Raw genomic sequence first — 57,671 nt, forward strand, 5'->3', positions numbered from 1 at the left:
TAACTTATATACAATCTGTTTTCAAAAAAATAATCCCAGAAATTCATAGGTCATCCAGAGAGGTTAAAGAATTCATGGCTTTAAGATAAAGCAAACAATTTATTTTCACCCAAAACCGATTTTATTCTCTTGAAAAATACAGTCATTTTAAAATATCAATAGGACTTCAAATGCGGATTAAGATAAATTAATTGATTAAAGCATTTGCAAAAAGGGGAATTATCCCCTTGATGAGTATTGGTCTCATCTCTACATTTGATATAGTCATTTTAGTAAAGCTAAAGTGTTTTGGGGCAAAAAAGTGCCGACTGCGGTTTAGTTATAGTTCTGAGTAGGGTCTTTTCTATAACTTGAATACCAAAGTGGCACTTTTTTATTTTGCCATGTTTTCTTCAGGAAGAATTTCTCAAAGTTATTTAATTCAAAGCCTTTCGTCGGGATCTTTTGATTTCGAAGATCACTTTAAGAAATCCAAAAGCAAAGACCGAATACATAAAGAAATTCGCGAGATCTAAAACATTACCATATACTTCACTAAAATCTTCACTTACTCCAACATATCTTTGAAAGATGAACAAGGGTGTTATTCCCAGTTGATAAATTATCAAGCCTATGGAAATATAAAGTGGTAACTCCCTTCGAAAGTTCAAAATACGTTCGGTTCTTACAAGCTCCAGGTAATAGGCTGCAATTGATATGCAAATTAAGAAAGCTCCATAGATGTAGACGTAAGCCGAAGTTGTAAGAAAAAAAACATCACTAGTGAAGAAATGGATGATAGAACTAATGATATAGATTACCACTAAGGTTCCTATTGCCTTTTTTAATTTTCCGGACTGCGTCTGCATTAAAAAATATACGGTAAAAAGCGAACCAGTTACCAAGGTTAAAATATTATAGATCCAGAGATTTGTTCTAAATGGAGTTTCTTTTATGAATTCTATATATGCATAATCATAAACATGATAATAAACACTATAGATAATGGCAAAAAGATCTATTACGAAAATTAAATTTATCGTAAATACTATAAGCTTATCTGCCTTAGCAGGTTTTTTCTTTGAATACAGATAAAAGATTCCGGAAATCGCCGCTATCAGCTCAAAGATATAAGTTGGATAGAGGCGATATTCAATAAATGTTTCCCACAAATCTTTAGGCTTAATAAATTATATGGTTCGATCTTTAACTTTTTCAGATTTAGCCTGTAAGCTTATATTCTCTTTTTTCCCTGTAGGCATTCCTTAAAAAACCAAAAACAAAAACAGAATACATAAAAATATTGGCAGCTTTTAAAATCCAGTTAAAAATCTCATCGAAATCCGAATTAGTTCCTATATATCTTTGAAAAATAAATAAAGGCGTCATACTAAGCTTGTAAAGCAATAAACCTATAGAAATGTAAAGAGCAAGTTCGTCATAGAACTTAAGTATTCTTTCAGACCGTATCAACTCCAGATAATAAACTCCTATTGAAAAACTTATTAAAAAGGCCCCAAAAATATAGGCATAGGGAGAGGTACCTATAAAAAACGCATCTCCATACAAATAGCTAAAAATAGAAGTAATTATAAATACCCAAACCAAGATAAGAAGCACTTTCTTCATTCTGGTAGATTCCAACTGCATTAGAAAATAGACTGTATAAGCAGTCGTTGTTATAAGAGCTAATACATTATATATCCAAATGTGGCTTTCAAATGGAGTTCCCTTAATGAATTCCAGATACTTGAAATCGTACACAAAACCATATAAACCATATGTTATGGCCAAAAGATCAAAGATAAAGATGAAGACCAGGTAATATACCAGAAGCCTGTCATCCTTACCTCGTTTAGGATTTTTTTTAAGATAGTAAACCCCAGCTATTGCAGCGAAAAGCTCACAGATATATGTAGGGTACAGCTTATTATCTATAAATACTTCCCACAAAATTCAATTGATTTAATAATCTTTTGGAGGCCATCCGGTTCCTCCATCGTTATAAGCATTTAAAGTTTGAACATTCTGTGTGTCCTGCAAATTATTTGCATCACCTCCCTTGGTGGGTGCAAGAAAAACAGTAGTTAACCCCTTCACAGGATTAGGACCACCATCCGGTTTATATTTACCATAATAAACACGGATACCCGGTTTCTCTGATGCAGGAATATTGGCTTTCACGTAAGCGATATACTCCTCAAGCTCCTCTATGCTAAACCAGGTTTCAAAGGCATCTTTAAAACCTTTGCCATTGATTGCATTGCCTGGCCCATTCTTCCAGTTCTTTAAAAGTTCTTTAGCCTGCGCAGGTGAAATTTGCTGCCCCATAATTTAATTTTTTGGAAGACCATTAAAGGCCTTTCGGTTAGTAATACACTAAAAATAGGAATATTTAAACTATTTAGGTGTGCTTTTTTATTTGCACTCCTTTGTAATTTTCAAGATTACTCGATAGAGTTAATAACAAAACATCTTTTGTGAGTAAAATTTAACCTCACTTTATTAAGACTTTTTGGCCCGATCGCTTTACTTCCAAAATCATTCTGATAAATCCATATATAAAAACGGAATACACAAATAAGTTAGCTACATCTAAAACATTGCTATATACCTCTTCAAAATCATCGCTTACCCTTATATATCTCTGGAACATAAACAGTGGAGTTATTGCTAATTTATAAATCAAAAGACCTATTGATATATAAATCGCCAACTCAGAACGATAATTCAATATCCTGTCAGTTTTTATCAACTCCAAATAATAGATCGCTATTGAAAAACAGATCAAGAAAGCTCCAAAAACATAAGGATAGGTAGCCGTAGTCTTAAAGAAGTTATCTGTAAGAAAATAACTAATTATTGATGTAATTAAAAAGATCCCTGTTAAGTAGATAATTATTCTCTGCCACAACTTGGAATTTAATTGTAAAATAAAATAGAAAGTATATGCCGTAGTTGTAATTAACGAAAGGACATTTGTTATCCAGAGATGGCTTGTAAATCTGGTCCCATTGATAAATTCGAAATACTTAAAATCATAGACGTGACCGTACAAACCATAGGTAATTGCCAGAAAGTCAAAGAAAAAGATGAAAATCAGGTAATAAACCAGGAATTTATCAGCTTTGCGCACATTCTTATTCATAGAAAGGTAGACAATACCAGCTACCGCTGCTAAAAACTCAAAAATATAAGTTGGATATAGCCGGTATTCAACAAAGACTTCCCACAAAACAATTAAAATTTAATATTCACTTGGCGGCCATTTGCTACTTCCGTCATTATAAGCATCTATATTATAATTAGTTTCATAGCTGTTAGAGGTTAGTGCAAGAACAACATCAGAAGAGCCAGAATTATTTTCGACAACAGCATTTTGGGGGGCAGAAGACTCTTTAGTAGCAGAAAGAAAAACTGTAGAAATTCCGTCTTTTTTTCCTTTCTTATCTTCAGCAGCTAACCAAATACTTATCCCAGGATGCTCCACACCCTGCTCGGCCGATAAATCTCGTACATAATTGATATACTCCTGAAGTTCCTCAAGACTATACCACACCTCGCAGGAGTCTTTGTATTCCTCATTATCTTCAAAAAGTTTACCCCTGGTATCCCTCCACTTTTTCTGTAGCTTTTTGGCTTTTTCGATTGTAATACATTTCGCTGGTCGGTTCATATTAAATTTTCTTTAAAAGACCTATCTAAGGTCTAAAGGTTAGTGATATGTTAAAAATAGAAATATTTTAGGTTAATTCTATGGGACACCTTCAAAAAGGGGATTTTTCCCCTTGCCGGCCTATACATGCCCAACTACATTTGTTGAAGTCATTTTAGTAAAGCTAAAGTGTTTTGGGGCAAAAAAGTGTCGACTAAGGTTACGTTATAGTTCTGAGTAGGGTCTTTTCTATAACTCACTACCAAAGTGACACTTTTTTATTTTTGCCCCATTTAAGAAGTATATTACTCTAAGTTAGCACAGAATCTGCTAATAATCTATTTTTCAGAGGCTTATTTTTCTCCTCAGCCTTTTGATAACCGCATTTAAAGACTTTCTTCCTTAAACTATCTTCGGGAATAATCAGAAAATCCTTTAACAAAAAAATAACTATTAGGCCTAAAAAATCGGGGGTTTTCCCTCTTGTTAAATTAGGCTGAAGCGCCTAATTTGCGAAGGCATTTGATAAATCAAAAAAAATTAGGGGGCAGAAAAATATTCGAAGGTTGGTTTATAGTTCTGAGTAGAGTCTTTTCTATACATTCACAACCTAAGCGAATCTTTTTTTGCCCCATCATCTACACTCTAATTTAGCACAGATCCTGCTAATAATCCAGTTTTCTGAAGTTTATTTTTTCCCCCGGCATTTTTTGCGAAAGTACCTGCTGAGCTTTTTCGCTCAGCTGAAGTATCCTTGGATAACCACCGGTGGTCTGGCAGTCTTTCATAAGAATGATCAATTTTCCTGAAGGAGTAAGTTGTACCGTTCCCGGGACCACAGGCCCGGTTGTTATAGGATCCAGATCATTCTCCAGATCTTCTTCAATTTGAACGGCCATCCGGTTACTGTTCTTATCTGTTTTAAAGGATGTAGAAAACAATTTATCCTGCTGTTCCTTTGAAAGCCTTTCAAATTCAGGTCCGGGATATGCTTCTATAATATCTGATCCCAGATACTCTTCATCTATCTTCAAATGGGAATGTGTATCCTTTTCCTGCAAATCTTTTGATCCAAAAGACAGTTTCATCCCTTTTTTCAGCCTGAAATCGGTGGTAAGCCCCTCGTACCAGCTCTGGCTTCCCATAAGTTCCTCTGACCGAAACCCGCCAAGAATACCAATATAAGCCCTGAACCCGGCCTTTCGGGCTCCAAATCTCAAAGTATCACCGGCTGAAATATTGATAACCTTATTTTGTTCAACTGGACTATCATTAAGACTTGCCGATAGATCGGCGCCACTGATACAAATGGCTGTAGAAGCCGAGAATTTTAATTGAGGCCCCTGGAAGGTGATCTCCATAACCGAAGTATCCTGTGCATTCCCGAGGATAAGATTACAGATTCTCATCGCGTACCTGTCCATCACTCCACTTTGAGGAACACCATATTTTTGAAATCCAAAACGACCAAGGTCCTGGATGCTTGAAAATAATCCCGGCTGTAAAACTTCAATCTCCCCCTTCATAATTTTCAGATTTCAATTTATAATTTCCTCTTTTCACTTCTTCTTCGATCTCAAAAAATTCTTCCCTGGAAACCGAAAAGAATTTGATTTTATCCCCGGCCGAAAATGGTGTTGGCGGATCTTCATTTTTGTCAAAAAGTTCTACCGGACATTTGCCTAAAATCTGCCATCCTCCGGGGCTGGATTTTGGATAAATTCCGGTCTGTTTTTCCCCGATCCCAACCGAGCCTTTTTCAACCGATTTTCGGGGTGTTTTTTTTCGTGAAATTTGCAGCTTCTCATCCAGCCCTCCCAGGTATAAAAATCCGGGTAAGAATCCTATAAAATAGACCTGGTAAACCGGAGCAGTATGAAGCTTAATTATTTCCTCAATTTCCAGATCTTTTTCGTCTAAAATGAGTTTAAGGTCTGGCCCAAATTCTTCGTCATAACATACCGGAACATAAAAAATTTGTGAGTTAAAGTTTTTTGGTATATTGGCCTCGTCAAACAGGCTCTTTAAGCTCGAAATCTCACTATAAACATCTTCTATAGTGAACATGTAACTAATTAATATCGAGTTATATGTGTTTATTACTTCAACTTTTTCTTTAACTAATTTATTTTCCAGCAAATCTTTGTAAAAAAGAAGCTTCCGGAGCTTTTCTGGGCTATAATTTTCACCAAAATTGATCAAAATCGCCCGCTCTCCCATGGGTGATATTTCGGGAAATTCTTTCATTATGTATTCTTTACTCCTACTCCGTGTTCGGCAAATTTTCTGTGAAGAAATTCAATAATTTCAAGTGAAGATGGCGTGTCACTATGCACGCAAAAAGTGTCGGCTTTTACATCGATTTTCGCTCCGTTTTCACATGAGATTTTATGGTCTTTAAACATAGAAAAAACATGCTCAAAAACAGCCTCTTTTTCGGTGATCAAAGCATGCTTTTCTGCCCGGGAAACAAGGCTGTAATTTTCGTTATAATTACGGTCTGCAAAGGCCTCAAAAAAGAGGTCGAATTTTCCCATGGCGAGTTCCGAAATTTTTGAATTCGGAGGCACATAAAGCCTGAAATTTCCTTCCAGAATTTCAAGACTTTCAACAATGATCCTGGCAATGTTTTCATCTTTTGCAGCATCATTATAAAGAGCTCCATGAGGTTTGATATGTGTAAGTTTTCCGCCTTCAGATTCGGTGATCTGCTTAAGACTTAGAACCTGCCCTTCAATGGAAAGCCTGAGATCTTCTTCAGACATTTCAACAGAGCTCCTTCCAAAATTCTCCCTGTCTGGGTAAGACGGGTGCGCTCCAATTTCAACATTATGCTCCATTGCAAGTCTTACGGTATGATGCATGGTTTCCAGGTTGCCCGCATGGCCGCCACAGGCTATATTACAGGCCGAGATTAGAGGCATAAGCTCTTCATCGAACTTCCCTCCCTCTCCAAGGTCACAGTTAAGGTGTATCGTCTTTTTCATGCTGATCTACAGATTCTGAATTACGCTAAAAATTGATTTCGCCCCGAGGAAGACAGCGAGAGCGATCACCAGCAGGCCAATGGCATTCTGAAAGATGCTATTCCTGTACTCCCCAAGAACCGAACTCTGATTCACTATCCAAAATAAGAAAATTGCGATGATTGGCAGTACAAGACCATTGGCAATTTGAGCAAATTGTATTATTTCCACAGGTTTTACCCCTAGCGAAGAAAAGACCACCCCCAGGATAAGGATAATGATCCATACCATTTTGAATTTCCCTGACTGCATACCTCCTTTCCACCCGAGACAACCCTGCACTACATAAGCCGCAGCCAGAGGTGCGGTAATTGAAGAAGTAATACCCGCAGCCAGTAAACCTATAGCAAGAAATATGGTTGCTGAATTACCAAATAAAGGCTCAAGCCCCGCAGCCAGATCGCCGGCATCCTCTATCTGTGTAATATTTGATGCTGCAGCGCAGATCACAATGGCCATGGAAACGAGTCCGCCCAGCATTATTGAAAAGACCAGTTCTTTCCTCACGGTCCCAAGATATTTTTGGCCCTGCCATTTTTCACTAACCAATGAAGCATGAAGGAAAAGGTTATATGGTACCACTGTTGTTCCTACAAGAGCTATGATGGTTAAAAGTCCGGCATCAAAAGATCCTGGAATAAAACCTTCTAACACCCCTGAAATATCCGGCCTTGTTAGAAATGCGGTTAAAATGAATGCGATGCTCATAAGCAGCACAAGACCAATAAACACCTTTTCAAGTTTCTTATAACTGCCCAGAAAAAGCAGAATGAATGCGAGGCCGCCAATCACAAGACTCCAAATATTAAGATTAAAAGCCCCCATTTCAAAACTGACGGAAGGAAAGACAGCCTCAAGCCCCAATACCGCACCGGTAATATTACCGGCCTCGTAGGCAGCATTACCTAAGACAATCGCTGAAAATATGAGGATTAGTGTAATGACTCTTATAAAGGGTATCCTGATCTCTTCGCGGATACAATCACTTAAACCCTTCCCGGAGACCAGACCAAGCCTCGCCGACATTTCCTGAAGAATGATACAGGCAAATACCGAGATTAGAAGCGCCCATAAGAGGGAGTATCCAAAATTAACTCCGGCCAGGCTACATACGGTAACCGTTCCGGGGCCTATAAAAGCGGCAGAAACAAGTATCCCTGGTCCTAAATTCCTGAAGAAGTTCCTCACTCTTTTTTCTTATTCCCTGCTTCCTGCAAAGCGTAAATAGCGAAAGTTCCCAGCCAGTGTCCGCCTTCGTAGCTATCGCCCACAACATTTGGAAAAGAATAGGCCACGTGTTTTTCAGCGAGAGTTTCAAGATGCCCAAATTGTTCCGGATATTGATTGGCAAGGCCGTAGAAGACCCAGGCACGACTAAAGTTAAGCCCGTCCAGGTGAACCAGTTTTCCATCAGTACGGTCTGAAACCTCTCCCACTTCCATAGTAAAGTCTTTATTTTTCAGCTGCGGCATAAAATCGTCTATCCACATACTAAAAGCGTTTTTTGGCAGCACACGTCTCATAATATCAACCTCAGCCAGACAGGGAGATAGAAAATCATATCCGCTGGGTTCCCATTCTACCGGGCAGTTATCATCTTTTAAATAAAAATTCTGAGCTCTCTTTTTAATGGCCTCCATTAATTCCTCATTCTCACTAGTTTTCGCATAATCATAAGCGAATGCAAGGCCGAAAGCCGTATTTGTATGCTCTCCAACCCTTACAGGATAATTAAGCTTAGGAAGGAATTCTATGTATCTCTGCACTATAAGATCTGTTAAAGGCTGCATGTTGTTGGCCAGCTCCTGCCCAAGCGGATCTTCCCAGGTCCTTAATTCTTCAGCCAGTTTCAACAGCCAGCCCCAACCATAGGTACGCTCATAAGATCCGCTTTCTGCCCGGTTGAAGTACTCAACCTCGCCCCGGATATTCTCCTCTGAAAGTGAATTTTGCAAAGCTTCACGTACAGCCTCCTTTTTTTCGATTTTAGGAAACTGCTTAACAAGACTTACCAAAGACCAGTGTGCATGAACCGAAGAATGCCAGTCAAAACACCCATAGAATGCGGGATGTAGTTCGTGCGGCTCGCCAATAGCTTCCTTGCTTTCAAGGGTTTGTCCCAGTTTATTGGGATATTCGGTATCTATACAGCTTAAAGGCAATTCTACCAGCTCGTTTGCTTCATCTATGGTAAGGGTCACGGGCTCTGGAGCCATAATCTTATTTATATCTTTACTAATACTATCGGTTGAGATGGTATTTTTTTTATCGCCCTGAGATTTATCCCCTTTACAAGAGGCAATTATCAGAACGATAATTACTGCAATTAGTCGTTTCATCAGTTTAGGTTATTGGTTTCCGGTGTTAAATAGCCGGTTTCTGACCGGTTGTTCACGGTTTTACCAAAAATATAAAAAACCTTTAAAGGTTTAGTTAATTAAAACTGAAGATATCAACCCAGCCAGCCTTCACGATCCAGACTCCGGTATTGTATGGCTTCGCTTAGATGGTTTCCTTTTATACATTCGCTTTGTTCAAGGTCGGCTATGCTGCGTGATACTTTAAGAATCCTGTCGTAAGCCCTGGCAGATAGGTTAAGGCGCTCCATCGCGGTCTTCAGCAGTTGTTTTGAAGCATCGTCAAGAACACAGAACTCCCTTATCTGCCTTGGTCCCATCTGCGCATTGTAATGCAAATGTTCTATATCCCTGAATCTTTCAGCCTGGACTTCCCTGGCTTTTGTAACCCGTTCCCTGATCCTGATACTACTTTCGCCCTTTCTTTCGTCACTCAGCTTTTCAAAAGGAACCGGAGTCACTTCAATATGTATATCGATACGGTCCAGCAAAGGACCGCTGATCCTGCTTAAATATCGCTGCATTTCGGAAGCCGTGGTGGTGACCGGGGCTCCCGGATCGTTAAAGTAGCCTCCCGGACTGGGATTCATACTTGCTACCAGCATAAAGCTCGATGGATAGGTAACCGTGAATTTTGCCCTTGAGATAGTCACCTCCCTGTCTTCCAGGGGTTGTCGCATCACTTCCAGCACCCCTCTTTTAAATTCGGGAAGTTCATCAAGAAACAAGACTCCATTATGAGAAAGGGAGATTTCACCGGGTTGAGGATAGGCTCCCCCGCCGACCAAAGCGACATCCGAAATCGTGTGATGTGGACTTCTGAAAGGCCTTTGGGACATTAAACCTATATTATCCTTTATCCTACCGGCAACACTGTGGATCTTAGTGGTCTCCAAAGCCTCCTGCAAGGTCATGGGTGGCAGAATACTTGGCAATCGCTTTGCCAGCATGGTTTTGCCGGCACCGGGAGGACCAATAAGGATAATATTATGACCACCGGCCGCGGCGATCTCCATGCATCTCTTTATGGATTCCTGACCTCTCACATCGGAAAAATCATGTTCAAAATTGTCCAGGTTATTGTAAAAGGTTTCTCTTGTATTTATCCGGGTTCTTTCTAGCTCACGGCCTTCATTAAAAAATTGGATAACCTGTGTGATATTATTCACGCCATAAACTTCAAGCCCAGCCACAATAGCCGCTTCCTGAGCGTTTTGTTCAGGCAGGATAAAACCTTTAAATCCTTCTTTCTTTGCCTGGATCGCAATGGGTAAAGCTCCCTTAATTGGCTGCAGACTCCCATCAAGCGAAAGCTCGCCCATGATAAGATAATCTGAAATATCTTCAGCTTTGATCTGCTGTGAAGCCGCAAGGATACCCAGTGCAAAGGTAAGGTCGTAAGCTGAACCCTCCTTTCGAAGATCGGCCGGGGCCATATTGATAATAATCTTCTTGCCGGGAAGTCTATAATTGTTATTCTGAAGCGCCGCAGTGATACGATAGCTGGATTCCTTTACCGCATTATCCGGAAGACCCACCAAATGATAACCAATACCGGAGGTTACATTAACCTCAACAGTGATAGTGGTAGCCTCTACCCCAAAAACGTAGCTACCATATACCTTTACAAGCATTCTGATTTTGTTTGGACTAAAAGTAATTTATTTTCGAATACAAAGCCGAAAATTTTTTATACCTAAACGATTGATAATAATTGAATTATAAATGAAAAATCAGTTCTCGGAATAGTTTAATTCGGTGCGGATTTTTCCAGGTGAATTGGCATTTTTCATTAGACTGATAGAAAAAGTAGTGCCGTGCTCTTCATCACTCTGAAGACCGACTTTTCCGCCATGAGCCTCAGCTACACTTTTAACAAGGGTAAGCCCCATGCCCCAGCTTTCTAAATTGCCGCTATTAACATCACGGCCGCGCTTAAGAAATTTGAAAATATCTGACTGATTCTTCCTGGCAATAGGTTTGCCATAGTTATGAACGCTGATAATCACCTGGTCTTCTTCATCTTCTACAGTAATAGTAACAGGCGTGCTATGAGAACCATATTTAACGGCATTGGTCACTAAATTCTCTACAACCCTTCTTACCGCGGTCCCGTCAAAAATACCTGTTATTTTTTTCGGTTTACACCTGAAGCCGATCTCATTAGTATATATCTGGGATGCCTCATTATAAACCCACTTTAGTTCTTTAACCAGATCTATCTTTTCAAAGTTTAGGGTTATTCCTTCCCCCGCCTGTACGCTTATTGCATCCAGAAGTCCCTCCAGAAGTTCAAGGGATTTTTCAAGACTTTTGAGCCCCATCTTTTTCAGCTTATGAAATCTTTCTTCAGAATCGCTACAGCGCAGAATATCCAATGCGAAATATGCGGTAGATATAGGGGTTCTTATATCATGAGCCAGGGTACCCACCAGTTTCTCCCTCATTTCCTGCAAAGAGTCACTAAAGGAACTCGCTGAATTAAGCATCGCAGTCTCAAGAGTATATTTTAGTATGATGCCTACTTCTTTAGTATATACATCATTTTCAATAAGAATTTCGGTTAGCACCCTATGAAATACCACATATTCCTTAAGGATCTGTTTTACAGTATAGTGAGAAGAAGTCGCCCGGTGCCGACCATGGTCCAGACTGTTCTTTATGATCTCTCTGTATTCTTCATGCTTCTGAATTCCTTCAAAACCGTCATACCTGGTCATTATTTCAGAAATATCATCCAGAAGATTTGGCAATTGATTGCGAACAGCCAGACTGGAGATATTAGACGCCTCAATCTCCCGTTTTACTGAGCATTCCCAATCATCCATGATCCTGCTGCTATTCTGTTTTATTATCTCGGCTGCGCGCTTCATTATCAGTTATTTACAAATTGAAATTAACATAAAATTTTATTTTGAGCAACCAAAGCACCAGAAATCTTAAAGCTATCTAAAAGTTCTCTTAAATAAAAAAAGACCCACTATGAAGCGGGCCTTTTATATCATTAAAAATGAGTCTTTTTCTAAGAAACCTTTATCACTTTTTCCCTGTAATATTCAATTAAAGCATCTATAGGTCTGCGAACGATATTCCCCAGTTTTATTCCATAAGGTTGTAATACCGCTCTAATGATATCTTCGCTGAAATAAGCGATACTTCCTATAAAGTGAACCGGAACCGAGTTTACCTGTGGATAAAGCAACACACGGGAATGAATAAAATCTGTAATCCCTTCATGAAGCAGTTTATAGAAATAACCATTTCGCTCGTTGGTGAAAATAAATTCAGCAAAATGAGCTAAATAGGTATTAGGATTATCCTTTCTATACAAATGCATTTTGATGGTATCGGAATTAAGATCGAACTTCTCCTCGAACTTTTCAGCTACTTCAGGGGGCATTCTTTTATAGTAGTAATCTCTTATAAGTCTTTTACCAAAATAATTCCCACTGGCTTCATCCATCAGGATATACCCAAGAGAATCTACTGCCTGATGAATGTTCTCTCCATCATAATAGCAGCTGTTTGAACCAGTTCCCAGGATACAAACTATTCCGGGCTCGGTAGTAGCGGCATGTACGGCAGCGACCGTATCTTCCATAACCAGCACCTCATCTGCATTCGTAAAATAATTGGCTATAATACTACGAAGTAATTCCCGCGGGGTGGGTGTTCCACAACCGGCACCATAGAAATGAACTCGTTCAATTTTATCCTTTACCTCAGAAAGTTCGGGATTTTCAGCAAGTCTCTCTTCTAGTATAGCTTCTTTAAAAACAGCAGGATTCAGCCCCTTACTTCTGGTTTTAAAAACCTGTTCCCCTTCATTGTTGAGAAGTATCCAGTCGCACTTTGTGGAGCCTCCATCAGCGATTAATATCATGCGTTCATATATAATTAATAAATAAACCGAAGATAATTCAGTTTAAAGCGATAAAATTAATAAATAATATGCTCTTAAACTGAATTTCTTCAGGTTTAATAAAAAGGTTTTTATAGAGATGCTACGTGAGCGGCAAGATCTATAAGTTTGGCAGAATAACCATATTCGTTATCATACCATGCTATCAACTTAAAGAAATTATCATTCAACGCTATTCCAGCACCGGCATCAAAATTACAGGTGTGAGGATCTGAAACATAATCCTGGCTAACCACCTCTTCATCTGTATAAGAGATAACTCCCTTAAAGGCTCCGTCAGCTGCCTTTTTGAAAGCGGCTTTAATATCCTCATAAGTAGCATTCTTCTCTGTACGTACAGTTAAATCAACAACAGAAACATCTGTGGTTGGTACTCTAAATGCCATTCCGGTTAATTTACCTTTTAAAGAAGGGATCACCTTTGTTACAGCAACAGCCGCACCGGTAGAACTTGGGATGATATTAGCCATCGCGCTACGTCCTAATCTGAAATTCTTTTTTGATGGAGAATCAACAGTAAATTGCGTTGAAGTTGAAGCATGTACAGTTGTCATAAGCCCTTCTACAAGACCAAATTCATCATCGATCACTTTTGCAAGTGGAGCAAGACAGTTGGTAGTACATGAAGCGTTAGAAACGATATGATCATCAGCGGTAACCTCCTGATGGTTCACTCCCATTACAAACATAGGAGCTGTTTTGGATGGTGCAGAGATCACAACTTTCTTAGCTCCTGCATCCAGATGGGCCTTAGCATTATCTTTGTCGGTGAAAATTCCAGTACAGTCAAGTACCACTTCTACACCAACATCACTCCATTTTAGATCTGCAGGATTCTTTTCTGAAGTTACTCTTATCTTATTTCCATCAACGAACAGATTTCCGTCCTTAACTTCAACAGATCCCTTATATTTTCCATGGACTGAATCATACTTAAGCAAATATGCAAGATGATCTACATCTAACAGGTCATTTATAGCTACTACTTCTACATTTTCATTTTGAGCGGCTATTCTAAAAGCAATTCTTCCTATACGCCCAAATCCGTTAATTCCAATTTTTGTACTCATTTTCTTTGGTTTTTAATTATACCGAAGTGATGTCTGCCACCCTTCGTAATTCTTGATCAAATTCATGTCTTGGTTCTATCGCATCCTTCAGCGATATTTGAACTACTTTTTTACGTTCAACCCCAATCATGACATTATATGTTCCATTCAAAATAGCTTCCACTGCACCTACGCCTAATTTACTGGCAAGTACTCTATCAAAACAAGAGGGTTTCCCCCCTCTTTGAATATGTCCTAATACGGAAACTCTTATATCGTAATCGTAATCATCAAGATCGTCATTAATATGATCAGCAAGTTCGAAAACATTTTTTCCACTTTTATCACCTTCTGCGACCACAATAATACTGGAGGTTTTACCTTTTTCACGACTGATCTTTAGAGATTTCATTAGCTTGTTCAAACTATCACTCTCCTCAGGAATCATGATTTCCTCTGCACCAGCTCCAACGCCACTATTCAGGGCAATGTCGCCAGCATCTCTTCCCATCACTTCAATAAGGAAAAGTCTGTTATGCGAACTGGCAGTATCCCTGATCTTATCTATGGCCTCAACGACCGTATTCAAAGCGGTATCATACCCCAGGGTATAATCGGTACCATTAATATCATTATCAATGGTGGCAGGAATTCCAACAACCGGAAAGTTATATTCATCAATTAGTAATTGAGCCCCTGTAAAGGTTCCATTCCCTCCAATCACAATAAGGGCATCAACACCAGCCGATTTTAAATTATCATAAGCCAATTTGCGTCCTTCAGGTTTTCTAAAGTCTTCACACCGGCTAGATTTAAGAAATGTTCCTCCTTTATTGATTACATTTCTTACCGAGCGTGCGTCAAGATTTTCAAAATCTCCATCAAGTAAACCCTGATAGCCTCTGTAAACTCCTGTACAATCTATTTTATAGAAAGAACAGGCACGAACTACTGCCCTAATAGCAGCGTTCATTCCAGGAGCATCTCCCCCGGAAGTTAAAACCGCGATATTTCTAATATTTTTACTCATCACGCTCAAAGCTATTCCATTTCAAAACGATAACCTAATTTCGGAAAAAACTAAAACGTTTTCGGTTAATAACTAATAAAAAAAGGTGGTTTAGCATAGGTTTTTGCAAATATTTATGACTTTAATTAACTTTTTGTCAAAAAAAGACTACTAATACCCCCTGAAAAGTTACCTGGGTTGTTTTAAAAAGTGGAAATAAAAAACCCTCACCATTGGCGAGGGTCATTATTTATATAAAATGAATGCTCCTTTAAGAAAGCACTTCCTGTACTTTATCGGCCGCTTCCTTAAATTCTACAGCACTGTAAACTTTAAGTCCGCTATTATCGATAAGTTCTTTCGCCTTTTCAGCATTTGTTCCCTGTAGTCTTACAATGATCGGAACATTTATCGCATCTCCCATATTCTTGTAGGCATCAACAATTCCCTGCGCCACACGGTCACAACGAACAATTCCACCAAAAATATTTACCAGGATAGCTTCAACTTTATCATCCTTAAGTATAAGCCTGAAAGCCTCTTCTACTCTTTTCGCATCGGCAGTACCACCTACATCAAGGAAGTTAGCCGGTTCACCACCTGCCATTTTAATAAGGTCCATAGTTGCCATCGCAAGTCCGGCACCATTTACCATACATCCAACATTTCCGTCAAGGTCTACATAATTCAGCCCTACCTCTTTCGCTTCTACCTCAACCGGATTCTCTTCACGAATATCACGCATCTCTGCATAATCCTTATGACGGAATAATGCGTTGTCATCTAAAGTTACTTTCGCATCTACGGCAAGTATCTTATCATCACTTGTTTTCAATACAGGGTTGATCTCAAATAGAGAAGAGTCTGATTTTTCGAAGGCTTTATATAAAGCCAACACGAATTTCACCATTTCCTTGAAGGCCTGTCCGTTTAATCCAAGATTAAAAGCGATACGACGTGCCTGGAATCCAAGGAGTCCTGTTGCAGGATCGATATCTTCAGTGAATATAAGGTGAGGTGTTTCTTCTGCAACGGTCTCAATATCCATTCCCCCTTCAGTAGAATACATGATCATGTTTCTACCTGTAGAACGATTAAGAAGTACTGACATATAGAATTCGTCTGGTTCGCTGTCTCCTGGATAATAAACATCCTCAGCTACAAGTACCTGATGAACTTTTTTACCTTCAGCAGAAGTTTGCGGAGTCACAAGGTTCATCCCGATGATTTCTCCCGCGATCTCTTCTACTTCCTTAAGATTCTTGGCAAGCTTCACTCCACCACCTTTACCACGACCTCCGGCGTGCACCTGAGCTTTGATCACATGCCATCCGGTTCCGGTTTGTTCGGTGAGTTCCTTTGCAGCATCAACTGCTTCTTTGGCGTTTCTTGCCACGGTACCACGTTGAATGCGTACTCCGAAGCTGCTTAATATTTCTTTTCCTTGATATTCGTGTATATTCATAATCAGCTATTTCTTCTGGATTAGTTACGGAGAGCAAAAGTAACAAATACATACTATTGTACCAATCTTTTTTGAGCATCTTAACTCTCAGTAAACCTGCCGGTTTCAGAACAGGTCTTTCTTTTCAAAAAAGACTCTTTTCTACGAAAAGGTTATCGTAGAAAATTGGATTAATCCTACCATTGAAAGCTATTCTCTTGTAAATTAGGCACTTAATTTTCAAGCTATGAAAAAGGCCTTATTAGCACTTGCGATCGGTGGATTTGGAATTGGAATGACAGAATTCGTGATAATGGGGATTCTCCCTGAAGTGGCTCAGGCCCTGGAGGTATCAATTCCCAGGGCAGGACATTTCATCTCGGCATACGCCCTGGGTGTTGTGGTGGGAGCTCCTTTGCTTACGGCTTTTGGAAGCAAATGGCCTGCGCATAAGGTCCTTCTGGCGCTTATGCTATGGTTCACAGTATTCAATACGCTCTCAGCCTTTTCAAATTCATATCTGTTATTATTAATTTCCAGATTTCTTTCCGGGCTACCTCATGGAGCATTCTTCGGAATAGGTGCCGTAGTTGCAGGAAGGCTGGCAAAACCAGGAAAGGATGCGCAGGCAATCGCCATGATGTTTACCGGACTTACAGTGGCAAACGTTCTTGGGGTTCCCCTCGGAACCTGGCTGGGCCAGAATTTTAACTGGGGAGTCTCTTTCCTGGCAGTTGGCATCGTAGGTGTTCTTGCTGTTCTAAGCATCAGATTCTGGATGCCGGAACTGCCTAAAGCTACTTCCAATGGCTTCAAAAAAGACCTGAAGGTCCTGAAAAAGACAGAGCTTTGGATGGTGATACTACTTACAACCATTGGAACCGGAGGTTTCTTTGCCTGGTACAGTTATATAGCTCCGCTTATTACAGATGTTGCGGGGCACGATGAAAGTATTGTAAGCTATGCAATGATACTTGCCGGACTAGGAATGGTGGTTGGAAATCTATTAGGTGCAAAACTGGCTGAAATGTTCAGTCCTATAAATGCAGTGATCATCTCTCTCATGCTGATGGTGATCGCACTGATTTCTAACACTTTTATTGCTTATAACCAGATCGGGGTTCTCGTGATGACCTTTATATTACCAGTGATCGCTTTTTGTATTGCTACCCCTATCCAAATGGCGGTGATTAATTCGGCAAAGGGATCTGAAATGCTTGGCTCTTCACTTAACCAGAGTGCCTTTAATATGGGGAATGCAAGTGGTGCCTACCTGGCTGGTTTGCCTATAGCATATGGATACGGAATTGTATCTGCTCAGTATGTGGGTGCAGCAATGGCAGGTATAGGAATTCTGATCGGTATAGGTGTTATTCTCATCAGGAAGCAGAATACGGCAAGGTTGGAAATGAGTAGTTCTTAAGTCTTAGAGGTCGTTTCAGAAATAACAAATAATATAAATCGGTTATATTTGATATATCACTTGTCTAACAACAGATAAGTAAGTTATTTTTGCGCAAAATATTTAAGAACGATGACCCAAAAGGACCTCCTTTCAATAGCAGAAGAATTCGGCAGCCCGGTATATGTTTATGATGCGGAAAAGATCATTTCGCAATACAAAAGACTCACCTCTGCTTTTAACGTAAATGAACTTAGGATACATTATGCCGTGAAGGCACTTTCAAATATCTCCATTCTGAAACTTTTGAATTCAATTGGATGCGGGCTTGACACCGTATCGGTTCAGGAAGTAAAACTGGGGATTGAAGCGGGAGTGGATCCTTCCAAGATTATCTATACACCAAATGGTGTTTCCCTGGAGGAGATTGAAGAAGTTGTGAAATTGGGTGCCCAGATAAATATCGATAATCTATCGATCCTGGAGCAGTTTGGAACCAGGCATCCTGAAATTCCGGTATGTATAAGGATCAACCCTCATGTGATGGCCGGAGGGAATTCCAAGATCTCTGTAGGTCATATAGATTCAAAGTTCGGTATAAGTATTCACCAGATGCCTCATCTGCTTCGAATAGTTGAAAATACCGGGATGCATATCAACGGGATACATATGCATACGGGAAGTGACATTCTTGATATCGGAGTTTTCCTTTATGCTTCTGAAATACTTTTTGAAGCTGCCAAGAATTTCAAGGAACTTGAATTCATAGATTTTGGAAGCGGATTTAAAGTACCTTACCGTGAAGGGGATATTGAGACCGATATTGAGGACCTTGGTGCGCAGCTTACCAAAAAGTTCGATAAATTCTGCAAGGAATACGGCTGTGAACTGGCCCTTGCTTTTGAACCAGGTAAATACCTGGTAAGTGAATCGGGAAAATTCCTTGCAAAGGTCAATGTGATCAAACAAACTACCTCTACCGTATTTGCCGGAATTGACACAGGTTTCAATCATTTGATAAGGCCTATGTTCTATGGTTCTCATCATGATATCACCAATATTTCCAATCCCGAGGCCAAGGCCCGTTTTTATAGCGTAGTGGGTTATATCTGTGAAACGGACACATTTGCCAGTAACCGGAAAATATCTGAAATACGGGAAGGAGATATTCTCAGTTTTAGTAATGCGGGAGCCTATTGTTTCTCCATGGCCAGTAACTTTAACTCAAGATATCGCCCACCGGAAGTGCTATGGTATAAAGGAAAAGCCCACCTCATCAGAGAGCGGGAAACCTTTGAGGATCTTACACGCCATCAGGTAGTGATGGACTTTAAGGATTCCAAGAAACTTGTGGAGAAAAATTAAAGTAAAAAAGCAGCCGATCGGCTGCTTTTTTTATTATCAATTTTAATAAAACTCTAACCCCTTGTATAAGGTCAAATAGGTATCTTAATATGAAAATCTAAAGATGACCTATAAATTCGAAAAAGACAGACCTTTAACCAAGAATATTACCAGCGTGGCGGCCGAAGAAGTAGATGGCTGTATTACCTCCCTTGCCACAATGAATGTACATGAAGCCATACACGATATTCGTAAGCGCCTTAAAAAACTCCGGGCCCTGGCGAGACTAGTAAGGGATGAAATGGGTGAAGAGAACTATAAAGCTATTAATGTCTATTACCGGGACCTGGGCAGGGAACTTTCAGATTTCAGAGATCTTACCGCCCATATAGAAACTATGGAAGTTCTGCGGGAACGCTACGGTGACTATCTCTACGTAAACTTTTTCAATTCAGTGATCAAGAACATCGAGAAAGAAAGAGATGAAATGGAAAAAGAGCTGCGTGAAAAAAGTTTCTTTTCTGAACATTTACCAAACAAGTTGAATTATGCTCAAAAGGAAATGGTCAAATGGCCAATAGGTAAGGATGATATTAGTATTATTCTCCCAAGTATACAACGAGTCTATAAACGAGGAAAGAAGGCACTTCAACAAGCCTATGAAAACCCCGGGAAGGAGATCTTTCATGAATGGCGTAAGAGGGTAAAATATCTCTGGTATCAGATACTTTTACTCCAGGAAACCTGGCCTGAATTATTCGGCACTTTTGAAGCAGAAATTCACGAACTTGCAGATTACCTTGGTAACGATCATGATCTTATGGTTTTGAATGACAGGCTCAAAAAAGACGGATTTAACCTTAAAGATCCTCAACAGGAAGAACTTATACATGCTTTAGTAAATGAGTACAGTGAACACCTGCGTGGCAATGCAAAAATAAAAGGCGAACTCATCTATGCCGAGGAACCTGAAGATTTCACAAAACGGATCGAAGGTTATACAAAGGTGAACTGGAACTAGGATTTTTAACCAACATATTAAAATATGAGAACTTTAATTTTCATCCTTTTTATCCTGGGCTTTCAGGTTGTTTTAGCACAGGAAAAAACCGGGGAATTTGTAGATCTTACCTATTCATTCTCTAATGAAAGTGTATACTGGGTCACTGCCAGGGAATTTGAGCTGGAAGAAGTCGCAAAGGGTGAAACAGATCTGGGCTTTTATTATTCTGCCAATAACTTTTCTACGGCAGAACACGGCGGGACCCACATAGATGCTCCCATACATTTTGCTGAAGGAGCCCAGACAGTAGACCAAATTCCTCTCGAAAACCTGATAGGCGATGCCGTAAAGGTTAATGTATCAGACAGTACCCTGAAAAATCCTGATTATCTGATAAGCCTGAAAGATCTGCAGAACTGGGAAAAAGAGCATGGTCCTATACCTAATGGCGGGATTGTACTTTTTCAAACCGGTTTTGGAAACTATTATCCAAATGCCAAAAAATATCTGGGCACCGATAAAAGAGGCCCTGAAGCGGTTAAGGAATTACATTTTCCGGGCCTTTCAGCTGAAGCGGCTGAATGGCTGATCGCAAACAGAAAAATCAAGGCGGTGGGAATAGATACCGCCAGTATAGATTTTGGGCAGTCACAGGATTTTGCTACTCATGTCGCCTTAATGGCTAAAAATGTGCCTGCGTTTGAAAATGTTGCTAACCTGGACCAGCTTCCGGAAAGAGGCTTCACTATAATCGCCTTACCTATGAAGATCAAGGGAGGTAGCGGCGGCCCGTTAAGGATTATTGCTATTAAATAAATTTGAATTTGTAACAAAAAAATGAATTGATCGTCGTTAGAGTAATTATTCAATATTTATAATTAGCAAATCAATCAACATGCGATCAGTCATCAGTATATTTCTTTTACTTTTTACAACTTTACTTTATTCTCAAACTTCATCTCACTCTAATAAAAAACTAAAAATTGACAGCCTTCTTAATGAATCCCATCAAAGAGGTTTCTTCAATGGAAATGTGCTTGTTGCCATTGATGGACAAATTATTTATCAAAATGAAATTGGTTATGCCAGGGCTGATAAATCCCAACCCCTGAATCGTGAACACATCTTCAAAATTGGTTCAATTGCAAAGGAATTTGACGGGGTTGCCATTATGCTTCTAAATGAGAAGAAGAAACTATCTCTCGATAATACCGTTTCAGATTACTTCCCTGCCCTTCCCGGCTGGTCAAAAAAGGTAACAATTAAAGATTTGTTGCAGTATACAAGTGGACTACCAAGTTTTAATAATCAGAAAATCAGAACGGACGAACAGGTTTGGAATCATCTTAAAAACCTGGATTCATTAGAGTTTGAACCGGGCACCGGGTATAAATATAATAACCTGAACACCTTCCTGCGAAAAAGAATAGTTGAAAAAGTTTCAGGACAAAGTTTTTCAGAATTTACACAAGAAAATTTACTCGATGCGGCAGGTATAAAAAATTCGATCATCGATCCTGAAAATTCTGCACCAGGTATGGCCCAGGCTTTTGATGTGGAATTCGTTCCAGATAATTATCCACCGTATATGAGCGGTTGGGTTGCACTTGATATTCAGGACATGTCTAAATGGATTGAGAGCCTTCATTCTGGTGAGATCTTAAGGCAGGAATCCCTGATAAAATTACTCGACAGTTATAAAAACAATCAATCTACTTTAGGATCATCAGATTTCCAGAATGGGAACCTTCATTACCATTATCACCATGGGCAAAGCGGAAATTTTGAAGCCTCTTCTTACTACAATGCAAAGGAAAAATTCACGGTGATTTTTCTTACCAATCAAAAAGGCAATAATGTAGGGGGCCTTACCAATGCGGTAGATGCCATTCTTAGAGGTGAGAAATTTAGCATCCCGAAAAAATCCATCGAATTAAGTTTAAGAAGTAAAATTCATCACCACGGGTATGAAGCCGGAATGGAGTTTTACAATCACATAAGGAAGAATGAATTTGATATCTATGATTTTAAGAATGAGGAAAAGGAATTACTGGAAACGGCCGAATATCTTGCTCAAAATGAATATACAAGTGAAGCAATAAAACTACTGAATTTTATTTCAGACAAATTCCCGGACTCTGATAAGGCCACTGCCCAGCTGAAAGAACTCCTATAATCTCCTGTCAACCTGATTATTTTATTACATTGTGTGGTATAGAGCTTTATTCTATATCACACTTTTATGAACCAGGAAAAACGACCATTATACTTTATTGCACTCATGCCACCAGCTAAGATAAGGGATGAAATTGATGCATTAAAAAAAGAAATAAAAGAAAAACATCATGTAAAACATGCTTTAAAGCTTCCCGCTCATATTACCCTGCAGATTCCATTTAGAATGCCTGAAATAAAGGAACGCATTCTCATAAAAAAAATTGAAAAATTCAGTGCACAACAGCAGAGTTTTAATGTAGAACTTGAGGGCTTCGGAAAATTCGCTAAGAACGTGATCTTCGTAAAAATTAAGGATCATGAGCCCTTTATTGAGTTGCATAGAAATCTTCAGGACCTTATGTTGAATTTTCTTGACCTGAAAAGCCACGAGATCTCTTCAAATATTCATCCACACATCACCCTGGCCACCCGGGACCTGAAAAGAAGTACCTTTCCTGCCGTATGGAATGATTTCAAAGACCGTGAATATTCGGTTTCCTTCAAAACAGACCATCTGTTTATCTTAAAACATAATGGAAAGACCTGGGATATTTTCAGAAAGTTCAAATTAGACACTTAAACTTTAACCTCCCTTTATCAAATTTCCGAAATATAAGTTGGTGATTTTCAGTAACTTTTTATGGGTTTTCAAAATTGAAAGATACAGGATGAAAAAAAGATATTCCATAGCGATCCATGGCGGTGCCGGTACCCTGATAAAAGGAAAAATGACACGCGAAAAGGAAAAAGCTTATCGTGATACTTTGCAGCTGGCGATGGATGAAGGATTTAAAATTCTTGTAAATAATGGATCTGCTGTAGCTGCTGTGGAACAAGCCGTGGTAATTTTAGAAGACTCGCCTCTTTTCAACGCAGGGAAAGGCAGCGTCTTTACCGCCGATGGCACTCATGAAATGGATGCCGCCATTATGAATGGTAACGATCTGAAGGCAGGGGCTGTGAGCCTGGTTAGAGGAATTAAAAACCCTGTTTCCCTGGCACGAACCATCATGGAAAAAAGTCCTCACATATTTCTGGCTGCACAGGGAGCCATGAATTTCGCAAAACTTCATGGATTTCAGCTCGAAAATGAAGATTATTTCTATGATGAATTCCGCTATCAGCAATGGCAGAAAATAAAAGACAGTGATCATTTTCAGCTTGATCATAGTGATAACAAGGATTCAAAATTTGGAACCGTGGGAGCGGTTGCCTGTGACATAAACGGACATGTGGCGGCTGCAACCTCTACCGGTGGAATGACCAATAAGAACTGGGGACGTATTGGAGATACTCCGCTTATAGGTATTGGAAATTATGCGAACAACAAGACCTGCGCTATAAGTTGTACCGGTAGTGGTGAGTTCTTTATTCGCGGAGTGGTTGCCTATGATGTTTCATGCCTTATGGAATTTAAAAAGCTTTCCCTTAAGGAAGCGGCTGAAGAAGTGATCCTGCACAGATTATTAGAAATAAATGGAGACGGCGGGCTTATTGCTGTGGACCGTCATGGAAATATAGCCATGCCTTTTAATACGGAAGGCATGTACCGAGGCATGCGTTCTTCCAACGGTGAAAATATGGTGGCTATTTACGAGGACTGATGTCCTTCCAGCGGAGTCTCTACGTGAAGGATCTTTACCTGATGTTTCTGTATGTTAAACATATCACCCTGTGCCAGGATATGTGTCTTTAAGTTGGTAATTGACATTAACTCACCATCTCTCACATATTTTTCGGTATTATATTCAAGTTCTCCGGGATCGAATATAATTACCATTCCTGTACCCACGATCTCTACCGTATTACACTCCTTGATCACCAGCCCGGTGTCCTCGGCCAATCCTATTCCGACAAGATGAGGAAATTTAGCGACAGCTTCGGCGAGACGTCCAAAACGGCCACGACGAATAAAATGTGAGTCGATCACAACATTAGGAAGAAATCCCATTCCCTTGCTCATTCCCACCGCTCCTTTCACAAATGCTTCCTTATGCCGGCCTCCGGTTATCATTTCTTCAGACATACACATAGCACCAGCACTTGTACCGGCAATAACAAGCGAACTATTTTGATATCTATCCACCAATATCTTATGTATACTGGTATCCCGTATTTTATTGATGATTTCGGACTGGTTTCCACCAGAGAACATCACGCAATCTGCTTTGGAAACAAGTTCTATGTTAGCCATTTTTTCTGAGTCCTCCCTTTTCCTAATGTTGGCAACCTCAACATTTTTACAGCCCAGTTTACCAAAAGCATCTATATAACTCTGACTAACCTCTGCAGGTATGCTGGAGGCTGTAGGGATAACAACGATTAAGGAGTCCACACCTCCACTTTCAGCAACAACCCGGGAAAGAATTCCTCTTTCGATACGTTCTGTATGAAACTTTTCGTTGGTTCGAACTCCTTTATTTTCATTCCCTCCTATTGGAATTAATGTTCCTTTAGATTTCATTTAACGTAACTTTTAGAATACTAAAATACAGTTGTTGGCTGAAAAAGTCTAATTTTATTTAAGTCATTATAAATCAATCACCTAACCCACATGAAAATAAAGGAAATCACCGCCACACGCGGGCCCAACTACTGGTCTGTAAGGCGCCCAAAACTCATCGTAATGGTGCTTGACCTGGAAGAAATTGAGAATTCCCCGTCAAATGAAATTGAAGGCTTCAATAAGCGTTTAAAGAATTTACTTCCCGGTCTTGAAGAACATCGATGTTCAGAAGGAAAGCAAGGCGGTTTTTTACTGAGACTTGATGAAGGCACCTGGATGGGACATGTAATAGAACATGTTGCCCTTGAAATCCAGTGCCTGGCTGGAATGGAGACTTCCTTTGGAAGAACTAGAGGTTATGGTGAAAAAGGTGTTTATCATGTAGTTTTTGAATATACTGTAGAAAATGCCGGAAGATACGCCGCCCGGGCAGCTGTAAATATCTGCGAAGCTCTTATCGCTAATAGGCCATATGAAATTGATAAAGATATTCAGGAATTAAGAGAACTTAAAGAAGATGGCAGATTAGGTCCAAGTACCGAAGCGATTATTAAAGAAGCTGAAAGGCGTGGCATTCCCTGGCTTAGACTGAATGAAGGCTCCCTTTGTCAGTTAGGATATGGTGCCAATCAGCGAAGAATTCAGGCGACCATCACTAGCAGAACGAGCAATATAGGAGTGGATATAGCCTGTGATAAGGAAGACACTAAAAACCTGCTAAGACAGGCTTCGATAAAGGTTCCCTACGGCAAAACAATCTGGGAACTTTCAGAATTAGAAGAAGCCTGTGAAGATGTGGGTTACCCTTTAACAATCAAGCCCATAAACGGCAATCATGGTCGCGGGATCACTTCCAATATTCATGATTTAGAACAGGCTACAGCAGGCTTTCATCAGGCAAAAAAGATATCAGACACCGTAATCGTTGAAAATCATATTTATGGATCAGATTTCAGAATACTAGTAATAAATTACAAATTTGTCGCCGCCGCGAGACGCTCCCCAGCCCAGGTTACGGGAGATGGTCATTCAACTATCGCCGAATTGGTAGAGTTGACAAATCGGGATCCGCGGCGCGGATTTCGCCATGAAAACCTGCTTACAAAGATCGAGATTGACAAAACAAGTCTTAAGCTTATTAATAAGAAAGGCTATGATCTCAATTCGATATTACCGGCGGGAGAACATCTTATTTTAAAAGACACCGCCAACCTGAGTACCGGTGGCACGGCCGAAGATGTAACAGATATAGTTCATCCATCCAATATTTTTCTGGCAGAAAGGATCGCAAAACTCATAGATCTTGATATTTGCGGTATAGATCTTATCACCAGTGACATTAGCAAACCTATTGAAGAAACGGGAGGCTCGGTGATAGAGGTGAATGCCGGCCCAGGCTTCAGGATGCACCTCGCACCAACTGTTGGCCTGCCCAGAAATGTTGCCGCCCCGGTACTTGATTCTTTATTCCCTGATAATAAGGATGGAAAAATCCCGATTATCGCGGTAACTGGAACAAATGGGAAAACCACCACTACACGACTTATTGCCCACATGGCCAAGTTAAGCGGAAAACTTGTAGGTTATACCACCACCGATGGCGTTTACATCCAGAATCGAATGGTTATGAAAGGTGATTGCACGGGACCAGTTAGTACCGAACTGGTATTAAGAGATCCAAACGTAAATTTTGCAGTCCTGGAGTGTGCGCGTGGAGGACTTCTTCGGGCTGGTCTGGCGTTTAAGACCTGTGACATCGGGATAGTCACTAATGTAGAAGGAGATCACCTGGGCCTGGATGGTATTCATACCCAGGAGCAGCTTGCAAAGGTGAAATCTGTTATTCCGGAAACAGTAAAGCATGATGGCTATTCCATTCTTAATGCAGATGACGATCTGGTTTTCGGTATGAGGAAGTATTTAAAATCTAAGATCGCTCTATTCTCTATGGATGAAAATAATCCAAGGATACAAAGGTTCCAGGAAGAAGGAGGCATCACAGCAGTGTTTGAGAATGGCTATATAACCTTAACAAGTGGTGTCTGGAAAATGAGAGTGATGAAAGTGGAGAATATCCCGCTCACTTTTAATGGTAAAGCAAAGTTCATGATCCAGAACATCCTGCCCGCTGTTCTTGCTGCACAAATAAGCGGATTTAGCATTGAAGATATGAGAACGGCCTTGCAAAGTTTTGTTCCTTCCGATTCGCAAACCCCGGGACGACTTAACATATTTCGCTTCAAGAATTTTAGTTTTATGATAGACTATGCGCATAATCCTACAGGAATGAGAGCTCTGAAAGATTTTATCGATTCTCTGGATTTTAAGTATAAAGTCGGGATAATTGCCGGAATAGGAGACCGCCTGGATAGCGATACTGAAAAAATTGGGTTAATCGCCGCTGAAATGTTCGATGAAATAATAATTCGTAATGACCGTGACCTCAGGGGTAAATCGGCCGAATATTTAACTTCCTTACTCCGGAACGGTATCAATAAAACCGATCCTAAAAAACTGGTCACTCTTGCAGGCTCCGAGCCGGAATCTATCAAGTATGCGATAGGGAATGCTAAGAAAGACTCTCTGATTGTTCTGTGTAGTGATGCCGTAGGTGACTCGCTGAAACTGTTGAATGAACTTAAACAAAAAGATGACAGGGGAGAGCTTAAATTTGAGAATTCATTCTGGCTCAATACTTTTTAGAGCTTTTAATAATAATTGACGAAGAATTCAATAATTAAAGGTTATTGACTGAAATTCAGCATTTTGATTGAACTTATTTGATTCATAATAGTGAATCATTTTTTAAATATTCTTATATTGTATGGCTTTTCTCAAATAAGAAAGCATACTTGTTCCCTCTACTTTTTCAATACACTTCGCTCCATTATTCATACCTGTAGTCGCTTATAAAAGCTATGGATAAAGTTCAATCCATTTATCTATAAATCAATAATTATGAGCACAGTAAAATTAGAACCTTCAATGGTAGAAGAATTAAGAAGCAGCCTGAGAGGCGAACTTATTCTTGAAGGAGATGTGAATTATGAAGATTCACGTAAGGTCTTTAATGCCATGATCAGCAAAAGACCGTCTATGATTGCCAAATGCGTAGACGTTGCCGATGTGATCACAGCAGTCAATTTTGGGAGGAAAAATAATATGTTAACGGCTGTTCGTGGCGGTGGTCACAATGGGGGTGGCCTTGGTATTTGCGACGAAGGGCTTGTTATAGATCTATCCGGAATAAAATATGTTAGGGTAGATACCTCGAACAATACTGTAAGAGTTGGTGGTGGAAACCTGTGGGGCGAAGTGGATCATGCAACCCATGCTTACGGACTCGCCGTCCCAGCCGGTATAATTTCTACTACAGGCGTTGGAGGTTTGACCCTTGGAGGTGGTGTAGGTCATTTATCCCGTAAATTCGGACTAACCATTGATAACCTTCTTGAAGTAGATATGGTGCTTGCCGATGGTAGTGTGGTTACTGCCAATAAAGATCAGAATTCCGATCTTTTCTGGGCCGTTCGCGGTGGTGGTGGCAACTTTGGAATTGTTACTTCTTTCCTTTTCCAGGGACATGAACTAACAAGCGTAATTGGCGGACCTACCCTATGGCCTATTGAAAAAACAGAAGAGGTCATGAAATGGTATCATGATTTTATCCATAACGCACCAGAAGATCTAAACGGATTTATTGCCACTATGGTGATTCCGGGACCGCCGTTCCCAGAAGAACTTCATGGAAAAAAATTCTGTGGAATAGTGTGGTGCTATACCGGAAATCCTGATGAATTTGATAAATTATTCGAACCCGTGAGGGATCTCAAACCTGTATTCGAACATGTTGGTGAGATGCCATATCCCGTTATACAAACATTATTTGACGGACTCTTACCTCCAGGATTCCAGTGGTACTGGCGGGGTGATTTCTTTAGTGAAATTCCACCTGAAGCTTCTAAAGAGCACTTAAAATTTGGATCCTCCATCCCAACACCATTATCTCAAATGCACCTATATCCAATTTCGGGTGCAGCAGCAAAAGTTGGTCCTGAGGATACAGCATGGGCTTACCGTGATGCCAAATATGCAGGAGTATTCGTAGGTATAGATCCTGATCCCGGCAAGGCTATGGAGATCACTAACTGGTGTAAGGATTACTGGAGTGCTCTGCATCCTTTCTCAATGGGTGGTTCCTATTCCAATTTTATGATGGAAGAAGGCCAGGAAAGAGTAAAAGCCTCCTTCAGGCATAATTATGAAAAACTTCAGAAAATAAAAGCTAAATACGATCCTGATAACTTCTTCAGGGTAAATCAGAACATTCAGCCTAAAGCCTGATCCGTATTTCAACTTTTATCATCCTTTCAGAACAGATTATTTCTGCTCTGAAGGGATGATATTGTTTTACTATGTAATTCCAGATTCTATCAATCAGAAAATCATCTGTCCAAAAAATATTGCGTTAACAAATAATTTATAAGTTTCCAGCATCATGGCCCTGAAGTTTGGATTGTCGCTGAACATGATCACGTTTCCTCTGCCTTTTTGCTCCACCAGGATCGCTGCAGAATTTTTGATCATTTCCAGATTTTCAGGATGAATATAACCACTTAGATACGGGTCATCTGTAAATACCGCTACCTTATTAAAAGGATTCTTTCCGGGTTTCATAAAAACCGAACTGTTCTTATAAATGGAGAGCTCCCTGTCATTATAGCCAAAACCTAAAGGATGGGTAATGTCCAGATCGGCCTTGTAAAAGGAACCTCCAATGGCCCGGGAACCATAATATTTATCAGCTTTTACATAATTCATTCTTAAAAGACTGTCCTTTTCTTTTTCCTGTTCTTTAAGCTCAGCCTGTACAATTTCATTTTTTATCGCCCATTCACTTGCAGTTCTCTGGGTGATCAAAGTTCCTCCATTTTTCACCCAACTATCTATCCTATCTTTATCAAGGTCGTCGTAGCTCCCGGAAACCATTATAAGCACATCATAATCATTAAGAGGCATCCTTTTAAAATCGCTCCTGTCTACCTTCGTGATCGGCATACCTACATAGGTATCCATCATGAACCATATCTCCCCTGCTTCATATCCACTTGTGCCATTCCCTGTGAGCATCACTACTTTGGGTAACTCAACACTCTTAAATTCAGGACTTCCCAGGTCAATTCCCAGAGCACTCCTACCCGATGGGACAGATGCTATCTTTACACCAGCCTTTTCTGAAGCCTTTTTAATTAGCTGATATAATTTTTCTGGACTAAGCGACTGGTCGGCAACCGAAATCATCAGAGTACCATATCCAAATTCTTTTTCGCCCTTATTTGTTTCAATGGAAAAAGGGGTAAATGCGGTTTTGACATTCACCTCATTATTTAAGAGATAATATAATGCCGATGCAGCCTTAAACTGAGACCAGTCTACCAGGTATGCATAATCTGATTTAGCCGGAGTATCAACATTGGTTTTGATATCCTCTTCACTTAGCCCGGCCCCGAGATCAATCCTGCCCGAATTAACTTCAGCATTTGAAATTCCATAAGCCAGGGCCATAGACCAGGCTGATGTATCATAAAAGACACTATCTGCAAAACTGGTCACATTATCAAATACGGTTTTTACCATAAGGTTCTGGGGCTGTGCTTCGGGAACGGCGTAGGCAGAACCGGTTTTGTATTCCCGGCCACCGGCTGTAATATTGTCCTGAAGTTGGTAGACCTTTATCTGGTGATCCAGTAAAAGCTGAGTGAACATTTTGGTTAATCCCGGATCTTTCTCATTGCCATACACGTGAATTTTCTTCTCCTTAAGACCTTTATCTCGAATATCCTTAAAGAACTTACGTTGCCAGTTAAGCAACAATTCCCGGTTATCTATGGTTGCCTGAATAGTCGCCAGGCTAGTTCTTAGATGATTTCTTATTGAGAATGGAAAGGTGATATCCTCAGTCCCCGTATTCTGAACGTGGCCACGAGAACTGGCCTGTTCGTATACGATCCCAAGTGCCCCATGAAGGTCCGGATAGGTGGAGCCATAGCCGGGATAGGAATTATCGTATCGCTCTCCGGTGAAATACAATGAGCCAATCTCATCCAGTGCTTCCTGGTGATATTTGGCAAAAATACTGTTCAGCGTATCGTAGTTGTAACGAGGTACAATTGGATTTTCTGAACCGTACTTTTTGGTAGGTTCAAAGAAATAGGTACTCGAAGAGCCCATTTCATGATAATCGGTCACCATATTTGGTAGCCATTTATGATAGAAAGCTACCCTGTTCTTGCTTTCCACCTGTGTTAGTGGCAACCAGTCCCTGTTAAGATCGAACCAGTAATGGTTGGTCCTACCAGATGGCCAGGATTCATTATGTTCCCTGTCCCAGTTATCTGCCACGGGAGGATTTCCCTTGTTACTATTTACCCAGGTGGTATGACGGTCACGTCCATCAGGGTTAAGAGCCGGTTCTATATGAAAAACCCCATTTTCAAGATAATCATCCACTTTTGCGTCTTCTGCGGCCAACAAATAATAGGCCACCAGCATTGAAACTTCACTGCTTGAAGGTTCGTTCCCATGAACATTATATCCAAGTTGGACTATCACAGGCATCTGCTCTACATCACCCGGTGAATTTTCCGGATTGGCATGTGATAGATGATCCTGCCGGATGTTCTCCAGATTTTGAAGATTTTCTTCAGAAGAAATAGTGAGTATTATTTGTGGTCTTTTTTCGTGTGTATAACCTATCGTCTGGATTTGGGCATTGGGAGATAACTCTGCCAGTTTTTCCATATAGCTCACAAGCCGGGCATGTCTTGTATGCCACTCACCTATTTCATAGCCCAGAAATTCTGCCGGGCTGGGAATATTTTCATTAAAATTTACATCTTCGGGAAAGTAATAGTCATTTTGAGATTGTATCCGGTTGAAAAATAAAAATGTTATCAGTCCGCATAAAAGATATTTACTCTTCATAAAAAGTGATTTCGGTAAGCTTTAAAGATAAAAATTATTCATCATAAAGACTCTAATTCACACATTATCGGGCAGAACGTAAAAGTAAATTGAAATAAAATGACTGAAAGTTCCCAGAAGAACAAAAATGTGAAAAATGGCGTGGTTAAAGGGGATCTTATTCTGCATGAACAAGATAGCACCAATAGTATAGGCTATCCCGCCTCCAAACAACCACCAAAGCCCGTCACCCGGAAAATTCATGAGAAGTGGTTTTATGGCGAATACGATGATCCATCCCATTATAACATACATTATGGTTGAAAATAATTGATAACGACCTGCATAGAATAATTTGAAGACTGCACCGGTTAAAGCCATGGTCCATATTACGCCCAGAATGGTCCAGCCCGTAATTCCATTTAGGGTTACCAGAGCAAAAGGTGTATACGTACCAGCGATCAGAAAATAAATAGAAGCGTGATCAAGAATATTTAGCCTTATTCTTAAGCGTTTAGATCTGGCACTATGATAAAAGGTGGAGGCGGCATAAACCAGTACCATACTAGCTCCAAAAATGCTGAAGCTTACCAGATGTTCAATCTCACCAAGCCGTTCTGCCTTCAATATAAGTAAAATCAAAGCCAGAATACTTAGCACAAAACCAATACCGTGAGAAATAATATTAAATCTTTCTTCGGCAGGTGGATAATAATGACAGGGTAATTCTCTTTCCATACGGGAGGCTTTTAGAAGTAGGAAAGTCAGGAAAGTGAGAGGATTACTTAAATTTACGAAGAACCTGAATAAAATTCAAGCCAAAAAAATCTTAAATACTTGTTTTGATTACATGTATAATCAATTGTAACATATTTCGAATGAAATATGTAAACGCCAGGCTTAATTCAGCGAGCAGAAATAATTTTTATTCGGGGATCTTTATAATAGTCTCTACTCCCGAATTATCTTCTTTGTTTCGTATTTCAAAGAAATAATTCTCATTGTAGAGATTCTTTAAGCGGTCATTGATATTGGTTAGCCCTACTCCTTTTTTCATAAGTTCTGCATGGGTCTGGGAAATAGGCGCACCATCATTTTCAACCTTAATTACGAGTTTATCGTTCTCTTCAAATACCGAAACTTTAATATTGAGATTGGTGTGATCATAAGAATAGCCGTGTTTTATGGAATTCTCTATGAGAGGCTGTAATAGAAGGGCTGGTACTCTTTTTAACAGAAGAGACTCATCAATTTCCTTAGTAATGGTGAGATGGTCTGAGAAACGAACATTTACGATATTCAGATAATATTCAAGTATGCGCAGTTCTTCATCCAGACTAATACGATTGCTATCGCTGTTGTAAAGTATCTCCCTTAAGAAATCACTAAGGTCAGCTATAGTGTCTTTCGCCTTGCTCGCATCTATATCGGTTAGCACTGCTATAGAGTTAAGAGTATTAAATAAGAAATGCGGCTGCAACTGGGAAGAAAGCATCTTCATCCTGGTATTCACCAGTTGTGATTCAAGCTTTGAATGGCGTTTTTCAGCTTCCTTAACCTGTCTTAAATAGTAGTAGGTGTAGATGATAAATACCATCGCGAAATAGATAAGGAAGTTAAGATCTATTACATAAATGAAGGCATTTATACTTTTTCTAAGATCAAAATCGGCAAGGCTTATTCTGCCGGCAACGATAGAATAAAAATCGAATATCAAACGGATGATAAGGCCAATCAGGATTGAAAAGAGCGTGTGAATGGAGATGATCTTGACCCAGGAGTAATTCTTGTTGAGGAATCGCTTGGTACTAATCGCAATAAGGGTCATGTAACTAACCACAATTATATAATCGAATAGCAGATTATGGATGATAAAATCTGACCAGCTAAAATAATTCGGGGCATCCCCTGGCATGTAATGGCGCATGTATGCGACCTTGACAAGAAGAACGATGTCAAACATCAGATAAAAACCAGCAAGCAGAAGCACCAGTTTCATATCTATATACTTTCGTTTTAATGAAGTAAGGCTCATTTAAATTCCTATTTTCTCCATAAATTCCTTTTTATGAGATTTGCTAACATGAAGCAGTTTTCCATCGGTCATTTTCGCATCTATCTCAGAATAATCGGAGTGTACAATCTCTTCTACAAAATTCAGATTTACAATGGTAGACCTGTGAATTCTTACAAATACATTTTCATCTAGTATTTCTTCCAGATTATTAAGTGATTCTCTTAACACATGTTTTTTAGACTTCACGTATAATTCGGCATAATATCCAGAAGCCAGTATGTATAAGATATCTTTTGGATCTACTAAGGCCGTCTTGTTTCCCTGTTTTACCGGAATCTTTGAAACGGCATTAAGCCTTGTAGATCCCCCGGAATATTCATGAAAAAACTCAATGAGGCGTTTTTCAAAATTTGAATCAGCTTCAGTATGGGTGGTTTTAAGCACTTTTTTGATGGTTTTAAAAAATCTTTCATCCTTAAAAGGCTTGAGCAAAAAGTCGAATGCTTCCACATCAAAAGCCTTCAAGGCATAATTATCATATGCAGTGACAAAGATCACTATGGGTTTGGGAGATATTTCCACATGCTTAAGGACCTCAAAACCATTCATATCTTTCATATTGATGTCAAGAAAAATGAGATCAGGTTTTTCGGTATTAATCCTTTTTATTGCTGTTTTACCATTGGAACATTCTCCAATTATCTCTATTTCATCTATTTCTTCAAGTAAGTTTAAAACCCTCTTCCTGGCCAGTTCTTCATCATCAATAACAAGTGCTTTCATAGTTTATAATGAGTATTAGACAATTGCAATTTAAAACTATTTGAACACAAAGTTTATATTTTTTAAAGGCCAGGCATTTAGTGGTTTTATATTTTATAAAATTTTAACCTGAAAAAAGGCCATCAAAATTCTAGATTCTGATAGCCCTGCTAAACTCAAACTATGGTTTTAAAACATCTCCAATTACTCTTTACTGGCAACACTTGTTCTACTCATTGATCTTGGATCCAGTTTTATATTCTGAGAACGACTACCATCTTCGATTTTAATCTTGTAAAGTTCTTTTTCTAGCATTTCTCCCCTTCCTGAGGCTATGTATTTGTTTTCAGTCATAGTCCAGCCTTTGTGAGCCATATAAAGTTCTCTTCTTACGTCTAATGGCAGAACTATATCTTTAAATTTTTGATAGGTCTTTACGATTTTCCCGTTTTTGTCAAAATCAGCTTTTAAGAAACCCTGTCCGCTTTTGAAAGTTAAATGATAGGAATCATAATTACGATCCCCGTAGGTAGCGATGAAATTCTGAATGTCGAAATTGGCCTTCATAAAGGCAATTGGATCTTTCACAAACTGGCCCGCGTAAGATTCATGAACGTTATAGGTAAAACTATCCCCGTTTTCGGTTACTTCAACATCTAAGGGAGCAAAACCAACTTTTGCTTCTTCCAGTTCTGTAATTTTTTGAGCATGACCAATGGAGGTCGCAACGATGAGTAATAAAGAAAAAATTAATGTTTTCATGATGAATGATTTTTAAGATTGAATAATTTTTTTTCTGTTAATTAATTGATTAATGATGATTTATGAAGCTAATTTACCGCATACTATTCCTTATTATACCTATAAGATACCGGTAGCTCATTAAGAGTAATCAAAAGTGTTATTGAAGATATGAATTCAAAATCCCGGGTTAGATTCAGGCAAAAAAGAGTTTAAAAGGAACTCACTTCACTTAAATAGCCATTCATATCAAATAAATGGGATTTCATAGAGGATAGTGTAGTAAAAGAGAATAGTGTAAGCAGTTTATTTTGTTGCAGACTCCATACTTTTCGATTATTTCTTGATATTTGAAGTTATGAACATTTCCAGCAATATTGAACAGGTCTTCAAAAGACTAATCCCTGCACCATTCACCCTGGCGGCTATCTTAAGTCTACTCACTATTTGTATTGCCTTCTTTTTTACCGGTGAGAGAAATGCCGAGTCCTTCATTAGTATTCTGGGGTACTGGCAGAATGGGATGTGGAATCCTGCATTACTGGTTTTTGCAGTTCAAATGATGCTCATCCTGGTTTTGGGACATGTACTTGTTCTTAGCAAGCCGGTGGCCTGGCTTACCCGTAAACTAACCAATATTGTTACCGGTAATGCCAGTGCGGTGATTACTGTATCAGTTTCCACGATGCTTGTGGCATTCTTTAACTGGGGACTAGGACTCATATTTGGAGCCATCATGGCCAGGAAAGTTGGAGAAGCTGCCAAAGAACGGGGATTTGAGATCAATTACCCTTTAGTTGGGGCTGCAGGATATGTTGGCCTGATGGTATGGCACGGAGGGATTAGTGGAAGTGCCCCTTTAAAGGCCTCGGAAAGCGGACATATAGCCAGCCTTTTTTCAGGCTCAGCTAACTATCCTATAATTAATAGTCTGCCGGACACCATCCCCACCGCCATTACGATATTTGCTGAATGGAACCTGATTCTTTTCGGGATGCTTATGATTCTTGTACCCCTGGTTCTTTGGTTGATTTCAAGAAGCACCTCCACTACCAGGATTGAGCTTCCAGAGGAAAAAGTAAAAAAGAAGAATCTGGTGATAGAAGGGGCTGAAAGGTTGGACCATTCTAAATGGTTAAGGATCGTATTTGGAGTTTTACTTCTCGCTGCTTTTATTGCAAGCTATTACGGGGATTTGTCAAATGGCAATCTTACTCCCAATATGCTTAACTTTTTCATGCTTGGGCTTTGCATAATACTACATCGTTCCTTTGCGTCCTTTTTAAGTGCGCTAGATGAGGCTATAGGTGGTGCCGCTGCGATACTTATTCAATTTCCTCTTTATTTCGGGATTATGGGTATTATGAAAGAAACAGGAATCGTTGGAGATATTGCCGGATTTTTCTCCTCGATGGCTACCGAAGTCAGCTTACCTGTTTATACGTTCTTTAGTGCCGGCCTGGTAAACATCTTTGTTCCCAGCGGCGGCGGACAATGGGCCATACAGGGGCCAATAGTTCTGGAAAGTGCAGTTAAACTTGGGGTTCCACTAAACAAAGCTATTATGGCTTTTGCCTATGGTGATCAGATCACCAATATGTTACAACCCTTCTGGGCCCTTCCATTACTGGCAATTACACGATTAAAGGCAAGAGAAATACTTCCTTATACTTTAATACTAATGCTTATTGGAACGATAGTATTTATAGGCGGACTACTAATAATTTAGACTGGACATTAAGCTTTAAATGGAATTTGATAAAGCATTTTCAATAAGGCTTATTTCTTACGACTGTTTCTTATCACAGCAATATCCCTGGTATGCTTTTCAATAATCCTTTCCTGTTTAGCATTATCCTTAATAAGATATATTAGGAGAGCCCCACCAATAACTATACAAACACCAACCATGATGTAGATTGAAATAGAATCCATTTTAAAAATTATGAAGTGAAAAGTGTAGGGGAAGCGCTAATATACGAGGATTCCTACAAGCCCGGCTCTCTCGTTTTAGTTAATTAATAAATTATTAACATTTGTCAAGAAAATAAATTGAGATCCATTAAATCTAAATACAAAGGCAGGAATACCCAAGTTCCTGACGTTTTAAAACGATAGGATTTTTAAATTTTTCGATTCATAGCATAAAAAAAGGGTAACCGAAATATTTAAACCATTTCTCAGTTACCCTTCGCAATTATCGTCTATTTCACCGATAATTACAGTATAAATATATATCAAAAATCCTTTCGACATAGTTAACTGATAGCCAATTTTAAGCCAATAAAAAGCTAAAAATATCAGATATAAATGACTTTCTCATTGTAGACCTGATGGCTGCTTAGAGCTTAAAATCTGACAGCTGTCAGCTTATAGAATGTAATCAGTACTCACAAAGTTGGAGCTTTTACTATCAAGTAGTTTCCTGAGAATCTCATTATTATATGCCTTATCCTTGCTAGCAACAAATGTTCTAATCGAGAATGATCTTAAAGCATCATGCACACTTAGTGTTCCTACGGCAGAATCTTTTCTTCCGGTGAATGGGAAGACATCTGGCCCTCGCTGGCAGGAACTGTTCAGGTTCACCCTGCATACCAGGTTAACCAGGGTGTCTATAAGCGGTGCGATCCTGTCTATCCCAGTTCCGAATAAACTCACCTGCTGACCATAATTTGAATCGGCTATCTCATCGAGAAGTTGTTCGATAGAGTTAAAAGGTTTGATTGGAATAACCGGGCCAAACTGTTCTTCCTTATAAACACGCATATCCTCGGTCACCGGATAAAGCACTGCCGGGAAAATATAATTTTCTGAAGTGGCTCCTCCTCTTTCATTAATAATCTTTGCTCCTTTTTCGGTCGCATCATCTATCAATTCCTGAATATATTGTGGTTTATTTGGTTCAGGTAAAGGGGTAAGCATCACATTTTCTGCCCATGGATTTCCATATTTAAGTTCGTCCACTCTCTTGGCGAATCGCTTATTGAATTCTTCCTGAACTTCCTCATGTACATACAATATCTTTAATGCCGTACAACGCTGCCCGTTGAACGAAAGCGTTCCTGAAATACACTCCTCTACGGCCAGATCAAGATCGGCATCGGGCAGGATAATTCCAGGGTTCTTGGCTTCGAGCCCTAATACAAGTCTAAGCCTGTTCTTGTATGGATGCTGGTCCTGTAATGCAATGGCCGATTTGCTATTCCCAATTAGAGCCAGTACATCTATTCTTCCTGTTTGCATGATAGGGGCAGCTACTTCCCTTCCCCTTCCGTAGATCACATTCACAACTCCTTTAGGGAATGACTGCTGAAATGCTTCCAGTAATGGTGAGAGCAATAAAACTCCATGTTTGGCTGGTTTGAAAACCACGGTATTTCCCATGATAATCGCAGGGATAAGCAGGGCAAAGGTCTCGTTAAGCGGATAGTTATAAGGACCAAGACAAAGAACCACTCCAAGCGGTCCACGCCTAATATGGGCATAAACCCCATCCTTTTCCTGGAATTTTGCACTATCGCGATCCAGCTGCTTATAATCTTCTATTGTATCCTGAATATATTCAACGGTACGATCAAATTCCTTTCTTGAATCTGGCAGGGATTTGCCTATTTCCCACATAAGGTATTTTACCACCTGCTCCCTTTTGGTCTTCATCTGCTCCACAAAATTCTCCATACAGGAAATTCTGTCGGCTACTTTCATAGTTGGCCATTTACCCTGGCCTTTTGCATATGCATCACAGGCAGATTGAAGCACCTCCAGCGCCGAACCCTTATCCATATGCGGGACGGTTCCCAAAAGTGTGGGTTGGTACTCATCAGTTGAAGAGATGGTTGAATAGACCTCATCTGTCTTTCCGTTCCACTTAATAAGCTCCCCATTGGAAAGATAGGTTTCCTGGTGCAATTGTTCGGTTATCCTGAATTCATCAGGTATATGTATATCCATAATTTAAGTCTTGTTTAAATGTTGAATGTTTAAAATCCAAGGTGCATTATATCTTACAATGTCTGAAAACTAACGACTATAGTCTAATACAACACCCTAAACCTGATGGTTCCCTGTATACCTTTAAGTTCCTTGATCACTTCGTTGTCATATTCCTTATCTATATCGGTGATCACATAACCTATGGTCTCATTGGTCTTAAGATACTGCCCTACGATATTAATATCATGAGCGGCAAGTATCCTGTTAATATGAGCGATGATCCCAGGTTTGTTATGGTGAATATGAATAAGCCTGTGAGCATTCTCAAGGATTGGTAACTGAAGATTAGGGAAATTCACCGAATTTGTTGTACTACCTGTATTGATATACTCGATGATCTTACCCGGAACAAAATTCCCGATGTTCTCCTGGGCCTCTTCTGTACTACCTCCAATATGTGGAGTAAGAATCAGATTAGGGAGACCTCTTAAAGTAGACTCAAATTCTTCCTGATTGGTCTTCGGCTCTTTCGGAAAAACGTCCACTCCGGCACCTTTTATTCTGCCCGATTCCATATGTTTTCTCAGCGCATCCACATCAACCACCTGTCCTCGAGCCAGGTTTAGAAAGATAGAACCTTCTTTCATCCAGCTGAATTCCTTATCTCCTATCATGTTCTTGTTCTCCTTGCGCCCATCAACATGAAGGGTAACTATATCAACTTTCTCGAAAAGTTCCTTAAGGCTGTGGCATTTGGTAGCATTACCCATTGCAAGCTTTTCAACCAGATCGTAATAGTACACATCAAAGCCTATGGCTTCGGCAACTACCGAAAGCTGGGCCCCGATATTCCCGTAGCCTACGATACCCAATTTTTTACCTCTAACCTCATAACTTCCTTTTGCCGATTTATTCCATTCGCCACGATGCATCTCGGCAATGCGGTCGGGAAGGTTTCTCATCAGCAGAATTATCTCCCCAATAGCGAGCTCTACCACAGATCTTGTGTTACTGTAAGGAGCATTAAATACCGCTACTCCCTTTTTAAGACATGCTTCAAGATCTATCTGGTTGGTCCCGATACAAAAAGCTCCCACTCCTATAAGACGGTTGGCATTTTCCAGAACTTTCTCGGTAAGATTTGTTTTAGACCTTATCCCGAGTATGGAAACATCCTTGATCTTTTCGGCCAGTTCTTCTTCATCCAGTGCTCCGGATATTGTGGTCACATTGTAACCCTCATTCTTCATGATGTTCACAGCATCGGAATGCACATTTTCAAGTAATAAAACCTTTATACGGTTCTTTGGATAAGATATGGCTTTGTTCATTTTATGAAGGTATAGGAATTCGTCAAGACTTGGAGTTATATGATCTGCTTTTTCAAGAATATTGTCTCGTTCCACATTTTCAGTAAATGCATAGAACTTATTGGCCAGGCCAGCAGCCTTGATCTCATAATCGTTGTAACCATCACCAATCACATAAACATCACCTTTCAGTTCCAGACGCTTAAGTAATTCCACCTTTCCGTTATTGGAAGAAAGCACATTGTCTTTATCAAAACCCGTTATATTTCCATCGCTGTCGTATTCAAAGGTATTCGCATAAACATTGTCTTTCTTTACCCCCATCTCACTCACAATAGGGTCAATCACCTCTTTGAACCCACTTGAGATAATATAAATACGGTCCTGATATTCCTTAAAGAATTCCTCATTCCTCACGAAGGATACCGAAACCTTTTCACGTAGCATCTCAACCAGTTTGGGAATAGAGTTTTTATGAGCTTCCAGGATTTCCAGGCGCTTTTCAAGCGAATCCCTGAAGGCCAGCTCTCCTTCCATGGCAAGATCTGTAAGATCTTTAAGTTCTTTGAGTTTTTGTTCCTTTTTAGGGTGATTTGCAAGAGATAATTCTCCAAGCACATCCAGGGCTTCAACCTGGGTAAATGTGCTATCAAAATCTATCACAAAATAACGTTTGTTTTCCATGCCTATAATAAAACCAATTGTAATTAATTGGTAAAACTAAGTCTTTTTAAAGCATTTAAAAACAGTCTAAAACACGAAACTTCGAGGCAATTATGATTTCGGCAATTTTAGAACACTTAGATTTTAAATTTGAAAATTTAAGGTCTTATTCCGGGATTTTATTGAATGAACTGCAGGAAATTGAAAAAAGAAATTTTATAAAAAATAAAGATAACCTGGAATTCCTATCTGGAACATCTTCAACGAAAGTTAAAATAATAGTAATACTTTCATTTTTAAAACTTTTACTATTATTTTTGCGTGCGTTAATTTCATGAAATGGAATATATATTACAGGATATCAGAATCGGGATAAATGAAAAGATATTTTTAAAGGACCCGCAATCTACTGAACTAGGCAAAAGAATAGTTCATAATGGCATCAGACTTATCAATGAATCGGGATTTGAAAGTTTCACCTTCAGAAAACTGGGTAAGCGTATAAAATCTAATGAAAGTTCCATCTACCGCTATTTTGAGAACAAGCATAAATTTTTGGTTTATCTCACATCCTGGTACTGGGGCTGGAAAGAATACCAGCTGGTATTTGCTACCAATAGTATTGAGAATGCTAATCAAAAATTATTCACAGCCATAGAGATACTTACCAAACCTGTAGAGCAGGACGAAGCCTTCAAACATATTGATGAGGTGGCCCTCAATCAGATTATCATCAACGAATCTTCCAAGTCCTTTCTCACTAAAGAAGTGGATGCAGAAAACAAGGATGGTTATTTTTTAATCTACAAAAGACTGGTTAACCGGTTAGCAAAAATGATCAAATCAGTAAACCCTAAATATCCATTCCCAAGCAGCCTTGCCAGTATGATAATTGAAGGGTCGCTCCATCAGTATTTTTTAATAGATCACTTTACCTCGATTACTGACTGTAGTAAAAAGGTATCACCCCCAGATTACTTTAAACACCTGGTGGAAAACGTTCTTAAAATTGAAAATAATGGCAGATAATAAAATATCAACCTGGCAACGTTTTCTGGGACTTCTCAAACTCGAGAAGAAGGACTTTATGCAGATTGTTTACTATGCTATTTTCGCAGGTTTGGTGAATCTATCGGTTCCTTTAGGGATCCAGGCCATCGTTAACCTTATCCAGGGTGCACGAATCAGTACCTCATGGATAGTTTTGGTTAGCCTGGTGACACTGGGAGTAGCTTTTGTAGGAATACTTCAGTTAATGCAGATACGCATCCTCGAAAATATTCAACAAAAAATATTCACCCGCGCTTCCTTTGAGTTTGCTTACAGGTTTCCCAAAATAAAGATGAGCGAGTTGCATAACTTCTATCCGCCGGAGCTGGCAAACAGATTCTTCGATGTATTAAGTATTCAGAAAGGAATCTCAAAACTAGTTCTGGATTTCCCGGCAGCCATTTTCCAGATCATATTCGGGTTAATCCTGCTCTCGCTCTACCATCCGTTTTTCATCTTTTATGGGGTTCTTCTTATAACACTTATCTACCTGGTATTCAGGTATACCGGAAAGGCTGGGTTAAATACCAGTATGAAAGAGTCAAAACTAAAGTATAAGATAGCTCACTGGCTTCAGGAGGTGGCCCGAACCCTGATAAGTTTCAAGATCTCCGGAAAAACCAATTTAGCAGTAAACAAAAATGATAAACTAGTAAGCAGTTATCTGGATGCAAGGGAAAGCCATTTCAGGATTCTTAGGATTCAATTCATCCAGATGATAGGTTTTAAAGTACTAATCACCGCCGGTCTGCTCATAATTGGAGGGATACTTGTTCTGAATCAGCAAATGAATATTGGCCAGTTCGTGGCAGCCGAGATCATTATTCTGCTTATTATAAGCAGTGTAGAAAAAATGATCATAGGCCTGGAGAACCTGTATGATATGCTTACTTCCCTTGAAAAACTTGGAGAAGTGGTAGATAAAAAACTGGAATCCATGGAAGGGGATAAAAGTTTTGCTGAAAATTCACACCTGGAAATAGAATTGAAAAATGTAGGTTTTATTGCCAGCGATGGTACCGAGATTTTGAAAAATATCAACCTGAGTATAAGTCCCGGCGATAAAATAATACTGGAAGGCCCTAACGGGTCGGGAAAATCCACTTTACTGAAGATAATTGCCGGCTTACTGGAACCAACTTCTGGTAAGATATATGTCAACGGTATTTCGCTTCAAAATATCAACCTGGGTTATTACCGATCTCTTATAGGCCAATCGCTTACTGAGGAATCACCCTTTGAAGGCAGTCTTCTGGAGAATATAACCTTCGGAGATAAAAACATTCCGCAAAAAGACATTTTTGAAGTGATGAAAAATACGGGACTGACAAATTTTGTAAGACAACAGCCTAAAGGACTGGACGCATTAATTTTTCCGGAAGGCCGGCAACTTGCCTATACCGTCGCGAAAAAGATTGTCCTCGCCAGAAGTATTGTGAAGAAACCTCATTTGCTGGTCCTCAATGAGCCCCTGGATCAGATAGATAAAGACGAAGCCGATAGGATGATGAACTTTTTGTTTTCCGAAGAGAATCCCTGGTCAATTATAGTCACCAGTCAGGACAGGGAATGGAGAAAATATTGTAACCGAAGGATTAGAATTAGTGATGGTGAAATTCAAAACACCCCTTAAGCGATGTTGAACATAACTAAAAACAGCCTGCATGAAAATGTTGACCTTAGCCAGTTTGAGGCGGGTAAAAAAGTTTTTCATAAACGGCATTACAAATATCTCAACCTGTTTCTAAAGATCTTTGCGGTGATAGGCTTGATCATACTTTTTCTACCCTGGACTCAAACTATTTCAGGAACAGGGTCTGTGACCACCTTAACGCCCGATCAGAGGCCTCAAACCATCCAGTCCCCTATTCCTGGACAGATTGCAAAATGGTATGTGAGGGAAGGAGAATTTGTGAAAAAGGGGGACACAATATTACACATTGCCGAGATCAAAAGTGAATATATGGACCCCGATCTAGTGAGAAGAACTGGTGACCAGGTTAAAGCCAAATCTAATTCCCTGGTTTCGTATGACGAGAAAATAAATGCCCTTAATCAGCAGATCACGGCGCTTCAGAATGAAAAGCAGTTGAAACTGGAACAGGCCCGTAATAAACTTCAGCAGGCCAGGTTAAAAACACAAAGTGACAGCATAGACCTGGAAGCCGCCAAGACAAATCTCAGTATCGCCAGAACGCAGTATGAACGTACTAAAAAGCTTCAACAGGAAGGTTTGAAAGCCATGACCGATGTTGAGGAGAAGCGATTAAAATTACAGGAAAATCAGGCTAAATTACTATCGCAGGAGAACAAGTTTATAGCCAGTAGAAATGATATTATAAATGCCAGACTTGAACTCAACCGTATAGAGGCTGAATACAGTGATAAGATCGCTAAAGCACGCAGCGATCGCTCTACAGCGATGTCCATGCGTTACGATACAGAGGCTGAGGTAAGTAAACTGGAAAACGCGTATGTGAACTACGATATCAGGGATGAGCTTTATTTTATCAGAGCACCTCAGGATGGATATATCAATAAAGCTTTAATTGGGGGTATAGGTGAAACTTTTAAGGAAGGAGAAAAACTTGTTAGCATTATGCCTGCAAATTATGACCTGGCGGTGGAAACTTACGTAAAACCGCTTGACCTTCCGCTTTTACATGTTGGAGAGAAAGTAAGGGTAAGATTTGATGGATGGCCAGCGATCGTCTTTAGCGGCTGGCCCAATGTGTCCTACGGAACCTATGGTGCCGAGATTGTAGCCATCGAAAATTATATTAGTGAAAATGGTAAATACCGTGTTCTGCTAGCCCCTGATCCAGACGGTCATCAGTGGCCGGAAGCACTTCGGGTAGGTTCCGGTGCCAATACCCTGGCCCTGCTTGAGGATGTTCCTATCTGGTATGAGATATGGCGTCACCTTAATGGCTTCCCTCCTAATTATTATTCGCCGGAGTCTGAAAATACAGGAAAGCAATGAGAATACTAGGAATATCCATTTTATTCATTTTGTTGCCGCTGACAAATTTTGCACAGGAGTCTGATACCTTATACCTGGAATTTAAAGAATATCTGGATATGGTTAAGGCGAACCATCCGGTAGTGAAGCAGGCCGGTTTACTGTTGGAAAGCGCAGATGCGAATCTTCAAAAAGCCAGGGGAGGCTTCGACCCTAAACTGGAAAGCAATTATGATCGCAAAGAATTTAAAGAGACGGAGTATTTTGATATCCTGAATGCAGGTTTCAAAATACCAACATGGTATGGAATTGAATTAAAAGCCAAGTATGAGAATAACTCAGGGGAATTCCTGAATCCCCAAAACAAGGTGCCAAAAGATGGTCTCTTTGCAGCCGGAATTTCAATACCGGTTGGCCAGGGCCTTTTCATCAATGAGCGTATGGCTGCATTAAAACAGGCCAAAGTATTCAGGAAACAATCACAGGCCGAGCAGCAATTAATGCTCAATGAGATCCTATATGAAGCGGCGACAGCATACTTTGAATGGCAAATGAGTTATCGGGAATTAAAATTATTCCAGGATTTCAGGAAAAATGCTGCATTCAGGTTCAAGGGAGTGAAAACCAGTTTTGAGGCAGGCGACAAACCAGCCATAGATACCGTGGAGGCCCAGATCAGTTTTCAGAACCGGAGGCTTGAATTAGAACAGGCGGAGCTGCAATATATCAAAGCCTCTTTAAAGCTTGGCACTTTTCTCTGGCAGGAAGACAACATTCCTTTAGAATTAGGTGAAAATCTATTCCCTACTCAGAAAACCCTTGAAAACAACCTGGATATTGTTCTGCAGAATGAAGAGCTCGAAACACATCCAAAGATAAGATCACTTAATTATAAACTTGAGGCTCTTGAATATGAAAAGAGACTGAAAGCTAATAAACTTTTGCCTACTCTGGACCTCGAATATAATTTCCTGACCGAAGATTACGAACAGCTGAACAGCCTGAATTATGACGAATATAAATTCGGATTAAAGTTCAGTCTTCCCTTATTTTTAAGGAAGGAGCGTGGCGATCTTCAGCTTAGCAGAATAAAACTGGAAAATGCCGGTTTTGACCTCTATTCTGGTAGACTAGAGTTACGCAATAAGATCCAGTCTATACAGGAACAGCTGAAATCACTTGAAAACCAGAATAAAATGATGAATGATCTGGTGTCTTCATATCGCCGTATGTTAGAGGGGGAAGAACGAAAGCTAGAGCTTGGTGAAAGCAGCATCTTTTTGGTGAATTCAAGGGAGAACAGTCTTATCACTGCAAGACAAAAACAAATAAAACTTCAGAACAAACTTATCCAGACCAGGATCGAGCTATTGAAGGTATTGGCCAGGCTCCAGGAAATTTAGATTGCTATAGAATAGAAAGGAACAAAGGGAACAAAAATGAATATTTCACATTAACTGTTCCCTTTGAGTGTCATACTCTTTATCTGGCATTATCCAGACAATCCACAGGTCTCATCTCAGCCCAACTTAATGTAGCACCCTGAATGACTGTTTTAAAGATACTAAAATTTGGCTCAACAATTCAAATTTAGAATTACTTTAACTCATCAAAATGAAATTAAAAAAACTGTTAGGCGGAAACCTAAAACCATTTTTGATGCTATGCTTACAAAGCTTATTTTAGAAGAATTGAAATAATAAAATCGAATATCATGAAAAGCCCGCTTTTGTGCCTTATTACAGGCTTACTTTTAGTATCTACAGCCACGATGGCTCAAAAAGACTATCCTACCACCCCACCCGAAAAATCTCCCATGCCAATGAAACCGGAAATGACCGAGATATGGGAGCCACAGGTAGAGGTGATAAAGCCAGGTGATAAGCCTGGTGAGGCTCCTTCAGATGCTATCGTCCTTTTTGACGGAAAAGATCTTGACCACTGGGTAAGTCAGAAAGACACTACCCAACCATCACCGTGGAAGATAAAAGACGGATATTTTGAAGTAATACCGGGAACCGGAGGGATACAAACAAAGATGGAATTTGGGGATGTACAAATGCACATAGAATGGAGCGCCCCAGATGAGATTGAGAATTCTGGCCAGGGCCGGGGAAATAGCGGACTTTTCTTCCAGAATCGTTATGAACTTCAGATTTTGGATTCATATAATAATCGCACGTACTCTAACGGGCAGGCGGCCAGTATCTATAAAGATCAACCGCCGCTAGTGAATGCCATGCGCTCTCCAGACAGATGGAATACCTATGACGTAATCTATACGGCTCCCCGATTTAAAAAGAATGGAGACCTGGACACTCCAGCCAGGATTACAGTGCTGCATAACGGCGTGGTTGTACAAAACAATGCTACAATTCATGGGCTTACCTTATATATTGGATTGCATAACTACCCAGAAGCTCATGGCAAGGATGTAATTGCTCTTCAGGATCATGGTACTCCGGTTCAATTCAGGAATATCTGGGTTAGAAAGCTTTAGTTTGCCCTTTTTATAAAAACCCGGTTCTTGTAAATTCAAGGGAACAATATATTTAGGAAATTGAAGAATCAAAAAGCCACTAAAATGTGGGGCTTTTTGTGACTAATTCCTTAATTAATATTTTCTTCTATAAGTCCCTGAAAACATTTGATTAGAACACTTTCCTCATTCATACCAGCCTTTTATTTATAATTTCTAAAATCCTTTATACCAGATTTACTCATTTAATAAATCGGTAAAGAGTGGTACCAATGGTTTTTTTCACAAAAAAAGAAGAAGGCAGAATGTTGCAGAATTCTTTTTTAACTATCGACAAAAAGCAATCACCGGTTAATGTGGAAATGCATTATTTTTCTTAACTTTAGTACTCACTCTTCCCTACCAGGTGTAATTCCCCTAAATCTTACTACATTTCATTGTTTTACACTTAAAACCAATCAGTATGAAAACGCTAATATTTATACTCGGTATTATTTTTACATCGCAGCTTTTTGCCCAACAAACTGAATCAACGCTAAGGTATAAAGATACTTTTGTAAGGGTGTTTGATGCTAACGGGAAGAAAATTGCAAAAGGTAAGATCGTAAATATCAGCGATAATACATTGAGCTTAAAACGTGGGAAAGGATATTCAGAAATCCCAATGGATAAAATTAATCATATCAAGACAAACCATTCTGCAGCCACAAGTGTGCTAGTCCCAGCCCTGGCAGGTGTTATCATTGGAGGAATTATAGGAGCACAGGATGCCGACCCTGATGCCTTGTTTTACCCAACAACCGAAGCAGAAGCCGCTGCAATGGGAGCATTATTGGGTGGTGCCGCCGGAGCGGGCATAGGAGGCTTGAGTTTATTATTCAGAAAAGGAAATGTTTATCATATCCAGGGAAGCCAGGAGGCCTGGAAATATTTCCGGGAGTCGATGGCATTATAGGCCTTAAGGAAAGATTTGACATCATTCTTAATAATTAATACTATTTTATCTAGATTTTACTTAACGGCTTTGCCTGAATCTTCATCTTCAAAATTCAAGCTCATCTTTAAGGGAAATATATTTTAAAAGTCCGCCTAAGGCCATTAGATAAAAGATTCGGTCTATCACGAAAATTTCTATGAACTGCAAATGATAGGCGGCAAAGGCAGCGAGATCTGTTAAAATAAAACCACAGGCCATCAAAAAAAAGGCTGTAGATTTAAAGGAACCATTATCACTTAAATAAATAGCTCCTAACAATAACATGATAATAGCATTGATTCCCTGAAAATAGAAAAGAGCAGAAACCAAAGAGTCATTTAATTCTTTATGAAAAGTTTCTGCAACCATATACAGAAGAAAGAGATTTATTATAAAAACAAAGGATAGAATGATAATCTGAAAAGTGGAAAAGTCATATTTCTTGATCGACTTTTTAGCTTCAATCCCTATTAACAAATATGCTAATCCACGAAATAAAAATTGGAAGATCTTAAACTCTGTAATTTCGTAATTTAATAGGGCTAAATCACTAAAAATCAATAAAGAAAAGATTAATATAAAGAAGATATTTCTATATACTCTAAGGAAAAGGGCAGCTACCGCGAATAGGATAGTCCCAAATAGCCTGACCCAACGGGTATCTATGATGCTCAGTTCAGCAAAAACAAAAAAATTGGCTACGGCAAGGATAGTAATTGCTAAAAAAATAAAAATATCCAGAAGCCGCATAAACAATGATACTAATATTGTTAATTAATTCAAAAACTATCTGATTTTTTTATAATTAATTGAAGTAGGGATTAATATTAAATCATTTGAGTACCAACCTGTTGAAAGAAAAATAAGTAACTCAAAAATAAATGGCATAAATCTTTTTGGTATGCGAGGTACATAGATAATCCAAAAACAAAGCCCCGTCATCATTGCGATAACGGGGCTTTTTGCGGAGGAAGAGGGATTCGAACCCCCGGAGGTGTGACCCTCAACAGTTTTCAAGACTGCCGCATTCGACCACTCTGCCATTCCTCCAGTAAGTCGCAGAACACTTATGCCGTTCCTGCTTAGCGGATGCAAATATAATAAGCTTTTCTAATTTACAACAACTAAACCCTAAACTTTTTTACCTCTTTTTCTTAGCACCTTCTATATCAGCTTTTTTGATATTTTTATCATTCCAAATTTATTCTGACAATAAACCCAGATCTACATCTCATGATAAAATTCCTGCTTTCCTGCACCTGCTTTCTTTTAATTTTCCTTTCTTTAAACGCTCAGCAACCAGATTTTCAAAAATTAATGGAACAAGACTGGGCCCAACTAAAATACTATCAGAAAGAAAACCAGGAGATTCTGAAAAGTTTCAATTGTCCCGATGTAGTCTTTATTGGCAATTCAATTACCGAAGGATGGGCCAAGATGCATCCGGATTTTTTCCATAATAATAACTATCTGGGAAGAGGTATTGGCGGACAAACCACTCCGCAAATGCTTATTCGCTTCACTCCCGACGTGCTGGACCTGAATCCCAAAGCGGTGGTGATCCTGGCGGGCACAAACGACATTGCCGGGAATACCGGTTTTTCTTCAGTCAAAATGGTCACCGATAATATCAAAGCCATGGCTCTGCTTGCTGAGCAGAAAAAAATAAAAGTGATCCTGTGTTCTGTACTTCCGGTGTGTGAATACCCCTGGAGACCAGAGATTGAACCGGTTATAAAAGTGGATACACTCAATTCCTGGATAGAGAATTTTGCCGAAAAACATGGCTTTATCTATGTAGACTTCTTCAGCCCAATGGCGAATTATAAGTTTGGCCTGGATAAAGACTATTCAGAAGATGGGGTTCATCCTAATGAAAAAGGCTATGAGGTAATGGAGCCTCTGGTACAGGCAGCCATAGAAAAAGCTCTGGCCGATTAAATACATTTTTATAGGATTTTTAAGCGTTGAGTTCCTGCTTTTTTAGCTTAAATCTGCTATATTGCCCGGCATTATCTTTAAAATTTAAACTTAAAATGAAAAAAATACTGGTATTGGCCATCCCGGCCATCCTTACTGCATGTAGTGCACAGAATAAAAAGGTAGAGAATGCCGATCCTATGGATTATGCAAATACCATCACTGCAGCTGAACTAAAAGAACATTTGTACACTTTTGCGAGTGATGAATTTGAAGGTCGCGAAACAGGAGAACCGGGACAGAAAAAAGCCGCTGAATATCTTAAAAAGGAATATAAGGAACTTGAGCTTGTCTCCCCAATTGGAGGTGACGACTATTTCCAGGAAGTTCCAACGAGCTACTTTAAACGAGGAAATGTAAAGCCTACCGAAAATGTGGTGGCTTACCTAAAAGGTTCTGAAAAACCTGAAGAGGTGCTTGTAATCTCTTCTCATTATGACCATGTAGGGATAGACGATAACGGAAATATCTATAACGGTGCCGATGATGATGGTTCGGGAACAGTGGGGATCCTTGAGATAGCAGAAGCTTTTGTGGAAGCAAGTAAGGATGGCTATACTCCAAAGAGATCCATCCTTTTCCTTAACGTTACCGGAGAGGAAAAAGGCCTTGTAGGTTCAAAGTTCTATACAGACGAGCCTATCTTCCCTCTAGAAAATACTGTTGCCAACCTGAACATCGATATGATAGGCCGTATTGACCCTCAGCATGCAGGAAATGATAATTATGTTTACCTTATTGGAAGCGATAAACTAAGTACAGACCTTCACCAGTTAAGTGAAGCTGTGAATGCGAGATATATTAATCTTGATCTGGATTACACTTACAACGACGAAAACGATCCAAATCGTTTTTATTACCGAAGTGACCACTATAATTTTGCCAAAAACAATATCCCGATCATCTTCTATTTCAATGGTACTCATGCCGATTACCATAAACCTACCGACACACCAGATAAGATTGAATATGATGTTTTAGCCAAAAGAGCTAAACTGGTTTTTCTAACCGCATGGGAGATCGCGAACCGAGATGCCCGACTGGTGGTAGATAAGGCAGCCGATACTACTGGAAAATAAATAGAATTTTTATACTAAATAAAATTGGCCTCGTTTTGCGGGGCTTTTTTTATTAATTGATAATGAACAATTATCCAACAATCCAAGGATCCAGCAATCCAATTAATTCTTGTCTTCAAGCAAAGGTACAAACCTGAATGCACCAAATTCCTTTTTATCAAATTCCTTGGGAGATTTTCTGATGAATAAATTCATGGTTTGAACATCGGTCCCCACCGGGATCACCATCCTGCCCCCTACTTTTAGTTGCCCAAGCAGGTCTTTCGGAACCTCCGGAGCACCGGCGGTAACTATTATCTTATCAAAAGGAGCATAATCAGGAAGGCCTTTATACCCATCTCCAAAACTAAGATACTTGGGCCTGTAGCCTATTTTTGATAGAAAACTCTTGGTCTTTTTATATAACTCTCGTTGGCGCTCTATACTGTATACCTTTGCGCCGAGTTCACATAGTACTGCGGTTTGATATCCACTACCCGTCCCTATTTCCAGTACTTTATCACCTTTCTTCACCTCAAGAAGTTCGGTCTGGAATGCAACAGTATATGGCTGAGAAATGGTTTGATCAGCAGCGATGGGAAATGCTTTATCCTGGTAGGCATGATCTTCAAAACTACTATCCATAAACAGATGACGCGGGATCTTTCCAATGGCCGCGAGCACCTTTTCATCGGCAATCCCCTTCTTTTTTACGGTCTTTACCAATTGCTGTCTCTTGCCCTGATGTCTGTAGGTATCTTTCAACTCGGTTATGCTTTAATCAGGCTATAAAATTAGGCAAAGAAGCTGATTTATCCCAAGCAATTAGCCGCCGGGATTTGGCCTTATTTTATAAAGTATTTAATATCAAAATGCTATTTTTGTGAAAAATGCAAAAATATGCTGAAAGCAGGAGTCCTGGGCGCCGGCCATCTTGGAAAGATCCATCTGAAACTTTTAAAACAATCCGAAGAATATGAATTGATCGGATTTTATGATGCCAACAAGGAAAATGCCGAAAAAGTAAATTCAGAATTCGGTTATAAAATGTTCGAAAACCTGGACGAACTTATTGCAGAATGCGATATGATAGATGTGGTCACTCCTACGCTTTCCCATTTTGAGGTCGCAAAAAAAGTGATCTCTGCAGGAAAGCACCTGTTTATAGAAAAACCAATCACCAATACATTCGAAGAAGCAGAAGAGCTGATTGAACTGGCCAGTAAACATAAGGTAAAAGGCCAGGTTGGTCATGTGGAACGATTCAACCCTGCTTTTCAGGCGGTATCTGATAGAATAGAGAATCCAATGTTCATTGAGGCTCACCGCTTAGCGGAATTTAATCCGCGTGGGACTGATGTTCCCGTAGTTCTCGATCTTATGATCCATGATATTGATGCCGTTCTAAGTGTGGTAAAATCTGATGTGAAAAAGATCAATGCCAGTGGAGTGGCTGTAATTAGTGATACTCCTGATATAGCCAATGCCCGGATTGAATTTGAGAATGGCTGTGTGGCCAATCTAACCGCTAGCCGTATCTCTATGAAAAACATGAGAAAATCAAGATTTTTTCAGAAGGATGCTTATATCTCTGTAGACTTTCTGGAGAAGAAATGTGAAGTGGTGAAGATGAAGGATGCTCCTAAAAAACCTGATGATTTTGCCATGATACTTCAGAATGCCGAAGGTGTGAAAAAGCAAATCTATTTTGACAATCCTGAAGTATCTCTTAATAATGCAATTCTTGACGAACTTGAAAGTTTTGCAGATGCCATTAATAATGATAAAGAACCGGTAGTCACCATGCAGCAGGGAGCCAAAGCTTTGAAAGTGGCAAACCAGGTAATTGCAGGTTTTAATTTATAAAATTTCAGTTGTTAATGGTTAAAAGCAACTAATACACGAATGATTGAATACAACTATATAACTAAATACTCACAAATCACGGATGATGACTATGAAAAGATTAGTGCATTCGTGGCAAAAATTAAAATATGAAAAACGTTGCAGTAATAGGAGCCGGAACCATGGGTAACGGGATCGCTCATACCTTCGCCCAGTACGGCTATAAAGTTCAGTTGATCGATATTTCTGATGAAAGCCTGAAAAAGGGAATGGATACCATATCCAAAAACCTTGACAGAATGGTGGCCAAGGAAAAGATCACGGAAGAAGAAAAAAACAACACTCTCGAAAATATAACAACCTATACCGATATTTCAGAAGGAGTTGAATATGCAAGCGTGGTGGTTGAAGCGGCTACCGAAAATACCGAGCTTAAATTAAAGATCTTCAGGCATCTTGACCAGCATACTTCAGAAGATACAATTCTGGCTACAAATACCTCCTCTATTTCCATCACCCAGATCGCTTCGGTTGTTTCAAATCCTGAGCGTGTCATCGGTATGCACTTTATGAATCCAGTACCGGTGATGAAACTCGTTGAGATCATCCGTGGTTATAATACCAGTGACGAAGTGACCAAAACCATTATGGAACTTTCTGAAAAACTGAATAAAGTACCGGTAGAGGTAAATGATTATCCGGGCTTTGTGGCCAACAGAATCCTGATGCCAATGATCAACGAGGCCATTGAAACACTTTACAATGGGGTGGCGGGAGTTTATGAAATAGATACGGTGATGAAACTGGGAATGGCCCATCCGATGGGACCGCTACAATTGGCTGACTTTATAGGACTTGATGTTTGTCATTCAATACTTGAAGTGATGTATGACGGATTCAAGGATCCAAAATATGCTCCCTGTCCTTTACTTACCAATATGGTTACAGCGGGGAAAATTGGTGTGAAATCCGGCGAAGGATTCTATGACTATTCTGAAAGCAAAAAAGCCGAAAAGGTTTCTTCTCAGTTTAGCAAGTAGAAGTGAGTATAGAGATATTAGTATTGAAAATTGAGATTTCTCCCTTCGGTCGAAATGACATTTACCGGGTCATTTCGAGGGAGTCACATTGGACGACCGATAAATCTCCTGTTAATACTCCAACCAAATTCAGAATAAGTTGACAAAGATCCTTCCATTCAAAGCAGTGAGACCGGCTCCTCCATATGCGGGGCTGGTGGCTTCGCGCTCTTATGAAGATTACAGTGAAGAGGAGCTTAGAGCTCAACTGGAATATAACCCTTATTCATTTTTACATATTATTAATCCCGGTTATAAATTTCAGCATGAGATAGGAGGTGGAAAACGCTTCGGAATGGTAAGAAACCGCTATCTGGAATTCAAGGAAGAACATACATTTATCCAGGATGAGGCCCCGTGTTATTACATCTATCAGATCAAAAGCAGGGAGGGTTCCTGTTGTGGTATCATTGCCGCTGCCAGCGTGGAAGACTACGAGAATAATGTAATTAAGCGGCATGAAGATACTATAGCCCATAGGGAAGAACTCTTTAAGGACTACCTGAAAGTGGTTGGTTTTAATACCGAGCCGGTGCTTCTTACCTATCCAGATAATCCCGTGATAGATGAGCTGCTGAAAGAAAGAATGAAGACCAGGCCCGAGTATGAGTTCGCCACCTATAATAAAGAATTGCATTCCTTATGGCTTATAGATAAGCCGGAAAATATCGAAAAGATAAAGGCCGAATTCTGCAAACTGGAAAAGATCTATATCGCAGATGGGCATCATCGTAGTGCCTCTTCATACCTGCTGGCAAAGGAAAGTCGTGAGAACAATCCAAACCACACCGGGGAAGAATCATATAATTTCTTTATGAGCTATCTCATTTCAGAAAGCAATCTGCGGATCTATGAATTCAGCCGACTCATAAAGGATCTCAACGGCCACACAAAAGAAGAGTTCCTTATCCAGCTGGATGAATGGTTCAGAATAGAAGATCGTGGGAAAGAGACCTACAAACCATCCAAAAAACATCATTTCAATATGTACCTGGACGGGGAATTCTATTCCCTTTACCTGCGAAAGACGTACTATGAGTTCACCGACTCATTGAGTCAGCTGGATTCATATATCCTCTATGAAAAGATCCTGAAACCTGTACTGGGGATCGAGGACCTTAGAAATGATAAGCGTATCGCATATATACATGGCCGCAATGATCTCATAGAGCTTAAGACCCGTGTAGATAGTGGTGAATTTGCTGTTGGATTTGGCATGCTTCCTGCTGGAATTGAAGAAATTAAACAAATTGCAGATGAAAATTTGACTATGCCGCCAAAAAGTACTTATATTGAACCTAAATTACGCAGCGGTCTTACGATATATGAGTTCTGAACAGCACTCACTGCGAATTCTACCACAGACCCTACAATTTTTATAAAATCCTGATCTTAAAGAATAAAGGATGGACATTTCTGAAAATATTAAACAATATATAAGCGAGCTTCCCGACAACGTGAAGCTCGTAGCTATTTCCAAAACCAAACCCAACGAAGATATTCTTGAAGCTTATCGCGCCGGTCAGCGAATCTTTGGAGAGAACAAGATCCAGGAAATGACCGATAAGTGGGAAGAACTTCCTGAAGATATTCAGTGGCACATGGTTGGACACGTGCAAAGGAACAAGGTGAAATATATGGCGCCATTCGTTTCCCTTATCCATGCTGTAGACAGCCTTAAACTTCTGAAAGAGATCAATAAAAGAGCGAAACAGAACGACCGCGTCATAAGCTGTTTACTTCAGATAAAGATTGCTGAAGAAGATTCAAAATTTGGGATTTCTGATGAAGAAGCCAGGGAAATTCTTGCTTCAGAAGCCTATGGAAAGATGGAAAATGTTAAGATCATCGGCCTTATGGGAATGGCCACATTTACCGATGATGAAGACCAGGTACGTTCAGAATTTCAGTATCTCAAGTCGGTTTTCGAAGAATTGAAAATGGATTACCCGGAACTTGAAGAGCTTTCAATGGGGATGAGCGGTGATTATAAAATCGCAGTAGATTGCGGGTCTACCATGGTTAGAATAGGAAGTAGTATATTTGGCGCGCGAAATTATAATTAATTAAGGGAGAAGTATTTGTACGCGATTTTAGACATAGAGACGACGGGTGGTAAATACAATGAAGAAGGAATCACCGAAATTGCAATTTATAAGTTTGATGGACATCAGGTAACCGATCAGTTTATAAGCCTGGTGAATCCTGAGCAGCCTATACAGCCTTTTGTTGTTAACCTAACGGGGATCAATAACGAAATGCTCCGCAATGCACCCAAGTTCTACGAGGTGGCGAAACGTATCGTTGAGATCACCCAGGATTGCATCATCGTGGCCCATAACGCCAAATTCGATTACAGGATCCTGAGAACTGAATTCCGCAGGCTTGGTTTTGAGTTTGAAAGGAAAAGCCTGTGTACCGTAGAACTTTCAAAAAAACTTATCCCGGGTCTTCCCTCCTACAGCTTAGGAAAGCTGGTTAGATCATTGGGTATTCCGCTAAGCGACCGTCACCGTGCCGCTGGAGATGCCCAGGCTACCATCAAACTCTTTAAGATGCTTCTTGCCAAAGATGTGGAAAAAGGCATCCTGAAAGAACATATCCGCAAGGAACCAAAACGAATGATGGATACCAAGCTGGTATACATACTGGAGGAATTACCGGCACTTACCGGAGTTTATTACTTCCATGATGAGAATGGTGAGATCATTTATGTGGGGAAATCTCGGAATATCAAGAAAAGAGTGAACCAGCATTTTACCAACGACAATCCTAAGTCCAAGGAAATGCAGCGAAAAGTGGTTTCGGTTTCCTATGAACTTACAGGTAACGAACTTATCGCTTTACTTAAGGAGAACCAGGAGATAAAGGAAATAAAACCCCAGTACAACAGGGCCCTCAAAAGAGATATTTTCAGCCATGCCCTCTATCAGTTTA

Annotated in this window: 51 protein-coding genes and 1 tRNA gene (2 of these 52 cut by a window edge); 23 read left to right on the forward strand and 29 right to left on the reverse strand. The window is 39.7% G+C overall.

The annotated features are described in order from the left end of the window. The 17 genes from NE848_RS14415 to sucC all read right to left on the reverse strand — a co-directional run. Positions 1–47, reverse strand: the 5' end (the start) of a protein-coding gene (locus NE848_RS14415) for a hypothetical protein (RefSeq protein WP_252114863.1). It extends 694 nt beyond the left edge of the window; the window shows 47 of its 741 coding nt (coding positions 1–47); the start codon lies at positions 45–47; the stop codon falls past the left edge of the window. Between the two features lie 369 nt (positions 48–416). Further along, the gene (locus NE848_RS14420) at positions 417–1,151 is read right to left on the reverse strand and encodes a hypothetical protein (protein ID WP_252114865.1); all 735 of its coding nucleotides are present in this window, start codon (positions 1,149–1,151) and stop codon (positions 417–419) included. Between the two features lie 49 nt (positions 1,152–1,200). Further along, complete coding sequence (locus tag NE848_RS14425; protein ID WP_252114867.1) at positions 1,201–1,932, reverse strand: hypothetical protein; 732 nt, start codon at positions 1,930–1,932, stop codon at positions 1,201–1,203. Between the two features lie 12 nt (positions 1,933–1,944). Next, positions 1,945–2,310 carry a hypothetical protein gene (locus NE848_RS14430; RefSeq protein ID WP_252114869.1) on the reverse strand — a complete coding sequence of 122 codons (366 nt, stop codon included), beginning with the start codon at positions 2,308–2,310 and terminating at the stop codon, positions 1,945–1,947. A gap of 166 nt (positions 2,311–2,476) precedes the next feature. Further along, complete coding sequence (locus NE848_RS14435; RefSeq protein WP_252114871.1) at positions 2,477–3,214, reverse strand: hypothetical protein; 738 nt, start codon at positions 3,212–3,214, stop codon at positions 2,477–2,479. 12 nt (positions 3,215–3,226) lie between these two features. Then, a complete protein-coding gene (locus tag NE848_RS14440) occupies positions 3,227–3,655 on the reverse strand; it encodes a hypothetical protein (protein ID WP_252114873.1) in 429 nt (142 codons plus the stop codon). Between the two features lie 644 nt (positions 3,656–4,299). Beyond that, positions 4,300–5,160 (reverse strand): 5-oxoprolinase subunit C family protein, encoded by an 861-nt coding sequence (locus NE848_RS14445; protein ID WP_252114874.1) that lies wholly within the window; start codon positions 5,158–5,160, stop codon positions 4,300–4,302. Beyond that, entirely contained in the window at positions 5,144–5,881 is a 738-nt protein-coding gene (gene pxpB / locus NE848_RS14450; RefSeq protein ID WP_252114876.1) for a 5-oxoprolinase subunit PxpB, read from the reverse strand. Before pxpB ends, NE848_RS14445 begins: the two co-directional genes overlap by 17 nt. After that, positions 5,881–6,621, reverse strand: a complete 741-nt coding sequence (gene pxpA, locus NE848_RS14455; RefSeq protein WP_252114878.1) for a 5-oxoprolinase subunit PxpA — start codon at positions 6,619–6,621, stop codon at positions 5,881–5,883. Before pxpA ends, pxpB begins: the two co-directional genes overlap by 1 nt. Before the next feature lie 6 nt (positions 6,622–6,627). Next, positions 6,628–7,848 (reverse strand): Nramp family divalent metal transporter, encoded by a 1,221-nt coding sequence (locus tag NE848_RS14460; RefSeq protein WP_252114880.1) that lies wholly within the window; start codon positions 7,846–7,848, stop codon positions 6,628–6,630. Then, positions 7,845–8,999: a DUF2891 domain-containing protein gene (locus NE848_RS14465; protein WP_252114883.1), complete on the reverse strand. Its 1,155-nt coding sequence runs from the start codon at positions 8,997–8,999 to the stop codon at positions 7,845–7,847. The genes NE848_RS14460 and NE848_RS14465 overlap by 4 nt, the downstream gene beginning before the upstream one ends. A gap of 113 nt (positions 9,000–9,112) precedes the next feature. Next, the gene (locus NE848_RS14470) at positions 9,113–10,651 is read right to left on the reverse strand and encodes a YifB family Mg chelatase-like AAA ATPase (RefSeq protein WP_252114885.1); all 1,539 of its coding nucleotides are present in this window, start codon (positions 10,649–10,651) and stop codon (positions 9,113–9,115) included. A 99-nt stretch (positions 10,652–10,750) separates the two neighbouring features. Next, complete coding sequence (locus NE848_RS14475; protein ID WP_252114887.1) at positions 10,751–11,890, reverse strand: sensor histidine kinase; 1,140 nt, start codon at positions 11,888–11,890, stop codon at positions 10,751–10,753. Between the two features lie 149 nt (positions 11,891–12,039). Next, positions 12,040–12,900 carry an N-acetylglucosamine kinase gene (locus NE848_RS14480; RefSeq protein WP_252114889.1) on the reverse strand — a complete coding sequence of 287 codons (861 nt, stop codon included), beginning with the start codon at positions 12,898–12,900 and terminating at the stop codon, positions 12,040–12,042. 110 nt (positions 12,901–13,010) lie between these two features. Further along, positions 13,011–14,009 carry a type I glyceraldehyde-3-phosphate dehydrogenase gene (gene gap, locus NE848_RS14485; RefSeq protein WP_252114891.1) on the reverse strand — a complete coding sequence of 333 codons (999 nt, stop codon included), beginning with the start codon at positions 14,007–14,009 and terminating at the stop codon, positions 13,011–13,013. A gap of 16 nt (positions 14,010–14,025) precedes the next feature. Then, positions 14,026–15,018, reverse strand: coding sequence for a 6-phosphofructokinase (gene pfkA / locus NE848_RS14490; protein WP_252114893.1), 993 nt, complete (start codon positions 15,016–15,018; stop codon positions 14,026–14,028). A gap of 250 nt (positions 15,019–15,268) precedes the next feature. After that, a complete protein-coding gene (gene sucC, locus NE848_RS14495; protein ID WP_252114896.1) occupies positions 15,269–16,462 on the reverse strand; it encodes an ADP-forming succinate--CoA ligase subunit beta in 1,194 nt (397 codons plus the stop codon). A 226-nt stretch (positions 16,463–16,688) separates the two neighbouring features. Here sucC and NE848_RS14500 point away from each other — a divergent pair, with 226 nt between their 5' ends. From NE848_RS14500 to NE848_RS14530, 7 genes are all read left to right on the forward strand, one after another. Beyond that, positions 16,689–17,864, forward strand: coding sequence for an MFS transporter (locus NE848_RS14500; protein ID WP_252114898.1), 1,176 nt, complete (start codon positions 16,689–16,691; stop codon positions 17,862–17,864). Between the two features lie 111 nt (positions 17,865–17,975). Beyond that, complete coding sequence (lysA, locus tag NE848_RS14505) at positions 17,976–19,208, forward strand: diaminopimelate decarboxylase (protein WP_252114900.1); 1,233 nt, start codon at positions 17,976–17,978, stop codon at positions 19,206–19,208. A 103-nt stretch (positions 19,209–19,311) separates the two neighbouring features. Further along, positions 19,312–20,208: a CHAD domain-containing protein gene (locus tag NE848_RS14510; protein ID WP_252114903.1), complete on the forward strand. Its 897-nt coding sequence runs from the start codon at positions 19,312–19,314 to the stop codon at positions 20,206–20,208. Between the two features lie 24 nt (positions 20,209–20,232). Then, a complete protein-coding gene (locus NE848_RS14515; RefSeq protein WP_252114905.1) occupies positions 20,233–21,006 on the forward strand; it encodes a cyclase family protein in 774 nt (257 codons plus the stop codon). A gap of 79 nt (positions 21,007–21,085) precedes the next feature. After that, the gene (locus NE848_RS14520) at positions 21,086–22,366 is read left to right on the forward strand and encodes a serine hydrolase domain-containing protein (RefSeq protein ID WP_252114907.1); all 1,281 of its coding nucleotides are present in this window, start codon (positions 21,086–21,088) and stop codon (positions 22,364–22,366) included. Between the two features lie 66 nt (positions 22,367–22,432). After that, positions 22,433–22,987, forward strand: a complete 555-nt coding sequence (locus NE848_RS14525; protein WP_252114909.1) for a 2'-5' RNA ligase family protein — start codon at positions 22,433–22,435, stop codon at positions 22,985–22,987. 88 nt (positions 22,988–23,075) lie between these two features. After that, complete coding sequence (locus NE848_RS14530; RefSeq protein ID WP_252114911.1) at positions 23,076–24,011, forward strand: isoaspartyl peptidase/L-asparaginase family protein; 936 nt, start codon at positions 23,076–23,078, stop codon at positions 24,009–24,011. Here NE848_RS14530 and NE848_RS14535 read toward each other — a convergent pair. Further along, positions 23,999–24,871 (reverse strand): cyanophycinase, encoded by an 873-nt coding sequence (locus NE848_RS14535; protein WP_252114913.1) that lies wholly within the window; start codon positions 24,869–24,871, stop codon positions 23,999–24,001. The two genes, NE848_RS14530 and NE848_RS14535, sit on opposite strands and share 13 nt — an antisense overlap. Before the next feature lie 90 nt (positions 24,872–24,961). Here NE848_RS14535 and cphA point away from each other — a divergent pair, with 90 nt between their 5' ends. Continuing rightward, a complete protein-coding gene (gene cphA, locus NE848_RS14540; RefSeq protein WP_252114915.1) occupies positions 24,962–27,616 on the forward strand; it encodes a cyanophycin synthetase in 2,655 nt (884 codons plus the stop codon). A gap of 255 nt (positions 27,617–27,871) precedes the next feature. Continuing rightward, on the forward strand, positions 27,872–29,257 hold the full coding sequence (locus NE848_RS14545) for an FAD-binding oxidoreductase (protein WP_252114917.1): 1,386 nt from the start codon (positions 27,872–27,874) through the stop codon (positions 29,255–29,257). A gap of 93 nt (positions 29,258–29,350) precedes the next feature. Here the strand turns inward: NE848_RS14545 and NE848_RS14550 are convergent, their stop codons facing one another. From NE848_RS14550 to NE848_RS14570, 5 genes are all read right to left on the reverse strand, one after another. Further along, entirely contained in the window at positions 29,351–31,897 is a 2,547-nt protein-coding gene (locus NE848_RS14550) for a M14 metallopeptidase family protein (protein WP_252114919.1), read from the reverse strand. Positions 31,898–31,954: 57 nt separating this feature from the next. Continuing rightward, positions 31,955–32,614, reverse strand: a complete 660-nt coding sequence (gene trhA, locus NE848_RS14555) for a PAQR family membrane homeostasis protein TrhA (RefSeq protein ID WP_252114921.1) — start codon at positions 32,612–32,614, stop codon at positions 31,955–31,957. A 187-nt stretch (positions 32,615–32,801) separates the two neighbouring features. Next, positions 32,802–33,911, reverse strand: coding sequence for a sensor histidine kinase (locus tag NE848_RS14560; RefSeq protein WP_252114923.1), 1,110 nt, complete (start codon positions 33,909–33,911; stop codon positions 32,802–32,804). Further along, positions 33,912–34,676 carry a LytR/AlgR family response regulator transcription factor gene (locus tag NE848_RS14565; protein WP_252114925.1) on the reverse strand — a complete coding sequence of 255 codons (765 nt, stop codon included), beginning with the start codon at positions 34,674–34,676 and terminating at the stop codon, positions 33,912–33,914. A 183-nt stretch (positions 34,677–34,859) separates the two neighbouring features. Then, positions 34,860–35,417: a hypothetical protein gene (locus NE848_RS14570; protein ID WP_252114928.1), complete on the reverse strand. Its 558-nt coding sequence runs from the start codon at positions 35,415–35,417 to the stop codon at positions 34,860–34,862. Between the two features lie 337 nt (positions 35,418–35,754). On the opposite strand from NE848_RS14570, the gene NE848_RS14575 reads away from it, so the two are divergent. Further along, complete coding sequence (locus NE848_RS14575; protein ID WP_252114930.1) at positions 35,755–37,125, forward strand: short-chain fatty acid transporter; 1,371 nt, start codon at positions 35,755–35,757, stop codon at positions 37,123–37,125. A 50-nt stretch (positions 37,126–37,175) separates the two neighbouring features. On the opposite strand, the gene NE848_RS14580 is transcribed toward NE848_RS14575, so the two are convergent. From NE848_RS14580 to serA, 3 genes are all read right to left on the reverse strand, one after another. Further along, complete coding sequence (locus NE848_RS14580; protein ID WP_252114932.1) at positions 37,176–37,331, reverse strand: hypothetical protein; 156 nt, start codon at positions 37,329–37,331, stop codon at positions 37,176–37,178. Positions 37,332–37,766: 435 nt separating this feature from the next. Then, positions 37,767–39,350 carry an NADP-dependent glyceraldehyde-3-phosphate dehydrogenase gene (locus NE848_RS14585; protein WP_252114934.1) on the reverse strand — a complete coding sequence of 528 codons (1,584 nt, stop codon included), beginning with the start codon at positions 39,348–39,350 and terminating at the stop codon, positions 37,767–37,769. An 83-nt stretch (positions 39,351–39,433) separates the two neighbouring features. Beyond that, entirely contained in the window at positions 39,434–41,326 is a 1,893-nt protein-coding gene (serA, locus tag NE848_RS14590) for a phosphoglycerate dehydrogenase (RefSeq protein ID WP_252114936.1), read from the reverse strand. Between the two features lie 318 nt (positions 41,327–41,644). On the opposite strand from serA, the gene NE848_RS14595 reads away from it, so the two are divergent. The 6 genes from NE848_RS14595 (at position 41,645) to NE848_RS14620 (ending at position 48,751) form a co-directional block, all read left to right on the forward strand. Further along, positions 41,645–42,334 carry a TetR/AcrR family transcriptional regulator gene (locus tag NE848_RS14595; RefSeq protein ID WP_252114938.1) on the forward strand — a complete coding sequence of 230 codons (690 nt, stop codon included), beginning with the start codon at positions 41,645–41,647 and terminating at the stop codon, positions 42,332–42,334. Next, positions 42,324–43,988: a peptidase domain-containing ABC transporter gene (locus tag NE848_RS14600; RefSeq protein ID WP_252114940.1), complete on the forward strand. Its 1,665-nt coding sequence runs from the start codon at positions 42,324–42,326 to the stop codon at positions 43,986–43,988. Before NE848_RS14595 ends, NE848_RS14600 begins: the two co-directional genes overlap by 11 nt. 3 nt (positions 43,989–43,991) lie before the next feature. Then, entirely contained in the window at positions 43,992–45,338 is a 1,347-nt protein-coding gene (locus tag NE848_RS14605) for an HlyD family secretion protein (RefSeq protein WP_252114942.1), read from the forward strand. Further along, a complete protein-coding gene (locus tag NE848_RS14610; RefSeq protein ID WP_252114944.1) occupies positions 45,335–46,720 on the forward strand; it encodes a TolC family protein in 1,386 nt (461 codons plus the stop codon). Before NE848_RS14605 ends, NE848_RS14610 begins: the two co-directional genes overlap by 4 nt. 311 nt (positions 46,721–47,031) lie before the next feature. Continuing rightward, a complete protein-coding gene (locus tag NE848_RS14615; RefSeq protein WP_252114946.1) occupies positions 47,032–47,817 on the forward strand; it encodes a 3-keto-disaccharide hydrolase in 786 nt (261 codons plus the stop codon). Positions 47,818–48,259: 442 nt separating this feature from the next. Beyond that, the gene (locus NE848_RS14620) at positions 48,260–48,751 is read left to right on the forward strand and encodes a hypothetical protein (RefSeq protein WP_252114948.1); all 492 of its coding nucleotides are present in this window, start codon (positions 48,260–48,262) and stop codon (positions 48,749–48,751) included. A gap of 87 nt (positions 48,752–48,838) precedes the next feature. On the opposite strand, the gene NE848_RS14625 is transcribed toward NE848_RS14620, so the two are convergent. After that, positions 48,839–49,141 (reverse strand): hypothetical protein, encoded by a 303-nt coding sequence (locus tag NE848_RS14625; RefSeq protein ID WP_252114950.1) that lies wholly within the window; start codon positions 49,139–49,141, stop codon positions 48,839–48,841. Between the two features lie 596 nt (positions 49,142–49,737). Further along, positions 49,738–49,822 (reverse strand) — tRNA-Ser (locus NE848_RS14630). 267 nt (positions 49,823–50,089) lie between these two features. Between NE848_RS14630 and NE848_RS14635 the strand changes: the two genes are divergently transcribed. Together NE848_RS14635 and NE848_RS14640 are read left to right on the forward strand one after the other, a co-directional pair. After that, complete coding sequence (locus NE848_RS14635) at positions 50,090–50,713, forward strand: SGNH/GDSL hydrolase family protein (protein WP_252114952.1); 624 nt, start codon at positions 50,090–50,092, stop codon at positions 50,711–50,713. A 95-nt stretch (positions 50,714–50,808) separates the two neighbouring features. Next, on the forward strand, positions 50,809–51,831 hold the full coding sequence (locus NE848_RS14640; protein ID WP_252114953.1) for a M28 family peptidase: 1,023 nt from the start codon (positions 50,809–50,811) through the stop codon (positions 51,829–51,831). A 102-nt stretch (positions 51,832–51,933) separates the two neighbouring features. Here NE848_RS14640 and NE848_RS14645 read toward each other — a convergent pair whose 3' ends face one another. Then, entirely contained in the window at positions 51,934–52,575 is a 642-nt protein-coding gene (locus NE848_RS14645; protein WP_252114955.1) for a protein-L-isoaspartate(D-aspartate) O-methyltransferase, read from the reverse strand. Between the two features lie 135 nt (positions 52,576–52,710). Here NE848_RS14645 and NE848_RS14650 point away from each other — a divergent pair, with 135 nt between their 5' ends. The 5 genes from NE848_RS14650 to NE848_RS14670 form a co-directional block, all read left to right on the forward strand. Further along, positions 52,711–53,676 carry a Gfo/Idh/MocA family oxidoreductase gene (locus NE848_RS14650; protein WP_252114957.1) on the forward strand — a complete coding sequence of 322 codons (966 nt, stop codon included), beginning with the start codon at positions 52,711–52,713 and terminating at the stop codon, positions 53,674–53,676. Positions 53,677–53,804: 128 nt separating this feature from the next. Continuing rightward, a complete protein-coding gene (locus tag NE848_RS14655; protein WP_252114959.1) occupies positions 53,805–54,695 on the forward strand; it encodes a 3-hydroxyacyl-CoA dehydrogenase family protein in 891 nt (296 codons plus the stop codon). A 139-nt stretch (positions 54,696–54,834) separates the two neighbouring features. Continuing rightward, positions 54,835–56,070 carry a DUF1015 domain-containing protein gene (locus NE848_RS14660; protein ID WP_252114961.1) on the forward strand — a complete coding sequence of 412 codons (1,236 nt, stop codon included), beginning with the start codon at positions 54,835–54,837 and terminating at the stop codon, positions 56,068–56,070. Positions 56,071–56,140: 70 nt separating this feature from the next. Further along, a complete protein-coding gene (locus tag NE848_RS14665; protein ID WP_252114963.1) occupies positions 56,141–56,800 on the forward strand; it encodes a YggS family pyridoxal phosphate-dependent enzyme in 660 nt (219 codons plus the stop codon). Positions 56,801–56,815: 15 nt separating this feature from the next. Next, positions 56,816–57,671: the 5' portion of an exonuclease domain-containing protein gene (locus NE848_RS14670; protein ID WP_252114965.1), read on the forward strand. Its footprint extends 518 nt past the window's final position; only the first 856 of its 1,374 coding nucleotides appear in the window; its start codon is at positions 56,816–56,818; its stop codon lies beyond the right edge, outside the window.

The organism is Gramella jeungdoensis (assembly GCF_023805255.1).
Classification (GTDB): domain Bacteria; phylum Bacteroidota; class Bacteroidia; order Flavobacteriales; family Flavobacteriaceae; genus Christiangramia; species Christiangramia jeungdoensis.

Bases quoted from the DNA above. Each gene is read 5' to 3' on its own strand.
- NE848_RS14565 (WP_252114925.1), bottom strand. From the start codon at position 34,676: ATGAAAGCACTTGTTATTGATGATGAAGAACTGGCCAGGAAGAGGGTT.
- NE848_RS14530 (WP_252114911.1), top strand. From the start codon at position 23,076: ATGAAAAAAAGATATTCCATAGCGATCCATGGCGGTGCCGGTACCCTG.
- trhA (WP_252114921.1), bottom strand. From the start codon at position 32,614: ATGGAAAGAGAATTACCCTGTCATTATTATCCACCTGCCGAAGAAAGA.
- cphA (WP_252114915.1), top strand. From the start codon at position 24,962: ATGAAAATAAAGGAAATCACCGCCACACGCGGGCCCAACTACTGGTCT.
- NE848_RS14545 (WP_252114917.1), top strand. From the start codon at position 27,872: ATGAGCACAGTAAAATTAGAACCTTCAATGGTAGAAGAATTAAGAAGC.
- lysA (WP_252114900.1), top strand. From the start codon at position 17,976: ATGACCCAAAAGGACCTCCTTTCAATAGCAGAAGAATTCGGCAGCCCG.
- NE848_RS14595 (WP_252114938.1), top strand. From the start codon at position 41,645: ATGGAATATATATTACAGGATATCAGAATCGGGATAAATGAAAAGATA.
- NE848_RS14620 (WP_252114948.1), top strand. From the start codon at position 48,260: ATGAAAACGCTAATATTTATACTCGGTATTATTTTTACATCGCAGCTT.
- NE848_RS14535 (WP_252114913.1), bottom strand. From the start codon at position 24,871: ATGAAATCTAAAGGAACATTAATTCCAATAGGAGGGAATGAAAATAAA.
- NE848_RS14610 (WP_252114944.1), top strand. From the start codon at position 45,335: ATGAGAATACTAGGAATATCCATTTTATTCATTTTGTTGCCGCTGACA.
- NE848_RS14655 (WP_252114959.1), top strand. From the start codon at position 53,805: ATGAAAAACGTTGCAGTAATAGGAGCCGGAACCATGGGTAACGGGATC.
- NE848_RS14510 (WP_252114903.1), top strand. From the start codon at position 19,312: ATGACCTATAAATTCGAAAAAGACAGACCTTTAACCAAGAATATTACC.
- sucC (WP_252114896.1), bottom strand. From the start codon at position 16,462: ATGAATATACACGAATATCAAGGAAAAGAAATATTAAGCAGCTTCGGA.
- NE848_RS14470 (WP_252114885.1), bottom strand. From the start codon at position 10,651: ATGCTTGTAAAGGTATATGGTAGCTACGTTTTTGGGGTAGAGGCTACC.
- NE848_RS14615 (WP_252114946.1), top strand. From the start codon at position 47,032: ATGAAAAGCCCGCTTTTGTGCCTTATTACAGGCTTACTTTTAGTATCT.
- NE848_RS14640 (WP_252114953.1), top strand. From the start codon at position 50,809: ATGAAAAAAATACTGGTATTGGCCATCCCGGCCATCCTTACTGCATGT.
- pxpA (WP_252114878.1), bottom strand. From the start codon at position 6,621: ATGAAAAAGACGATACACCTTAACTGTGACCTTGGAGAGGGAGGGAAG.
- NE848_RS14515 (WP_252114905.1), top strand. From the start codon at position 20,233: ATGAGAACTTTAATTTTCATCCTTTTTATCCTGGGCTTTCAGGTTGTT.
- NE848_RS14575 (WP_252114930.1), top strand. From the start codon at position 35,755: ATGAACATTTCCAGCAATATTGAACAGGTCTTCAAAAGACTAATCCCT.
- NE848_RS14600 (WP_252114940.1), top strand. From the start codon at position 42,324: ATGGCAGATAATAAAATATCAACCTGGCAACGTTTTCTGGGACTTCTC.
- NE848_RS14440 (WP_252114873.1), bottom strand. From the start codon at position 3,655: ATGAACCGACCAGCGAAATGTATTACAATCGAAAAAGCCAAAAAGCTA.
- serA (WP_252114936.1), bottom strand. From the start codon at position 41,326: ATGGAAAACAAACGTTATTTTGTGATAGATTTTGATAGCACATTTACC.
- NE848_RS14585 (WP_252114934.1), bottom strand. From the start codon at position 39,350: ATGGATATACATATACCTGATGAATTCAGGATAACCGAACAATTGCAC.
- NE848_RS14520 (WP_252114907.1), top strand. From the start codon at position 21,086: ATGCGATCAGTCATCAGTATATTTCTTTTACTTTTTACAACTTTACTT.
- NE848_RS14465 (WP_252114883.1), bottom strand. From the start codon at position 8,999: ATGAAACGACTAATTGCAGTAATTATCGTTCTGATAATTGCCTCTTGT.
- NE848_RS14635 (WP_252114952.1), top strand. From the start codon at position 50,090: ATGGAACAAGACTGGGCCCAACTAAAATACTATCAGAAAGAAAACCAG.
- gap (WP_252114891.1), bottom strand. From the start codon at position 14,009: ATGAGTACAAAAATTGGAATTAACGGATTTGGGCGTATAGGAAGAATT.
- NE848_RS14605 (WP_252114942.1), top strand. From the start codon at position 43,992: ATGTTGAACATAACTAAAAACAGCCTGCATGAAAATGTTGACCTTAGC.
- NE848_RS14430 (WP_252114869.1), bottom strand. From the start codon at position 2,310: ATGGGGCAGCAAATTTCACCTGCGCAGGCTAAAGAACTTTTAAAGAAC.
- NE848_RS14480 (WP_252114889.1), bottom strand. From the start codon at position 12,900: ATGATATTAATCGCTGATGGAGGCTCCACAAAGTGCGACTGGATACTT.
- pxpB (WP_252114876.1), bottom strand. From the start codon at position 5,881: ATGAAAGAATTTCCCGAAATATCACCCATGGGAGAGCGGGCGATTTTG.
- NE848_RS14560 (WP_252114923.1), bottom strand. From the start codon at position 33,911: ATGAGCCTTACTTCATTAAAACGAAAGTATATAGATATGAAACTGGTG.
- NE848_RS14650 (WP_252114957.1), top strand. From the start codon at position 52,711: ATGCTGAAAGCAGGAGTCCTGGGCGCCGGCCATCTTGGAAAGATCCAT.
- NE848_RS14665 (WP_252114963.1), top strand. From the start codon at position 56,141: ATGGACATTTCTGAAAATATTAAACAATATATAAGCGAGCTTCCCGAC.
- NE848_RS14570 (WP_252114928.1), bottom strand. From the start codon at position 35,417: ATGAAAACATTAATTTTTTCTTTATTACTCATCGTTGCGACCTCCATT.
- NE848_RS14550 (WP_252114919.1), bottom strand. From the start codon at position 31,897: ATGAAGAGTAAATATCTTTTATGCGGACTGATAACATTTTTATTTTTC.
- NE848_RS14580 (WP_252114932.1), bottom strand. From the start codon at position 37,331: ATGGATTCTATTTCAATCTACATCATGGTTGGTGTTTGTATAGTTATT.
- NE848_RS14475 (WP_252114887.1), bottom strand. From the start codon at position 11,890: ATGAAGCGCGCAGCCGAGATAATAAAACAGAATAGCAGCAGGATCATG.
- NE848_RS14500 (WP_252114898.1), top strand. From the start codon at position 16,689: ATGAAAAAGGCCTTATTAGCACTTGCGATCGGTGGATTTGGAATTGGA.
- NE848_RS14525 (WP_252114909.1), top strand. From the start codon at position 22,433: ATGAACCAGGAAAAACGACCATTATACTTTATTGCACTCATGCCACCA.
- NE848_RS14625 (WP_252114950.1), bottom strand. From the start codon at position 49,141: ATGGTTGCAGAAACTTTTCATAAAGAATTAAATGACTCTTTGGTTTCT.
- pfkA (WP_252114893.1), bottom strand. From the start codon at position 15,018: ATGAGTAAAAATATTAGAAATATCGCGGTTTTAACTTCCGGGGGAGAT.
- NE848_RS14445 (WP_252114874.1), bottom strand. From the start codon at position 5,160: ATGAAGGGGGAGATTGAAGTTTTACAGCCGGGATTATTTTCAAGCATC.